This window comes from Streptomyces sp. ISL-11 (assembly GCF_018614525.1).
GTDB lineage: Bacteria > Actinomycetota > Actinomycetes > Streptomycetales > Streptomycetaceae > Streptomyces.
Window position 1 is genome coordinate 601 of record NZ_JAGGOL010000072.1, and the last position, 55,939, is coordinate 56,539.

The 55,939-nt window shown below is 71.9% G+C and carries 54 protein-coding genes and 5 pseudogenes (1 of these 59 cut by a window edge); 25 read left to right on the top strand and 34 right to left on the bottom strand.

Annotation, left to right across the window (positions count from 1 at the left end; translation table 11 throughout):
• The 3 genes from J7E86_RS31115 to J7E86_RS16150 all read right to left on the bottom strand — a co-directional run.
• The coding region (locus J7E86_RS31115) for an alpha/beta fold hydrolase (RefSeq protein WP_374223808.1) at positions 1–219 on the bottom strand (219 nt) is incomplete at its 3' end.
• Between the two features lie 287 nt (positions 220–506).
• Positions 507–950, bottom strand: coding sequence for a DUF1360 domain-containing protein (locus tag J7E86_RS16145; RefSeq protein ID WP_215082377.1), 444 nt, complete (start codon positions 948–950; stop codon positions 507–509).
• A gap of 222 nt (positions 951–1,172) precedes the next feature.
• Entirely contained in the window at positions 1,173–2,039 is an 867-nt protein-coding gene (locus J7E86_RS16150) for a UbiA family prenyltransferase (protein WP_215082378.1), read from the bottom strand.
• Positions 2,040–2,175: 136 nt separating this feature from the next.
• On the opposite strand from J7E86_RS16150, the gene J7E86_RS16155 reads away from it, so the two are divergent.
• Genes J7E86_RS16155 through J7E86_RS16165 form a run of 3 tightly spaced genes read left to right on the top strand, consistent with a single transcriptional unit; the run spans position 2,176 to position 4,806 of the window.
• Complete coding sequence (locus J7E86_RS16155) at positions 2,176–3,237, top strand: type III polyketide synthase (RefSeq protein ID WP_215082379.1); 1,062 nt, start codon at positions 2,176–2,178, stop codon at positions 3,235–3,237.
• A gap of 10 nt (positions 3,238–3,247) precedes the next feature.
• Positions 3,248–3,796, top strand: coding sequence for an isoprenylcysteine carboxyl methyltransferase family protein (locus J7E86_RS16160; RefSeq protein ID WP_215082380.1), 549 nt, complete (start codon positions 3,248–3,250; stop codon positions 3,794–3,796).
• On the top strand, positions 3,793–4,806 hold the full coding sequence (locus J7E86_RS16165) for an FAD-dependent monooxygenase (protein WP_215082381.1): 1,014 nt from the start codon (positions 3,793–3,795) through the stop codon (positions 4,804–4,806). The genes J7E86_RS16160 and J7E86_RS16165 overlap by 4 nt, the downstream gene beginning before the upstream one ends.
• Before the next feature lie 44 nt (positions 4,807–4,850).
• On the opposite strand, the gene J7E86_RS16170 is transcribed toward J7E86_RS16165, so the two are convergent.
• Together J7E86_RS16170 and J7E86_RS16175 are read right to left on the bottom strand one after the other, a co-directional pair.
• On the bottom strand, positions 4,851–5,540 hold the full coding sequence (locus J7E86_RS16170) for a DUF2071 domain-containing protein (protein ID WP_308312609.1): 690 nt from the start codon (positions 5,538–5,540) through the stop codon (positions 4,851–4,853).
• Positions 5,541–5,824: 284 nt separating this feature from the next.
• Complete coding sequence (locus J7E86_RS16175) at positions 5,825–6,457, bottom strand: alpha-ketoglutarate-dependent dioxygenase AlkB (RefSeq protein WP_215082383.1); 633 nt, start codon at positions 6,455–6,457, stop codon at positions 5,825–5,827.
• A 198-nt stretch (positions 6,458–6,655) separates the two neighbouring features.
• On the opposite strand from J7E86_RS16175, the gene J7E86_RS16180 reads away from it, so the two are divergent.
• Together J7E86_RS16180 and proP are read left to right on the top strand one after the other, a co-directional pair.
• Positions 6,656–7,768 carry a PP2C family protein-serine/threonine phosphatase gene (locus tag J7E86_RS16180; protein ID WP_215082384.1) on the top strand — a complete coding sequence of 371 codons (1,113 nt, stop codon included), beginning with the start codon at positions 6,656–6,658 and terminating at the stop codon, positions 7,766–7,768.
• 262 nt (positions 7,769–8,030) lie between these two features.
• Entirely contained in the window at positions 8,031–9,551 is a 1,521-nt protein-coding gene (proP, locus tag J7E86_RS16185) for a glycine betaine/L-proline transporter ProP (RefSeq protein WP_215082444.1), read from the top strand.
• A gap of 67 nt (positions 9,552–9,618) precedes the next feature.
• Here proP and J7E86_RS16190 read toward each other — a convergent pair whose 3' ends face one another.
• Positions 9,619–10,872 (bottom strand): GNAT family N-acetyltransferase, encoded by a 1,254-nt coding sequence (locus J7E86_RS16190; RefSeq protein WP_215082385.1) that lies wholly within the window; start codon positions 10,870–10,872, stop codon positions 9,619–9,621.
• 369 nt (positions 10,873–11,241) lie between these two features.
• Positions 11,242–11,793, bottom strand: a complete 552-nt coding sequence (locus tag J7E86_RS16195; RefSeq protein WP_215082386.1) for a GNAT family N-acetyltransferase — start codon at positions 11,791–11,793, stop codon at positions 11,242–11,244.
• Between the two features lie 50 nt (positions 11,794–11,843).
• On the opposite strand from J7E86_RS16195, the gene J7E86_RS16200 reads away from it, so the two are divergent.
• A complete protein-coding gene (locus J7E86_RS16200) occupies positions 11,844–12,464 on the top strand; it encodes a TetR/AcrR family transcriptional regulator (protein ID WP_215082387.1) in 621 nt (206 codons plus the stop codon).
• Positions 12,465–12,665: 201 nt separating this feature from the next.
• On the opposite strand, the gene J7E86_RS16205 is transcribed toward J7E86_RS16200, so the two are convergent.
• The 6 genes from J7E86_RS16205 to J7E86_RS16230 all read right to left on the bottom strand — a co-directional run bounded on the left by J7E86_RS16205 (position 12,666) and on the right by J7E86_RS16230 (position 18,735).
• Entirely contained in the window at positions 12,666–13,226 is a 561-nt protein-coding gene (locus tag J7E86_RS16205; protein WP_215082388.1) for a hypothetical protein, read from the bottom strand.
• Between the two features lie 8 nt (positions 13,227–13,234).
• The gene (locus tag J7E86_RS16210; RefSeq protein WP_215082389.1) at positions 13,235–14,353 is read right to left on the bottom strand and encodes an ROK family glucokinase; all 1,119 of its coding nucleotides are present in this window, start codon (positions 14,351–14,353) and stop codon (positions 13,235–13,237) included.
• Positions 14,354–14,938: 585 nt separating this feature from the next.
• Positions 14,939–15,730, bottom strand: a complete 792-nt coding sequence (locus J7E86_RS16215) for an ATP-binding cassette domain-containing protein (RefSeq protein ID WP_215082390.1) — start codon at positions 15,728–15,730, stop codon at positions 14,939–14,941.
• Complete coding sequence (locus tag J7E86_RS16220; RefSeq protein ID WP_215082391.1) at positions 15,727–16,779, bottom strand: ABC transporter permease; 1,053 nt, start codon at positions 16,777–16,779, stop codon at positions 15,727–15,729. Before J7E86_RS16220 ends, J7E86_RS16215 begins: the two co-directional genes overlap by 4 nt.
• The gene (locus tag J7E86_RS16225; protein ID WP_308312614.1) at positions 16,776–17,747 is read right to left on the bottom strand and encodes a sugar ABC transporter substrate-binding protein; all 972 of its coding nucleotides are present in this window, start codon (positions 17,745–17,747) and stop codon (positions 16,776–16,778) included. Before J7E86_RS16225 ends, J7E86_RS16220 begins: the two co-directional genes overlap by 4 nt.
• 268 nt (positions 17,748–18,015) lie before the next feature.
• Entirely contained in the window at positions 18,016–18,735 is a 720-nt protein-coding gene (locus J7E86_RS16230) for a GntR family transcriptional regulator (RefSeq protein WP_251019225.1), read from the bottom strand.
• Between the two features lie 248 nt (positions 18,736–18,983).
• Here J7E86_RS16230 and J7E86_RS16235 point away from each other — a divergent pair, with 248 nt between their 5' ends.
• Together J7E86_RS16235 and J7E86_RS16240 are read left to right on the top strand one after the other, a co-directional pair.
• Positions 18,984–19,613 (top strand): LysE family transporter, encoded by a 630-nt coding sequence (locus J7E86_RS16235; RefSeq protein WP_215082394.1) that lies wholly within the window; start codon positions 18,984–18,986, stop codon positions 19,611–19,613.
• 261 nt (positions 19,614–19,874) lie between these two features.
• Entirely contained in the window at positions 19,875–20,450 is a 576-nt protein-coding gene (locus J7E86_RS16240) for a DUF6875 domain-containing protein (protein ID WP_215082395.1), read from the top strand.
• Positions 20,451–20,460: 10 nt separating this feature from the next.
• Here the strand turns inward: J7E86_RS16240 and J7E86_RS16245 are convergent, their stop codons facing one another.
• The 3 genes from J7E86_RS16245 to J7E86_RS16255 all read right to left on the bottom strand — a co-directional run bounded on the left by J7E86_RS16245 (position 20,461) and on the right by J7E86_RS16255 (position 24,012).
• Positions 20,461–21,663 carry a cytochrome P450 gene (locus J7E86_RS16245; protein WP_215082396.1) on the bottom strand — a complete coding sequence of 401 codons (1,203 nt, stop codon included), beginning with the start codon at positions 21,661–21,663 and terminating at the stop codon, positions 20,461–20,463.
• Positions 21,664–21,781: 118 nt separating this feature from the next.
• Positions 21,782–23,518, bottom strand: coding sequence for a coagulation factor 5/8 type domain-containing protein (locus tag J7E86_RS16250; protein ID WP_308312610.1), 1,737 nt, complete (start codon positions 23,516–23,518; stop codon positions 21,782–21,784).
• A 68-nt stretch (positions 23,519–23,586) separates the two neighbouring features.
• Positions 23,587–24,012 (bottom strand): ribonuclease domain-containing protein, encoded by a 426-nt coding sequence (locus tag J7E86_RS16255; RefSeq protein WP_215082397.1) that lies wholly within the window; start codon positions 24,010–24,012, stop codon positions 23,587–23,589.
• Between the two features lie 161 nt (positions 24,013–24,173).
• On the opposite strand from J7E86_RS16255, the gene J7E86_RS16260 reads away from it, so the two are divergent.
• From J7E86_RS16260 to J7E86_RS16275, 5 genes and pseudogenes are all read left to right on the top strand, one after another.
• Positions 24,174–24,632, top strand: coding sequence for a helix-turn-helix domain-containing protein (locus J7E86_RS16260; RefSeq protein ID WP_251019218.1), 459 nt, complete (start codon positions 24,174–24,176; stop codon positions 24,630–24,632).
• A pseudogene (locus tag J7E86_RS31120) lies at positions 24,521–24,766 on the top strand (cupin domain-containing protein); the annotation flags it as partial. The gene J7E86_RS16260 and the pseudogene J7E86_RS31120, both read left to right, overlap by 112 nt.
• A gap of 46 nt (positions 24,767–24,812) precedes the next feature.
• Entirely contained in the window at positions 24,813–24,962 is a 150-nt protein-coding gene (locus J7E86_RS16265) for a DUF6126 family protein (protein WP_215082398.1), read from the top strand.
• A 67-nt stretch (positions 24,963–25,029) separates the two neighbouring features.
• Positions 25,030–25,656 carry a transcriptional regulator gene (locus tag J7E86_RS16270; RefSeq protein ID WP_308312611.1) on the top strand — a complete coding sequence of 209 codons (627 nt, stop codon included), beginning with the start codon at positions 25,030–25,032 and terminating at the stop codon, positions 25,654–25,656.
• Between the two features lie 33 nt (positions 25,657–25,689).
• Complete coding sequence (locus J7E86_RS16275; RefSeq protein WP_215082399.1) at positions 25,690–26,229, top strand: GNAT family N-acetyltransferase; 540 nt, start codon at positions 25,690–25,692, stop codon at positions 26,227–26,229.
• Here the strand turns inward: J7E86_RS16275 and alc are convergent.
• On the bottom strand, positions 26,210–27,337 hold the full coding sequence (alc, locus tag J7E86_RS16280; RefSeq protein ID WP_215082400.1) for an allantoicase: 1,128 nt from the start codon (positions 27,335–27,337) through the stop codon (positions 26,210–26,212). The genes J7E86_RS16275 and alc overlap by 20 nt on opposite strands.
• The gene (gene allB / locus J7E86_RS16285; RefSeq protein WP_374223809.1) at positions 27,334–28,695 is read right to left on the bottom strand and encodes an allantoinase AllB; all 1,362 of its coding nucleotides are present in this window, start codon (positions 28,693–28,695) and stop codon (positions 27,334–27,336) included. Before allB ends, alc begins: the two co-directional genes overlap by 4 nt.
• Before the next feature lie 243 nt (positions 28,696–28,938).
• On the opposite strand from allB, the gene J7E86_RS16290 reads away from it, so the two are divergent.
• Positions 28,939–29,721, top strand: a complete 783-nt coding sequence (locus J7E86_RS16290) for an IclR family transcriptional regulator (protein WP_215082402.1) — start codon at positions 28,939–28,941, stop codon at positions 29,719–29,721.
• A gap of 30 nt (positions 29,722–29,751) precedes the next feature.
• Here the strand turns inward: J7E86_RS16290 and J7E86_RS16295 are convergent, their stop codons facing one another.
• Positions 29,752–30,111, bottom strand: coding sequence for a DUF5955 family protein (locus J7E86_RS16295; protein WP_215082403.1), 360 nt, complete (start codon positions 30,109–30,111; stop codon positions 29,752–29,754).
• Positions 30,112–30,264: 153 nt separating this feature from the next.
• Between J7E86_RS16295 and J7E86_RS16300 the strand changes: the two genes are divergently transcribed.
• The gene (locus J7E86_RS16300) at positions 30,265–30,903 is read left to right on the top strand and encodes an NTP transferase domain-containing protein (protein WP_215082404.1); all 639 of its coding nucleotides are present in this window, start codon (positions 30,265–30,267) and stop codon (positions 30,901–30,903) included.
• 153 nt (positions 30,904–31,056) lie between these two features.
• A complete protein-coding gene (aceB, locus tag J7E86_RS16305) occupies positions 31,057–32,676 on the top strand; it encodes a malate synthase A (RefSeq protein WP_215082405.1) in 1,620 nt (539 codons plus the stop codon).
• 160 nt (positions 32,677–32,836) lie between these two features.
• Here the strand turns inward: aceB and J7E86_RS16310 are convergent.
• Positions 32,837–33,457 (bottom strand): annotated as a pseudogene (locus J7E86_RS16310) (transposase); the annotation flags it as partial.
• Between the two features lie 670 nt (positions 33,458–34,127).
• Here J7E86_RS16310 and J7E86_RS16320 point away from each other — a divergent pair.
• From J7E86_RS16320 to J7E86_RS16330, 3 genes and pseudogenes are all read left to right on the top strand, one after another.
• A complete protein-coding gene (locus tag J7E86_RS16320) occupies positions 34,128–34,541 on the top strand; it encodes a hypothetical protein (RefSeq protein WP_215082406.1) in 414 nt (137 codons plus the stop codon).
• A 169-nt stretch (positions 34,542–34,710) separates the two neighbouring features.
• Positions 34,711–36,051, top strand: a complete 1,341-nt coding sequence (locus J7E86_RS16325; protein WP_215082407.1) for a transposase domain-containing protein — start codon at positions 34,711–34,713, stop codon at positions 36,049–36,051.
• 72 nt (positions 36,052–36,123) lie between these two features.
• Positions 36,124–36,264, top strand: a pseudogene (locus J7E86_RS16330) (IS5/IS1182 family transposase); the annotation flags it as partial.
• On the opposite strand, the gene J7E86_RS32055 reads toward J7E86_RS16330, so the two are convergent.
• Together J7E86_RS32055 and J7E86_RS16335 are read right to left on the bottom strand one after the other, a co-directional pair.
• Positions 36,216–36,503 (bottom strand): XF1762 family protein, encoded by a 288-nt coding sequence (locus J7E86_RS32055; RefSeq protein WP_374223810.1) that lies wholly within the window; start codon positions 36,501–36,503, stop codon positions 36,216–36,218. The pseudogene J7E86_RS16330 and the gene J7E86_RS32055 overlap by 49 nt on opposite strands.
• A gap of 75 nt (positions 36,504–36,578) precedes the next feature.
• Positions 36,579–36,725: a hypothetical protein gene (locus J7E86_RS16335; protein ID WP_215082408.1), complete on the bottom strand. Its 147-nt coding sequence runs from the start codon at positions 36,723–36,725 to the stop codon at positions 36,579–36,581.
• A gap of 161 nt (positions 36,726–36,886) precedes the next feature.
• Between J7E86_RS16335 and J7E86_RS16340 the strand changes: the two are divergent.
• Positions 36,887–37,261 (top strand): annotated as a pseudogene (locus tag J7E86_RS16340) (IS701 family transposase); the annotation flags it as partial.
• Positions 37,262–37,431: 170 nt separating this feature from the next.
• Here the strand turns inward: J7E86_RS16340 and J7E86_RS16345 are convergent.
• The 10 genes and pseudogenes from J7E86_RS16345 to J7E86_RS16390 form a co-directional block, all read right to left on the bottom strand.
• A complete protein-coding gene (locus J7E86_RS16345) occupies positions 37,432–38,982 on the bottom strand; it encodes a YfcC family protein (protein ID WP_215082409.1) in 1,551 nt (516 codons plus the stop codon).
• A 69-nt stretch (positions 38,983–39,051) separates the two neighbouring features.
• On the bottom strand, positions 39,052–40,443 hold the full coding sequence (locus J7E86_RS16350; protein WP_215082410.1) for a nucleobase:cation symporter-2 family protein: 1,392 nt from the start codon (positions 40,441–40,443) through the stop codon (positions 39,052–39,054).
• 255 nt (positions 40,444–40,698) lie between these two features.
• Positions 40,699–42,090 carry an 8-oxoguanine deaminase gene (locus J7E86_RS16355; protein WP_215082411.1) on the bottom strand — a complete coding sequence of 464 codons (1,392 nt, stop codon included), beginning with the start codon at positions 42,088–42,090 and terminating at the stop codon, positions 40,699–40,701.
• A gap of 99 nt (positions 42,091–42,189) precedes the next feature.
• Positions 42,190–43,086, bottom strand: a complete 897-nt coding sequence (pucL, locus tag J7E86_RS16360) for a factor-independent urate hydroxylase (RefSeq protein ID WP_215082412.1) — start codon at positions 43,084–43,086, stop codon at positions 42,190–42,192.
• Positions 43,087–43,088: 2 nt separating this feature from the next.
• Entirely contained in the window at positions 43,089–43,451 is a 363-nt protein-coding gene (gene uraH, locus J7E86_RS16365; RefSeq protein ID WP_215082413.1) for a hydroxyisourate hydrolase, read from the bottom strand.
• A 128-nt stretch (positions 43,452–43,579) separates the two neighbouring features.
• Positions 43,580–44,071 (bottom strand): annotated as a pseudogene (gene uraD / locus J7E86_RS16370) (2-oxo-4-hydroxy-4-carboxy-5-ureidoimidazoline decarboxylase); the annotation flags it as partial.
• 128 nt (positions 44,072–44,199) lie between these two features.
• A complete protein-coding gene (locus J7E86_RS16375; protein ID WP_215082446.1) occupies positions 44,200–44,523 on the bottom strand; it encodes a helix-turn-helix domain-containing protein in 324 nt (107 codons plus the stop codon).
• A gap of 53 nt (positions 44,524–44,576) precedes the next feature.
• Entirely contained in the window at positions 44,577–44,831 is a 255-nt protein-coding gene (locus J7E86_RS16380; RefSeq protein ID WP_215082415.1) for a hypothetical protein, read from the bottom strand.
• Between the two features lie 44 nt (positions 44,832–44,875).
• Positions 44,876–45,208 (bottom strand): helix-turn-helix transcriptional regulator, encoded by a 333-nt coding sequence (locus J7E86_RS16385; protein ID WP_215082416.1) that lies wholly within the window; start codon positions 45,206–45,208, stop codon positions 44,876–44,878.
• Positions 45,209–45,676: 468 nt separating this feature from the next.
• Positions 45,677–46,810: an MFS transporter gene (locus J7E86_RS16390; RefSeq protein ID WP_251019219.1), complete on the bottom strand. Its 1,134-nt coding sequence runs from the start codon at positions 46,808–46,810 to the stop codon at positions 45,677–45,679.
• A 383-nt stretch (positions 46,811–47,193) separates the two neighbouring features.
• On the opposite strand from J7E86_RS16390, the gene J7E86_RS16395 reads away from it, so the two are divergent.
• The 4 genes from J7E86_RS16395 (at position 47,194) to J7E86_RS16410 (ending at position 51,638) form a co-directional block, all read left to right on the top strand.
• Positions 47,194–47,991 carry a TIM barrel protein gene (locus J7E86_RS16395; RefSeq protein ID WP_215082447.1) on the top strand — a complete coding sequence of 266 codons (798 nt, stop codon included), beginning with the start codon at positions 47,194–47,196 and terminating at the stop codon, positions 47,989–47,991.
• 137 nt (positions 47,992–48,128) lie between these two features.
• Positions 48,129–49,028 carry a 2-hydroxy-3-oxopropionate reductase gene (locus tag J7E86_RS16400; RefSeq protein ID WP_215082418.1) on the top strand — a complete coding sequence of 300 codons (900 nt, stop codon included), beginning with the start codon at positions 48,129–48,131 and terminating at the stop codon, positions 49,026–49,028.
• Positions 49,029–49,039: 11 nt separating this feature from the next.
• Positions 49,040–50,764 carry a glyoxylate carboligase gene (gcl, locus tag J7E86_RS16405; protein WP_374223812.1) on the top strand — a complete coding sequence of 575 codons (1,725 nt, stop codon included), beginning with the start codon at positions 49,040–49,042 and terminating at the stop codon, positions 50,762–50,764.
• Positions 50,765–50,948: 184 nt separating this feature from the next.
• A complete protein-coding gene (locus J7E86_RS16410; RefSeq protein ID WP_215082419.1) occupies positions 50,949–51,638 on the top strand; it encodes a hypothetical protein in 690 nt (229 codons plus the stop codon).
• A gap of 322 nt (positions 51,639–51,960) precedes the next feature.
• On the opposite strand, the gene J7E86_RS16415 is transcribed toward J7E86_RS16410, so the two are convergent.
• Together J7E86_RS16415 and J7E86_RS16420 are read right to left on the bottom strand one after the other, a co-directional pair.
• Entirely contained in the window at positions 51,961–53,574 is a 1,614-nt protein-coding gene (locus tag J7E86_RS16415; protein ID WP_215082420.1) for an AMP-binding protein, read from the bottom strand.
• Positions 53,571–55,274: an AMP-binding protein gene (locus J7E86_RS16420; protein WP_215082421.1), complete on the bottom strand. Its 1,704-nt coding sequence runs from the start codon at positions 55,272–55,274 to the stop codon at positions 53,571–53,573. The genes J7E86_RS16415 and J7E86_RS16420 overlap by 4 nt, the downstream gene beginning before the upstream one ends.
• Positions 55,275–55,433: 159 nt before the next feature.
• On the opposite strand from J7E86_RS16420, the gene J7E86_RS16425 reads away from it, so the two are divergent.
• Positions 55,434–55,939 carry the 5' portion of a helix-turn-helix transcriptional regulator gene (locus J7E86_RS16425; protein ID WP_215082422.1) on the top strand. It continues 331 nt past the right edge of the window, so only the first 506 of its 837 coding nucleotides appear in the window; the start codon lies at positions 55,434–55,436; the stop codon falls past the right edge of the window.

The following is a 55,939-nucleotide window of genomic DNA, read 5'->3' on the forward strand; positions in this document are numbered from 1 at the left end:
CCGGTCGGTGAGGTCGCCGACGGCCGGTGCGGGCCCGGCGGGGGCGCCGCCGTGACCGGGCAGGTCGAAGCGGAACACGCGCCAGTGGCGGGTCAGCTCCGGTATCTGCCGGTCCCACATGTGCCATGTAGTACCGAGGGCCGGGCCCAGGATCAGGGTCGGGGCGTCTTCTGGCCCGTCAAAGCGGTATTGCAGGGTCTCGGCGTTCGTCTCACTCACCCGCTCACGCTCCCACACCTCACAAAGTCTCACCGACGGGGGTAGTGGCCTCCACCAAGCCACCCCAGGTTTCCGCCGCAGGACGGAGGTCGTCCACGCCCGGCTTCATGTGCCACTTCTTCGTCGTACGGACGTTCGTGTGGCCGGACCACCGGGCCAGGAGGTGATCCAGCACCCCCTTTTCCGCCACGTACGTGAGGCACGCGGCGCGGGCATCGTACAGGCGTACGTGACGGAGGCCGCTCCGGTCCATGATCAGGTATGCGCGGCCTGTTGCGCCCGCCGCTTCATTCCTGTGCTGCCTGCTGGAGCTGGGCGTAACCGAGCTGGAGGGCGTCGGCGGCTGCGACGGCGCTGAGCCCCGATGTCACCCACCGGGTCGGTTCGGGAAAGAACGCGAGGCAGGCCAGCCCCGCCGTTCCTGTCCACTGCGTCATACAGAACGGGCAGGTGAGAAGCTCACCGATGGCATGGCGCAGCATGCCGGCCCGTGGTGCCTCCATGACCTCCCCCGGCCCTGCCGGGCTCTGGTAGGTGGTGAAGGGGGCCCGTAGCGGGGCGAGGATGGGGTCCTTGGTCAGGGTCCGGCTCACTCGGAACGTCGCAACGGCCAACAAGGCCAGGTCGGTGAACTCCGGCCTCGAGGGCGCGGTCCCGCGCCGCCGGGCCGCCACCGCGGCAGCGGCCACGAATGCCGTGTAGCCGCCGAGCAGGACGGCATACCCTGCCAATGGTCTTTCACGGGCGCCTGCTTCCGCTCCTCGCTCGTACTCGTCACGGGTTCGCGACCACCACTCCAGCACTCGGCGCCCTCGACGCATCCTGCCTCCTCGCTGCCTGAACCATCCTCGGACACGATGGGGCACAACGCACCGCCGGCGGTCCGTACCCGGGCGGCTCCCAGGATCGGGCCGGCGGCCTCCCGTTCGCCGACCACCGGCACGCCGGAGCCTTCACACCATGCCTCCGCCCCTGGCCAGCAGCAACACCACGTCCATCACCGCGACCACCACCGCGGCCGCGAACGGTGCCCGGCCTCCGCGCCGGGCGAGGGCCATACCCGTCACGGCAGCCGCCGACGCCCCGCCCAAGGCCGCCACCTCCGCTCCACCGGGCGGCCCCGGCGGACCGAGCGACAGGACGGCGGTCGCCGCCACCAAGGGGACAGGCAGCGCCCAGCGCGTCCCGGTGAGACCCATCCGGTGCGGTAGTCCTCGTACCCCGGTCGCCAGGTCGCCGGGGATGTCCGGCAACGTGTCGGCCAGGTGCGCCCCCACCCCCAGCAGGGCACCGGCCGTCACGACCCACCAGGCCGGCCAGGCCCCGTCCGGCGTACTGAGGGTGACGAAGGCGGGCAGACTCGCGAAGCCCACGGCATACGGCAGCCATGACCACATCGTGGCCTTGAGCCGCAGGTTGTACGCCCACGCCGCCGCGACCCCCGTCAGGTGCACCGGACCGGCGAGCAGGCCGCACACCAGCGACAGCACCGCGCATACCGCCAACGCGAGGAACGCGGCGGTCCACACCACGCCCCGGGGCACCGCCCCGACGGCGACCGGCTTGCGGCGGCCGACGGCGGCGTCACGTCGCGCGTCGAAGGCGTCGTTGCACCAGCCGACCGACAACTGACCGCTCAGCACCGCGGCCGTGATCAGCGCGCATGCCGACCCCGAATGCCCGGCGCAGACGGCCAGAGCCGCCGCCAAGGCGGTGACCGCCACCGCCGGCCCGAGGTGGCACGACCCGGCCAGCGCCGCCGCCGGCCACGCCCACCGGGCGCCAGGGGCACCACGCCGCAGCCGCTCCTCGCTCTCCACTCCGCGATCGTAAATCGCCTCACCCCGCAGTGCGGGCCCCCGGATGGGCGACACGGAGTACTACAACCGCATTTAGAGGGCACTCGACCTCCATGGCCCCCTCGGGCCCCACCAGCGGCCTCAAGGCGGGACACACATGACGACCTCGATCGCAGCTGTCCACGGCGTACTCGCCCCCTATCGCCACCGTCAGCAGGCCATCACCGACACCATCGCCGGTCTCTGCCTGCGCCCGGGGGACGACCGCCGCGTCCTGGACCGCCTCCACGCCAGTACGACCGTCCGCACCCGCCACACGGTGCTGCCCCTGGAGCAGTACGCCCGACTGGACGACTTCAGCGCCGCCAACGACGTCTTCACCCGCGCCGCCACCGACCTGGGCGCCCAGGCGATACGCGGCGCCCTGCGCGCGGCGGGGCTGCGGCCCACCGACGTCGACATGCTGATGTGCACCTCCGTCACCGGCATCGCCACCCCCTCCATCGACGCCCGGCTCGTCACCCGGCTGGGCCTGCGCCAGGACGTCAAACGGCTGCCGGTCTTCGGGCTCGGCTGTGTCGCGGGCGCCGCCGGACTCGCCCGCCTTCACGACTACCTGCGCGGCTGGCCCGACCACGTCGCCGTACTGCTCTCCGTCGAACTGTGTTCCCTCACCTTCCAGCGCGACGACCCCTCGGTGGCGAACCTGGTCGCCACCGGACTGTTCGGCGACGGTGCCGCCGCCGTCGTGGCTTGCGGCTCCCGGCGGCATCCCCGCCCGGCCGCACCGGCGGTGGTGGCCACACGCAGCCGCCTCTACCCCGACACCGAGCACGCCATGGGCTGGGAGATCGGTGCCTCCGGCTTCCGGGTGGTCCTCGACCCGGCGGTCCCGGACATCGTTCGCCGGCACCTCGCCGACGACGTCCACGACTTCCTCGCCGAACACGGCCTCAAGCCCAAGGACGTGACCGCCTGGGTGTGCCATCCGGGCGGCCCGAAAATCCTCCGGACCGTCGCGGAGACACTCGACCTGCCCGAGGGGGCGCTCGAACTCACCTGGCGCCACCTCGCCGACGTCGGCAACCTGTCCTCCTCCTCGGTACTCCACGTCCTGCGCGACACCCTCGCCCTGCGCCGCCCACCCGCCGGCTCCCCGGGGCTCCTCCTGGCCATGGGCCCCGGCTTCTGCTCCGAACTCGTCCTCCTGCGCTGGTAGGCGACGCCACATGACCTGGTACACCGCTCTCGTCCTCGCCGTCGCGGCCGAACGCCTCGCCGAACTGCTCATCGCGCGCCGCAACGCCCGCTGGAGCCGGGCCCGCGGCGCGGCCACGGCCGACGGCCGCCACTACCCGCTGATGGTCGCCCTGCACACCGGGCTCCTGGCCGCCTGCCCGCTCGAAACCTCCCTGGCCGGACGGCCCTTCCCACCAGTCCTCGGCTGGGTCATGCTGGGCATGGTCGCCGCCGCCCAGGCGCTGCGCTGGTGGTGCGTCCAAGCACTGGGCCGGCAATGGAACACCCGGGTCCTCGTCGTTCCCGGCCTCCCCCTCGTGACCGGCGGGCCCTACCGATGGCTGCGCCACCCCAACTACGTGGCGGTGGCGGCCGAAGGACTGGCGCTGCCCCTGGTCCACGGGGCATGGGTGACCGCCCTCGCCTTCACCGCACTCAACACCTGGCTGCTGACCGTGCGCATCCGCTGCGAGGAGGCCGCCCTGACCGCCGCGGCCCCCACCGCCCCGGCCACCGCGCCCATGAGCCCACGCGCGTGATCGACGTCCTGGTGGCCGGCGGCGGACCGGCCGGACTCGCCGCCGCGATCCACGCCGCCCTCGCCGGCCTGGAACCCGTAGTGATCGAACCGCGCCAGGTCCCCGTGGACAAGGCATGCGGTGAAGGCATCATGCCCCACGGCGTCGCGGCGCTGCGCTCGCTCGGCATCGAGGTGTCCGGACACGCCCTGCGCGGCATCCGGTACGTCGACGGGGCGCGCAGCGCCGAGGCACGGTTCTCCCACCGGACCGGGCTCGGCGTACGGCGCACCGTCTTGCACGCCGCCTTGCACCGGCGGGCGAGCGACCTGGGAGTCAGGTTCGTGCAGGGCCGGGCCGACACGGTCCACCAGAGCCCCGACAGCGTGACCACAGCGGGCCTGACCGCCCGCTGGCTGATCGCCGCGGACGGCCTCCACTCACCGCTCCGCCGCGCCCTGGACCTGGAACTGCCCGCCACCGGCCCCGCCCGCTACGGCCTGCGCCGCCACTACCGCACCCCGCCGTGGACGGACTTCGTGGAAGTCCACTGGTCGCGACACGGCGAGGCCTACGTCACCCCCGTCGCGGAAAACCTGGTGGGCGTGGCCGTGCTGAGCCACGAACGCGGCGGCTACGACACCCATCTGAGCGCCTTCCCCGCCCTGGCGCCCTTGCTGAGCGGACCCACCGACAGCACGGTGCGCGGCGCCGGGCCCCTGCGCCAGCGGGTACGCCGCAGAGTGGCCGGACGCGTCCTGCTCGTCGGCGACGCCGCCGGCTACGTGGACGCGCTGACCGGCGAAGGTGTCGCCCTCGCCCTGGCCACCGCCCGCGCCGCCGTGCACTGCCTGACCACCGGCCGGCCGCACGCCTACGAAGCGGCCTGGGCCCGCCGGACCAGACGCCACCGACTGCTGACCGAAGCACTCCTGAGGGCCTGTCGGTACCCCGTCACTGCCCGGTTGATCGTCCCTGCGGCCTGTCGGCTGCCACGTGTCTTCACCGCCGCTGTCCACGCCCTGCAGTAACCGTGCGCGCACCGGAACATGCTGTCGAAGAATGTGGCGGACTCTTATCCGGCACCTGTGACGTCAGGTCGTTTCAGCAGTCGGGGAATTCCGAGACGGACACGCCGTACTCCGGGCGAGAAGTGGACGACAGGCGGGCCGGACGGGGGCGGCAGACCGGCCGACGTGGTCAGCGTCTGGTCCATGTTCTCCACGGCCGCGCTCCGAAGGGGCCACGGCTCATGCTGGACGGGGGTCTGCCACAGCGCACGGTTGCTGCGGCTGAAGGCACGCCACCTGGAGGTCAGCCATGTGTCGAGACCGCCGGCGACGAGCGGGGCACCGGGGCGGACGGCCAGATCGTACGAGGAATTCCCGCTGCGGCGCGTCCCCGTGTACCGGATGACGGATCCGTGTTCCCGGACCAGCAGATTGCCCACGTGGTAGGGAACACCGATGATGCGGGCGGCCAGCATGAGAGGGGCGGTGACGTCCAGGGAAAGGAACCATAGGCCCTCCCGTCCGTCCGGCAAACGAACGTAAGTGCGCAGGTTCGTCTCGGGAAAGGTGAAAGGCGTGGGAGGCACGCACGCCGGACGGACGGCTTCCATGATGAACGGTGTCAGACTCACCCACGCCTTTTCGCCATAGGTGTCAGCGATCAGCCCCTCGGGAAGAAGGGCCTGCACCGCCTGCGGCTCATACGGCCAGTGCACGAACGTCTGACGCAACCACCGCGCCTTGAGCAACGGCACCAGGACGCTCTGCTCAGCACAACGCGACACCATTGCTCACACCTCTAGTCCACGTGAACTCCTGCCACCACTCCATACCCGCTGCGATTGAGGACACGACGTATCAGGGCGGGGGAACACCCTGATCGGCCAGTGGCGCTGTCCTGTGCGCTGCCGGGCCGGCGGGCCCAACCACAGGATGCGCGGCCCCAGCAGACCGACTGCGGTCAGCCCAGGCTCCTCGACGGAGACGGCCCGGAGCCGGCGACCGGGCGCGCCGCCGGCCGTGCGGGTCCCGACGCGTCTCATCCCACGCCGCGCGGCCGGAACTGGATGCTGATGCGCGGGCCCACGGGCTTGGTGGTCTTGGGGATCGAGTGGTCCCACGTGCGCTGGCAGGTGCCCCCCATGACGATGAGGTCGCCGTGGCCCAGTGGCTGCCGGATGTGCGGGGCGCCACCGCCACGCGGGCGCAGCATCAGCGGGCGCGGGGCGCCGATGGAGAGGATGGCGACCATCGTGTTCTCACGGTCGCCGCGGCCGATGCGGTCGCCGTGCCAGGCCACGCTGTCGCGGCCGTCGCGGTAGAAGCACAGGCCCAGGGTGCGGAACGGCTCGCCGAGCTCGGCGGCGTAGTGCGCGCTCAGCGCGTCCCGCGCCGCGGCCAGGACCGGATGCGGGGGTTCCTCGGCCTCGCCGTAGTGGGCGAGGAGGCGGGGGACGGCCACCACGTTCTCGTACATGTGCCGCCGCTCGGCGCGCCAGGGCACTGATTCCACGAGGGCCTCGAACAAGAGGTCCGATCCCTGGAGCCAGCCGGGCAGGATATCGATCCACGCGCCGTGTGCGAGCGACGTGCGGCGGGCCTCGTCCAGCGGGCGGCCGAGATGGGCATCGTCCGCGAGATCGAACAGTGATCCCTGGAGCTGGACTGCCATGTGCGCAAGCCTACGCCACCCATAGAACCTTTGTGCGAATACAGGGGCAGGTGGATGCGCCGTGGCCCGTCAGTGCCCATGCGCGCCCGGCCGCCGGCCTCGGCGCGTACCCATACAGCCGCCCCAGGACTGGCAGCCGAAATCCGGCCCGACGATGCTTGAACTGTTGCACGGCACCGAAAGAGCGGGAGCGGGCACGTGAGGGCACCGAGCGCGGGGCGCACCACCGTGAAGCGCTGGTGCCTGCGCCACCTCCTGCTGCTGCCCGTCCTCCTGCTCGTCGCAGGCGCCCTCCTCGATTACCACACCTCTCCGCATTTCAGTGCCGAGGCCTTCTACACGGCCGCACCCATGGCCGCCGCCGCCCTGCTGTCGCTGCGCGCGACGATCCTGGCAGGTATTGCTGCCTGTGCCACCGACCTCTTGCTGCTCACCCACTTCGGTTTCATCGAGGATTCCGGTGGGCGAAGCGAGCTGGCAGCGGTGGCGACCGTCTCGGCCATCGCCGTCGTCGTCAACCGCCTCATGTACTACAGCGACGTGCGGCTGCAGTCCGCACGCAACGTCGCCCTCGCCGTGCAGCGCGCGGTGCTGCCACAGCCGCCGGCCTCGATCGGTACCCTGCGGACCGCCGTGCGCTACCAGTCGGCTGTGAAGGACGCACAGATCGGTGGTGACCTGTACGGGGTGCAGAACACTCCGTACGGCGTGCGCTGTCTTGTCGGCGACGTACGGGGCAAGGGCCTGGAGGCGGTCCAGGCGGTCGCTGTGGCGCTGGGCGTGTTCAGGGAGGCCGCCGATGAGGAACCCACGCTCCTCGGTGTCGCGGTCAGGCTGGAGCGGGCACTGCTACGGGAGAAGGAGCGGCGGGAGGGGTTGGAGCGGATCGAGGGGTTCGTCACCGGCGTTCTGGCCGAGATCCCGCACTCCGGCGATACGCTGCGGCTGGTCAACCGCGGCCACCCGGCACCACTGCTGCTGCGCGGTGGCCAGGTGCACAGCGTGGAACCCTCCGAACCGGCCCTTCCTCTGGCGCTGACGGAGCCGGGTTTCGACGAGGGGCGGACGGACATGGTGGCGTTCCCTCCGGGGACGACTCTCCTGCTGTACACCGATGGCCTCACCGAGGCGCGGAACCGCGCCGGGGTCTTCTACGATCCCGCCGCCAGGCTGACCGGGCATGACTTCCCCGGACCGGACGCGCTGCTCGATGCCCTTCTCGCCGATGTGGCCCACCACGCCGGCGGCCGCATCACCGATGACATGGCACTGCTCGCGGTCACCCGGACCAGGAGCCGTGAGAACCCGTGACGGCGAGACGCGACGGACGCCCGCGCCCGCGAGCCGGTCCTCCCCGGCTCACGACGACGGTCGGACCAGTGAACTCCTGCCCTCCAGGGCTGGTCACGACCGGGGAGCCGTCGCCGTCGGCGGTGACCGCACGTACACCCCAGGAGCCCCGGCGCCTGGCTTCCCGAACCGTTGGCAGGTGACCGTGAGCGCCCCTCGCAAGAAGAGTCCGAAGCCCGGGCGCACCGCCCCCGCGCGCGGTGGCGCGGCGCGCACCGACCGCATGCTCCGCACCCTGCTGAGGCATGGCAAGAGGCCGCTGAGCATCGAGGACGTCACGGTCACCGACCCTCCCGAGGTACGCCGCGCGGTCCTGGCCGCCGCGCTGGGCAACATGATGGAGTGGTTCGACTTCGGCGTGTACGCCTATATGGCGGTCACCCTGGGCAAGGTCTTCTTCCCCTCCAGCTCGTCCGGCGCGCAGGTCGTCGCCGCCTTCGCCACCTTCGCGGCCGCTTTCCTCGTCCGACCGCTCGGCGGCCTGGTCTTCGGCCCGCTCGGCGACCGCATCGGACGCCAGCGCGTACTCGCCGCCACGATGATCATGATGGCGGTGAGCACCTTCGCCGTCGGCTTCCTGCCGGCCTACGCGACGGCAGGATTCGTCGCGCCCGTGCTGCTGCTCGTCTGCCGACTGGTGCAGGGCTTCTCCACGGGCGGTGAGTACGCCGGCGCCACCACGTACATCGCCGAGTACGCGCCCGATACACGCCGCGGATTCCTCGGCAGTTGGCTCGACTTCGGTACGTTCGTCGGCTACGCGCTCGGATCCGGTCTGGTGACGGTGCTCACCGCGGTCCTCGGCACCGACGGCATGACCGGCTGGGGGTGGCGCCTGCCCTTCCTGGTCGCCGGGCCCCTCGGGCTGATCGGTCTCTACATGCGGATGCGACTCGAGGAGACGCCCGCCTTCCGCGCGAGGGCCGAGGCCGCCCAGGCGGATGCGGCGGGCGCCACCGGCTCCCGGGAGGACGACGCCGAACAGGCGCGCCAGTCCGGTCACGGGCGACTGAAGGAGATCTTCACCCGGCACTGGCACGCCGTGCTGATCTGCATGGGACTGGTGGTCGTCTACAACGTCACCAGCTACATGGTCACCTCGTACCTGCCGACGTACATGACCGAGACGCTCGGCAAGGACGCCACGACCGCACAGCTGCTCATCCTCGCCACCATGGTCCTGGTGGCCCTGACCATCACCGTCGTGGGCCGCTCCTCCGACCTCTGGGGGCGCAGGCCGATGTTCATGGCGGGCAGCGCCGCCCTGGTCGCGCTCGCCATCCCCTCGATGCTCCTGGTCCGCGCCGACGGTGCCCTCCTCCCGGCACTCGGCTGCCTGATCCTCGGGCTGCTGCTGGTGTGCTTCGCGGGCACCGCCGCCGCGACGCTGCCGGCGCTCTTCCCGACCCGACTGCGCTACGGGGCGCTGTCCGTCTCGTACAACCTCTCCGTGTCACTCTTCGGCGGCACCACTCCGCTGGCGGTGTCCGCTCTCCTCGAAAGCACCCACGACGCCATGATCCCCGCGTATTACCTGATGGCGGCGGGTGCGATCGGGCTCGCCTCGGCATTCTTCCTCCACGAGACAGCAGGCAGGCCGCTGCGCGGCTCGGGGCCGATGGTGGAGACGTCGGAGGAGGCCCGGCTGCTGGTCGCCGACAGCCGGACCGAGGCCGGCCGGCACGCCAGGGATATCTGGGTACGCCTGCGGCACCCGGGCCACAGACATCACGACGAGCGCTGATCCCGGCGCGGACGTGGGGTGTACTGGCTTTGTCCGCCGGGCACGTCCGCGGCGTCCGAAGGACTGTTCAGTAGAGCGGGAATGCCCAGCCGCCGGGGTACCAGGGTTCGCGTTCGCCGCGGAAAGCTGTCGAGGCGAGGGAGAGGGCGCCGCGCCGCAGTTCCTCGATGAGGCCGGCAGCCGCGAGGGCGGTCAGCGTGGTGCCGCCGAGGAAGGCGGCGCCGAGTTCCGCCGCCGTCAGCCGTATGTCGGCCGGAGCGGTCGTGGGCTCGCAGATGGCGCTCCCTGCTTCCGCCTGTAGCCGGTGGCGCCCGCCGTTCCACGGGCAGAAGTCGTCCCGCACGTCCAGGACGAGGTCCAGTGGAAGGCTGTAACTTCGGCCCGCCAAGGCCTTGTCGACGTCGACCGGCCGCAGCCACAGACGGTCCACCGGTGCGCCCTGAACCGCTCGCGGGTCGACCAGCAGGTAGGGCAAAGACTCGTCCACGGCGCCCTCGTAGTCGATCCAGGTCACCAGGTCGATCCCGGCGAGGAAGCGCCATAGCGCCGCATATGCCTGGCGCGAGCACGCCGCCAGCTCTGCCACCTCCACCACCCCGGCACCGCCTCCGAGCCCGTCCGGCGCGGAGCTGTGCCGGTAGATTGCGTAGCCGGTGGCACGTCCGTCGCGCTCCTGGTGCACAGCGAACCGGAACGAGGTCGCCGTACCGCGCCGGTGCGGACAGTCGGCGAGGCGCACCGCCCAGTGGGCCATCTGTCGGTCGGGCCAGCCGACCGAGGCGGTGCGGACCCGGTCGTAGATCCTCTCCAGGAGGGGGCGGGCCTGGACGGCGTGCTTCAGACGGACGATCCCTTCGCCGAAGTCGGTATCAGGGCGGAACCGCATGGCACGTCGGTCGCAGCGCATCCGGTTGCCGACTGTCGCGGGGCCGTAGCCGTACCGTCCGTAGATGCCGGCCTCGGAGGGGCGGAGCGCGGCGATCGGCTCGCGCCGCTGCTCGTACAGGTCGGTCAGCTGGGCACGCATCATCGAGGTGAGGATGCCGCGGCGGCGATGCGTCGGGGCCACACCCACGGAGGCGACCCCCGCCACGGGCAGGACGCCCCCGGGCACGGTCAGCATTCGGCTGTAGACAGAGGCTCCGGCGACCGGCTCGCCCTCGTCGAACACGGCCAGGGTGCGAGCGAGATCCGTCGCGGCTCGCTGATCGGCCAGTTCCTCCTCCGACCGATCCATGCCATAGGTGTCGGCAATCATGCGTGCCCAGGGCACGAACTCCTGCTCGGCAACGCAGCGAAGCCGGAACTGAGAAGCGGTCATCGGGCATGTGTACAGCACATCGGACCGAGCTGACGACCCGGCCCACCTGCGCTGTCAGTCGCCCGAACTCCTGCACGGTTCGATGGTTCCTGCGCAGCGGGGAACGGAGGTTCAGCGCGTCCGCGGCGGGCGCGCCGCCACGCAGGACCGCGGTCACACCAGCCCTTCGACAGGCGTCGAGCCGCGGGGGGTTCGCCTGCTTCGTCGTCGAAGACCGCGATCCACGCCAGGTAGCGGGCGGTCACCTCGACGAGTCGCACGTCGGCGTCGGGCATGCAGTAGGCGAGGGAGTGCCCGAGCTTGCGGCGGGCCGGACGGGCGGCACGCGCAGCTCGTCCCTGGGCCCGTACCGCCGGGCGGACGCTCCGGTCACCCGCGGTCGGCCCGCCATTCGGGAGCGAGGATCGCCCAGGCCTCCTTGTCGTGGCGGGTGCCGCCGTAGGGCCAGTATTCGCGGCGCACGCCCTCGAGCGTCATGCCCAGCCGCTTGGCCACCGCCGCGCTCCGTTCGTTGTCGGCCCGGCAGTGCCACTCGGCGCGGTGCATCCCCCGGGCGGTGAACGCCCAGTCCAGCAGGTGCCGGCACGCCTCTGTGATCAGGCCGTGGCCCTCGGCGGCCGGCTCCAGCCAGCAGCCGACCTCACATGAGCCCATGGCGGCGTTGAAGTCCACGAACATCACGCCGCCGACCAGCGTGCCATCGAGCCATATGCCGTAGAGGCGGGCACCATCCGCCGCCTGGCGCTCGGCGTACCGGCTCAGTGTGGCTCGCGCGCCGTCGAGGTCGTCGGTGACGAACGCCGGCCCGACCCATGGCCGGATGTGCTCGCGGGCCCGGTCCAGATGGTCGGCGAACTCCTCGGCGTGCCAGGTCTCGAGCGGACGGAGGTGGGCGTTGCCCCGCAGCGGAAGAGAGAACAAGGTGACCCCACATTCACACAACACACGTTACGGCTATGTACGGTAGCAGCATGCCACGCACCAAGGGAGATCACGAAGCCCGCCGCCGCGAGGTCTCCGAGGCGGTGTGGCGGGTCCTGGCCGCGCACGGATTCGGCGGACTGACCCTGCGCGCCGTCGCCGCCGAGCTCGGCGCGACCACCGGCCTGCTCACCCACTACTTCCCCGCCAAGCGCGACCTGGTCGCGCACGCCCTGGACCTGCTCGAACAGCGCAGCGCCGCCCGCCCCCGGCGCGCTGCCGGGAAGGGCCTGTCCGCCGTACGGGCCGCTCTGCTCGACATCCTGCCGCTGACGGCCGCGGCCACCGACACCAACCGGATCTGGGTGTCCTCCTGGGACACCGCGCTCGCCGACCCCGAGTTGAGCGGCGACTACGCCCGCAAGTACGCGCGGAGCCGCGAGAAGCTGCGCGATCTGGTCGCGGCGGCCCAGCAGCTCGGCGAACTGCCCGCCGGGGACCCGGAGCGCATCGCGGCCGGTGCCCAGTCCTTCGTGCTCGGCCTGGTGGTGCAGGCCCTGTTCGCCCCGCGGGCGTATCCGCCCCACCACCAGGTCGAACTTCTCGACGACTACCTGGCCGGGCTGACGTCCCGGCCTTCGCCCGGTGACGGCCGGGCGGCCTCGACCTGAGGGCCGGGCGTCGCAGAGGAAAGGCGCTGTCGATCACGGTCGGCAGGAGCGGGCTGTGCCCGGCCAGGGCAGATCACACGCGCGGGGAGTTCCCGTGCCGTCATGTCCTTGCCAGTGGTGGCCGTCATGTCCTTGCCAGTACTGCCCGGCGAGGGGCCGAGTACCGGACCGGCGGGTATCCACCGGGGCGGTGGAGTGGGCTCAAGGGGTGGTCGTGGAGACCAGGTAGACCTTCGGGTACTGCGGATTGTCCAGATTGGCGGTGATCTCCAGGGACGGCTGGGGCTTGTCGTGCTCCAGCTCCAGGCCCGCCCAGTGGTGTCCGGCGCCGAGGTTCCAGCCGACCTCGGCCGCCTCGTCCTCGCCGATGGTGACCTCGCCGTCCGCCAGGTCGCCCATGTCGTTGCCGGTCCGGGCGAGGAACTTCTGCAGGCCGTCGCGGGTGGTGGTGAACTGCACGTACAGCGAGCTCGCCTTCCACGAGTTGGTCTCGTAGTGGGCGACGTCCTCGGAGTACGGCGGGATCCACACCTCGTAGATGCGGCGCTGGAGCCGGGAGGGCCAGCCCTCCTCCAGGCCGGACGCGGCGGCCTGTTCCTTCTTGGACTCGCTGCCGCCGCGGCTCTGCATCGCGGAGATGTAGAGGTATCCGGCCGGGATGGCGATGAGCAGGAAGACGATGACGGGCTTGGCCCAGCGGTAGCGGCGGCCGCCGCCGGGGCCCTGGGGGCCCTCGGGTGCGGCGGTGCGTTCCTGTTCCATGGTGGGCGTCACCCGCGGCCCGCCTGGGCATAGCGCTCGTAGCGCTCGACGCGGCGGCGGTTGGCCCGGCGGAAGCGGCGGGCGACGAGCCGGGCCAGGTCCGCGGCACCGACCATGCCCGCCTCGGGGCCCAGCTGCGCCTTGACGATCCGGGCCTCGGGGCGGTAGCCGCGGCCGGTCAGGTGGCGGCGGAAGGCGTCCCGGGCGGGGGCGATCAGCAGGTCGTCGGCGGCGCTGACGCCACCGCCGATGACGAAGCAGGACGGGTCGAGGGCGGCGGCGAGGTTGGCGATGCCCACGCCGAGCCACTGACCGATGTCCTGGAGCAGCTCGACGCACATGGCGTCGCCGGACCGGGCCAGCTCGGTGATGAGCGGGCCGGTGATCTCGCCGATGTTGCCGCCGACGCGGTCGGTGATCCCGTACGCGACCGGCGACTCGGCGGCGGCCAGCTCGCGGGCCTCGCGCACCAGGGCGTTGCCGGAGCTGTACTGCTCCCAGCAGCCGCGGTTGCCGCAGGGGCAGCGGTGGCCGCCGGGCACGACCTGCATGTGGCCGAACTCGCCCGCGACGCCGAACTTGCCCCGCTTGACCTGGCCGTCCTCCAGGATGGCGCCGCCGATGCCCGTACCGAGGGTGATCATCACCAGGTGGTCCTCGCCGCGGCCGGCGCCGAAGCGCCACTCCGCCCAGGCGGCGGTGTTGGCATCGTTGTCGACCATGACGGGGACGGCGAGACGGCCGGCGAGACGGTCGCGCAGCGGTTCGTTGCGCCAGGACAGGTGCGGGGCGAACAGGACGCGGTTGCGGTCGGCGTCGACCCAGCCCGCGGCGCCGATGCCGACGGCGTGCACGTCGTGCCGGTCGGACAGGTCGAGGACCAGCTCGGTGATGGTGTCCTCGACGACCTTGGGGCTCTTGGACTTGTCCGGGGTCTCCGTGCGGAGCTTCTCCAGGATGTTGCCGTCGGCGTCCACGACGCCCGCCATGACCTTGGTGCCGCCGATGTCGATCCCGACGGTGGGGACGCGGGGCGCGGTCAGGTGCGAGCGGCGCTCGCGCGTGCCGACGGTGCGCAGGACGGTCGCTCTGGCCGTACCCCGGTGGAGGTCGCGGTACATGCTCATCGCGGCACCTCCGCCACGGCGTGGCCTCCGGCGGGTGTACGGGGGCGTGCTCGCACGAGTCGTCGTCCCTGCGGGATCGGGAGGCTGGGCCTCTGTGGATACGGTCGGTGCGATTGTGCCTCACGGAGGCGGTCCGTACCGCATCGCGTGCGGCCGGGGGCCGCAGCACGACGGGGGCCGGGCGGCCCGTGTTCCCCGGTGGGCGGGGCGCTGCGCGGTCCGTTTTCGCCGGTGGTCGGGCGCTGCGCGGTCCGTGCCGCATCGCGTGCGGCCGGGCCGCGGCACGACGGGGGCCGGGCCTCCGCGTCCCCGGTGGCGGGGCGCTGCGCGGTCCGTGCCGCGCCGTTGTCGGTGGCCCGCCTGCGGCGGGCCCTTCCCTCCCGCCCGCCCATGGCTCGGAACCGTGGGCTCGGCCACTCGCCGGCCGGCGTGCGCTGCCAAGGTGACGGGCGGTGGGCGGAAGCCCGCACCACCGGCGGCCGGGGCACGTTTCCGGGTAACGGGCGGGCGGGAGGGGGAAACCCCGCGCCGCAGGCGCGCCCGCCCGGCCGGCGGGCGCGGGATCCGGCCCCGCCGTGCCGCCCATCAGCTCGGATCCAAGCCCCCCGCACGGGACAGCTCGTGGCTGAGTTGGTCGAGTTCGCTGCCGCCCGCCATCTGGCGGGTGAGCTCGTCCAGGGCGATCTCCGACTTCGCGTGGCTGCCGGCCATCGCACCCCGCTTGAGCAGGACGAAGCGGTCACCGACCAGGTACGCGTGGTGCGGGTTGTGGGTGATCAGGACCACGCCGAGGCCCGCGTCCCGGGCCGCCGCCACGTACTTCAGGACGACGCCCGACTGCTTGACGCCGAGCGCCGCCGTGGGCTCGTCCAGGACGAGGACCTTCGCCCCGAAGTAGACGGCCCGGGCGATCGCCACGCACTGGCGCTCGCCACCGGAGAGCGTGCCGATGGGCTGGTCGACGTCGCGCAGGTCGATGCCCATGCGCAGCAGTTCCGTGCGCGTCGTCTCGCGCATCTTCCGCACGTCGAGGCGCTTGAAGGGGCCGGTGCCCTTCGTCGGCTCGGAGCCGAGGAAGAAGTTCCGCCAGACCGGCATCAGGGGGACGACCGCGAGGTCCTGGTAGACCGTGGCGATGCCGCGGTCCAGGGCCTCCCTGGGCGAGGCGAGCTTCGTCTCCTCGCCCTCGATCTCGAAGCTGCCGGCGTCGTGCCGGTGCAGCCCCGCGATGATCTTGATGAGGGTGGACTTGCCCGCGCCGTTGTCACCGAGGACGCAGGTGATCTCACCCGCGTGGACCTCCAGGGACACCCCTTCGAGGGCCTTGATGTTGCCGTAGAACTTGCTGACGTCCGTCAGCTGGACCAGCGCGCTCACTTCTTCGCCTCCGCCCGCTTACGGACCCATGCGTTCAGCAGGGTCGCCAGGAGGAGCATCGCGCCGAGGAAGAACTTGAACCAGTCCGGGTTCCACTGCGCGTACACGATGCCCTTGCTGGTCATGCCGAAGATGAACGCGCCGACCGCGGACCCGATGGCCGAGCCGTAGCCGCCGGTCATCAGACAGCCGCCGATGACGGCCGCGATGATGTAGAGGAACTCGTTGCCGACGCCCTCGCCGGACTGCACCACGTCGTACGACATCAGCAGGTGCTGGCCGGAGATCCAGGCGCAGAAGGCGACGGCCATGTACAGGCCGATCTTGGTCTTGTTGACCGGCACGCCGACCGCGCGGGCCGCGTCGGCGCCGCCGCCGACCGCGAAGATCCAGTTGCCGACGCGGGTGCGCAGCAGCACCCAGGTGGCCAGCGCGACCAGGCCGAACCACCACAGGATGGTCACCTGGAGGTCGACGTCGCCGATCGTCAGGTGGGAGGCGAAGAGCGTACGGGCGGACTCGAAGCCCTCCATGTCACCGATGGTCTTGCTGGAGACGGTGCCGCTGATGAGCTTGGTGAAGCCGAGGTTCAGGCCGGTCAGCATCAGGAAGGTGCCCAGCGTGATGATGAAGCTGGGCAGCTTGGTGCGGGTCAGCATGAAGCCGTTGAAGAAGCCGAAGGCCAGGGTGACGAGGAGGGAGACCCCCACGCCGACCCAGACGTTCGCCGTCATCTGGTAGCTGAACATCGACGAGACCAGGGCCGACGTCGTGACCATCACGCCGGTCGACAGGTCGAACTCGCCGCCGATCATCAGCAGCGCCACCGGCACCGCCATGATGCCGATGGTCGAGGAGGCGTAGAGCACCGTGGACAGGCTGGACGCCTGGAGGAAGCTGCTCGCGACGACCGAGAAGAAGACGAAGACGGCGACGGCGCCGACGACCGAGCCGAGCTCCGGCCGGCCGAGCAGCCGGCGCAGGTACGAGCGGCGCACCAGCCGCTCGTCGGTGGCGTCCTGCACGGGGGCGGCCGTGGGGGCGCTCATCGGGTGCCCCGCTTGGTGTACGTCGCCAGGGCCTTGGCGTCGTCCTTGGTGACGATCTGCGGACCGGTGAGGACCGGGCGGCCGCCGCCGAGCATGTCGGCGTTGTACTTGTAGAGCCACAGCAGGTCGACGGCCTCGTAGCCCTGGAGGTACGGGTCCTGGTCGACGGCGAAGCCGAGCGTGCCGTCCTTGAGGGCGTCGGCGACCTTGGCGTTGAGGTCGAAGGTGTCGACCTCGGCCTTGCTGCCGGCCTGCTCGGCGGCCTTGACGGCGGTGGGCGCGAAAGGGGCACCGAGGGTGACGACGGCGTCGATGTCCCTGTCGGACTGGAGCTTGGCCTCGATGGACGACTGCACGTTGGGCATGTTGGTGCCCTCGACGTAGAGGTTCTGCAGGTCGCCCTTGAAGGTCTTCTTCACGCCTTCGCAGCGCTGCTCGTGGCCGACGTTGCCCTGCTCGTGCAGGACGCAGACGGCCCGCTTCTTCCCGCGCTGGTTGAGCTGCTCGCCGACGGCCTCGCCGGCGATGGTCTCGTCCTGGCCGATGTGGGTGAGCGCGCCGAACTGCTGGGACTTCTCGGAGCCGGAGTTCACGGTGATCACCGGGATGCCGGCCTTCTTCGCCTTGGCGACGACGTCCTTCATGGCGTCGGGCTTGGCGAGCGTGACGATCAGGCCGTCGACCTTCTGGTCGATCATGGCCTGGACGTTCTGGGCCTGCTTGTTGCCCTCCACGTCATGGGCGTAGAGGAACTTGATGTTGTCCTTGGCGGCCGCCTGCTTGGCGCCGCTCTGGACGATGTCCCAGAAGGTGTCGCCGTCGCCTGAGTGGGTGACCATCGCGAAGGTCCAGCGGGGCGTGCTGACGTTGGCGCGCCCCTGGGCAGCCTTGGCGGCCCGCTCCTCCGCACGCTTGCCGCCCGTACTGCTGCACCCCGCCAAGGTGGCGCCGAGCACCGCTGCCAGCACGGCGCTCACCGCACGTACGCCTGTCCGAACCCTTGCCACGAGGAGTTGCCCTTCTCACTGTCTGTCACGGTGCGGCCGGGCCCTTGTCCTGTGGGACCGACCGCCCAAGTATCCGTCACCATCCGTCACCGCTGACCGCGGGGGCTTCAGCGGGTACCGCTCGGGCTGCTGCATGTGGGTGGAGTTCTAGCGGCGGGCGCCGCACCGCGTCAATACTTTGTCCGAACATTCTGACGGACTGACCTGTCCGGCGCCGCCGCGAGCGCCCTTATGGACGCACCAGGAGCTGGAAGTCGAAGGCGTAGCGCGACGCCCGGTAGATGTGCGAGCCGAACTCCACCGCGCGCCCGGTGTCGTCGTACGTCGTCCGCTCCATCGTCAGCAGCGGCGCGCCCTCCGGCTCGGCCAGCAGCTCCCCCTCGGCGGCGGTCGCGGCGCGCGCCCCGACCGTCTGGCGGGCGCTGTGCAGGGTGATGCCGGCGGTGCGGATCAGCCGGTAGAGGCCGGTTCCGGTCAGCTTGTCGTCGTCGAGGTCGAGGAGGCCCGCGGGCAGGTGGTTGCACAGGCGGGCCATGGGCTCGCCGTGCGCGAGGCGCAGCCGCTCGACGAAGACGACCTCGGCGCCCTCGGGGACGCCGAGGGCGGCGGCGACGCGCGCGGTGGCGGGTTCGGTGGTGTGGCGCAGGACGCGGGTGGCGGGCTGCTGTCCGGCCGCCTCCAGGTCGTCGTAGAGGCTGCTGAGCTCCAGCGGGCGCTTGACCTGGCTGTGCAGGACCTGGGTACCGACGCCCCGGCGGCGTACGAGCAGCCCCTTGTCGACCAGCGACTGGATGGCCTGCCGGACGGTGGGCCGGGACAGCCCGAGCCGCGCGGCGAGGTCGATCTCATTGCCGAGGAGACTGCCCGGCGCCAGTCCGCCCTGCTCGATCGCGGCTTCGAGCTGCTGGGAGAGCTGGTAGTAGAGCGGGACAGGGCTGCTGCGGTCCAGGGTGAACTGGAGGGATGGATGCTTCGCCACGAAGGGAGCGTAGCCGGGGGACCGGATGACGGGAAGTTCGGAGGTCAGGTTGTCCGGACATGCGCCCATCCCTGGGGCGAACTGACCGATATGAGTGAGCGTGCCGTCAACTCGGCGCCTCTCGGTCGCGTCTTGTGCAATACAGATGTCAGCGCAGATGTCCTATGCATTCAGGAGATATCAGCTGATATCCGGTGTGCTGAGGGAAGGGCGAGGCCGTGGAAGAGCTGGCTCTGGGGGTGGCACTGGGCTTCAGCGCGGGGATCAGCCCGGGCCCCCTGCTCGCGCTGGTGCTCTCGGGGACGCTGCGCGGCGGCCTGGGCGTGGGGCTGCGGGTGGCGGCGGTGCCGCTGCTGACGGACCTGCCCGTGATCGTCCTGTGCGTGACCGTCCTGTCGGTGCTGCCGGAGCGGGCGATCGCCGCCGGCGGGGTCGTCGGCGGGCTCTTCCTGGCCTGGCTGGCGGTGACGACCCTGCGCGAGGCGCGGACCGCCGAGATCCCGGCCGCCGGGCAGACCGCCGGGGCGCGGGCCGAGGGCAGGCGGACCCTGTGGCAGGGGGCGCTGGTCAATCTGCTCAGCCCGCATCCGTGGATGTTCTGGCTGACCACCGGGGGGCCGCTGCTGGTCGCGGCCTGGCGGCACGGCCCGCCGGGCGCCGGGGGCTTCCTCCTCGGCTTCTACGCCCTGCTGGTCGGCAGCAAGGCGGCGCTGGCGCTGATAGTGGCCCGCGCCCGCCACCGGATCGGGACCCGCGGCTACCGCCTGCTGCTCGGCGGCTCGGGGGTACTGCTGCTGGCGGCCTCGGCCTTACTGCTGGCCGAGTTCGGGGGCGAGCTGGCGGCGTAGCCGCCCTGGTGCCGATGAATGTCCGGTAGCGACACGATCGAGCGACTTTGTACGCATGGCTCAACCTCGGTCCCGGTCTGGCTCGTTTTTGTGTTTACCAGACACCATGACCGGGGGAACGAACGATGAGCCTTGGATACGGACACACCGACCTCCCGGGCAGCCGCCCGGCACCCGACCTCTCGCGCATCCGGCTGTACGACCAGCGGGAGGCCGCCGGGCACGCGGCGCTCCGCCCCGTCCACGACTGGGTCGACCGCCATGTCGCCCGCCCCCACCCCCGACCTCGGCCGCCGGGGTGCGGTCTGCCCCTTCGTGCCGCTGTCGCAGCGCCTGGACCTGATCCGCTTCGCCCTGGCCGATCCGCCGGCGGGTGACGAGGGCGCGCTGACGGCCGCCGTCGCCGCCCTCAAGGCGCACTGGCTGGCCATGGAGCCGGTCGGCGGTCAGCACACCATCGACAAGACCATCGTCCTCGTCCTGGCCGAGGCGCCCGCCGAGGTCGTCGTCCGCGTCCACGACCGCGCCAAGCCGGAGTTCGTGGCCGACGGCATGATGCTCGGCGAGTTCTTCCCCGGACACCCCGGGCCGGGTCTGCACAACCCCGATTTCCGGCCGTTGCACAGCGACACCCCGCTGCTCGTCGCCCGCAGCATGGTCGCCAACGACCTGCCGTTCCTGACGCAGGACCGCTATCCGCCGGACCGCCGCGCCGGCTTCGTGGAGTCCTTCCTGGAGCACCAGCCGTCGGCGGGCGCGGCCACCAGGCGGCGCGCCCGGGAGGAGCTGGCGCGGGCCCGCGGCGAGCTCGCGCGGCGGCCGCCTGCCGCCGGCTGAGCGCGCGGGGTCAGAAGCGGACCGGCAGGCGGTGCGGGCCCCGGATGAGCAGGCCCTGACGCCAGGTCAGTGAGTCGGGGTGGGCGTCCAGGGCGAGGTCCGGGAAGCGCTCCAGCAGCGAGCGGACGGCGATCCGGGCCTCCAGGCGGGCCAGCGGCGCGCCCAGGCAGTAGTGGATGCCGTGCCCGAAGGCGATGTGGCCGCGCGCGTCGCGGCGGATGTCGAAGCGGCCGGGGTCGTCGAAGCGGGCCGGGTCGCGGTCGGCGTCGGCGAGGACGGGCAGGACCAGTTCGCCGCCGCCCGGTATGAGGGTGCCGCCGATCTCGATGGGCTCGGTGGTGAAGCGGTACGTCGGGGTCTCCAGCGGCCCGTCGTAGCGCAGCATCTCCTCGACCGCGTTCTCCAGCAGGCCGAAGTCCGCGCGCAGGTCCGCCAGCTGGTCGGGGTGGCGCAGGAGCGCGAGGACGCCGTTGGAGATGAGGTTGACGGTCGTCTCGTGGCCGGCCACGAGCAGGATCCAGGCCATGCCGAGGAGCTCCTCGGGCGAGAGCCGGTCGCCGTCCTCGTCGGTGGCGCGGATCAGCGCGCTCAGCAGGTCGTCGCCGGGCGTCTCGCGCTTGGCGGCGACCAGCTCGGCGAGATAGGCCCCGACCTCGCGGGCCGCGACGGCCTTCTCCGCCGCCGGGGCGGATCCGACGGCCGTGTTGGACCAGGCGCGGAACGCCTCCCGGTCGAGGGAGGGCACGCCGAGCAGCTCGCAGATGACGCCCATGGGCAGCGGGAAGGACAGCGCGTCGACGAGGTCGGTGCGCCGGTCCGGGGCCGCGAGCATGGCGTCGAGCAGCTCGTCCGTCATCCGCTGCACGCGCGGCGCCATCTCCTCGACGCGCCGCGGGGTGAACTCCTTGGCGACGAGCTTGCGCAGCCGCGTGTGGTGGGGCGGGTCGAGGATCAGCATGTGGGGGCCCGAGGCCACGGGCGTCAGGCCGATCGCCTCGGAGGCGCTCCGCCAGTCCTTCGACAGGCGCGGGTCGTTGAGCGTGGCGCGTACCTCTTCGTACCCGACCACCAGCCACGCGAGTGCGCCCTCCGGCATGCGCACCCGGTGTACCGGTCCCCGCTCGCGGAGCTCCGCGTAGACCCGGTGCGGGTGTCTGGCGAACTCGTCCCCCGACGCTGCCAGATCCACTACCGCACTCGTGTCGGCCACCATGGCTCCCCCTTGTTCTCCGAGATCATCCACGCAGCGAGCGGCCGAACTCAAGAGCGAAATCCGGACAGTCGTCCGGTTCTCGATCCCCCGAGGCCGAGGGGCACGGCGGAACCACCGGCTACGGATACGACACGACCTGGGCCACCCCGCTCCTCGCGTCCGCGGGGCCGCCGGTTCCGTTGATGACATGGCGGATCGTCCCCTTGCCGCCGAGGGAGACCGTGACCAGGTCGTGGAAGCGCACCCCGGGCCGGCGCGGGGCCTCGAAGGCGCGGTCGGCGACGATGTCCGGGTCGGCGTCGAAGGAGCAGTAGCTGCCCATCCCCCACGCTTCGTGCCGGGTGACACCGGCGGCGACCTTGTAGGCGGGATAGCCCTGAGCGGCGCCGCTCCGCCAGGCGGCCTGGCCCGGCGGATCGTAGGGCATCTCGTTCTGGAAGAAGTACGTGCGTCCGCCCTCGCCGTTCCAGAGGGTCTGGTGACGCTGGTAATGCTCGACGAACAGCCCGTACATCGTGACGCGGTCGCCGTTGACGACCAGCCCCTCGGCCGCGGTGTTGACGGTCCATCCGATGCCGTCGCCGTGGTCGGCGCGCCAGAGCCAGAGGTTGTCGCCGATCACGTCGGAGCTGTTGACGACGAGGCTCCTGGTGGCCCGGCCGGCGCCGGCGCCACCGATCCGGAAGAAGACGTCGTGGAGGGAGACGGGGTCGGCGGAATGGCGCCGCCGCGCGTCCGGCGGGCCGATCTCCATCAGCGCCGGCGACCCGGCCGGCCCGGCGTCGACCAGCAGGCCCGCGATCCGTACCCCGTCGACGTCGGCGACGGACAGCGCGGTCCGGCCGGTGTCGGGGACGAGGGTGGCCAGGCCCAGGCCGAGGACGACCGTGCCGGGGCGGGTGACCCGCAGCGTGCGGTCGAGGTGGTGGATGCCGGGGGTGAACAGCAGGTCCTTGCCGCGCGCGAGCGCCGCGTCGATGCGGGCCGCGCCGGTGCCGGGCCGGACGACGAAGAACCGGCCGAGCGGCCGGGAGGTGCCCGCCGGCCGGGCGCCGTGGGCCCAGGTGGTGCCCCGGCCGCCGGTGCGCAGGGCGGGGACGAAGACGCGGTACGCGCCCGCCCGGTCCACGTGGAGGAAGGGCTTCTCCCGCATGACGGGGGTGCGGTCGACGCGGGTGTGCGGCGGGCGGGGGAAGGCGCCGGGAGGTGCGTTGCGCACCCCGACGAAGACCATGTTCCAGATGGCGCCGGTCCACCCGCCGAACTCGCTGTCGCGCGAGAGCCACTGCTGCTGGGTGCCGGAGCGCACCGTTCCGTCGATCAGCGAGTCGGCGATGAGCCCCCCGCTGGACCAGCCGCCGTCGTCCAGGCGCAGATCACCGCGCAGGTGCATCCGGCGGTACGGGGCGGCCTGCGAGACGGCCCAGCGGTCGGCGCCGGAGGCGGGGGTGACGGAGAGGTTCTCGGCCGCGCGCCAGAAGTTCTGGGTGGCGTTGCCGCCGAACCAGTCGGCCTCGGCGCGCACCGCTCCCCTGATCGTGACGTCGTCGGGCGACAGCCCCAGCCCCGCGACCTGGGTGTAGAACCCGGTGTCGACGTCCACGTCGTACGTACCCGGCTTGAACAGCAGCGCCTGGCGACCGGTGCCGAACTGCGCGCGCTCCTGCCGCCGGAAGACGGCGTCCACCGCGTCCTGCACCGCCTCCTTGGGCATCGAGGGATCGAAGACGCGGACGTCCGGGCCCAGTTCGGGACCACCGGAGGGAAGCGGCGGCGCCCCGGGGGTCTGCGCGAGGGCGAGACAGGCGACGGTGGCCGTCAGCAGGGCGGCGGTCCAGGCACCGGTGGAGGTCACCCGGGCATTAAAGCGAATGTCCCGCCGTCATCCGGTGACGACGGGACACGCGCCGCGCGTCATCGCGCTCAGCAGGAGAAGTTCACCAGTTTGAAGCTCGCGTAGTGGTCGGCCGTGTAGTAGTCCTCGTGTGCCGCCTCACCGGTGATGACGCGGCGGGCACCGCGGTCGGGCGAGCCTGGGGTCTTGACGGTGTACTCGTGGTAGTAGCCGGAGGTGTGCTGGGGCAGGACGCCCTCACGGTTGGAGAAGACCGTGCCGTCCTTGGGGTACGGGTACGGGCCGCCGGCGTCGATCAGCTTGATGGTGTCGTGGGCCTGCGAGGGCAGGGCCGAGTAACAGATGTCGCCGATGGCCTTCACGGACACGGTGGTCGTCGCGCCGGCGGTGGGAGCGGCCGGGCTCGCGGCCACGGCGGTGCCGCCGAAGAGCAGGGCGGAGGCCAGGGCGGCGGTCAGGGCAGAGGTGCGCACAAAGCGTGGGGGGTTGGTCATGACGCCAGCTTGACCCGGATAGGGGTTGTCATGTCAACGCCAATAGGGGGGTGTTTTCCGGGTGTTAACCGATCAGGGGTGATCGTTAACCCGCCCGGAGAGCTTTTTGCCTCTGAGGCAAAACTTTTGCCTCTCAGGCATGGCAGGGCTATACCGGAGCCATGAACCCGTCCACCACCCCGTCCCCGCCGGACGGCGGCCCCGGAGACGACCTGCCGGCCGTCGCCCCGCGCCTGCGCGACCTGCGCCGGCACAGCGGGCTGACCCTGGAGGCCGCCGCCGGACGCGTCGGGCTCTCGCCCGCGCACCTGTCGCGGCTGGAGACCGGACGCCGGACGCCCTCGCTGCCGATGCTGCTGGCGCTGGCGCGTACGTACGGTACGACGGTATCCGACCTGCTGGGCGAGGTGCCCCCCCCGAGCGCGACCCGATCGTGCGGGGCGAGCGGATGGAACCGCAGGAGGCCGGTGGCTGGACGTACTGGCGGGCCGGCGGCTCCGGGAGGGCGATGCAGGCGCTGCGGCTGCGCGTACCGCCGAGCGCGGGCGGCCAGGCGGAGCTGGTGCGGGTGCACCCGGGCGAGGAGTGGCTGTACGTCACCGCCGGCCGGCTGCGGCTGACGCTCGGCGAGGCCACGCACGTCCTGGAGCCGGGCGACTCCGCGCACTTCGACTCCCTCACCCCGCACCGCATCGCGGCCGCCTCGCCCGGCGGGGCGGACCTGCTGTTCCTGCATTGCTGCAGAGCGGCGCGACCGAGCTGTGTCTCGGGGGCGCCGCGCCGACCCGGAGGGGAATGCCATGAGGGACACGATCCGCAGCGGAAAGCCGATGAACGAGGAGGACCGGGCCCCGATGGGGATGACCGTCCGGGTCGTCATCTATCTCGTCGCGGTGCACTTCTTCGCGGGCTTCCTCTTCCTCCTGTTCTATCTCGCCGGGGCGAAGTGAGCGCGGGCCGCGATCTTCTGGGAGCCTGGAGGGGTTGCGGACCGCTCCCGGCAGGAAGGTCGTGGCGATGGCGCGTACGGCTCAGGACGTCCTCGCGGACGCGGCACGGCGGACGGCCCCGGCCGCTGACGCGAACCGGCTCGTGGCGCTGATCGCGGCCGGCGAGGCGCCCCGCGAGGTGATCGGCGCGCTGGCGCTGGAGCAGCACCACATCATCGCGAGCGACCGCCGCAGCTTCCTTCACCTGGCCGAACGGGCCGCGCTCCCCGCCGTCACCGGGTTCTTCCGCTCCCTCGCCCAGGGCGAGGGCCTGGCACTGGACCACCTCGGCCCGCTGGCGGCGGCCTGCGGGCTGGACGAGCGGGCCGTCGGCGCCCACGAGCCGCTCCCCGGCTGCCAGGCGTATCCGGCGTACGTGGCGTGGCTGGCGCTCGGCGCCGAGCCGGCCGACGCGGTCGTCGCGCTGTCGGCCACCTTCGCGACCTGGTCCGGCTATTGCGCCACCGTCGGGCGGGCGCTGCGCGAGCACTACGGCTTCGACGACCGGGCGTGCGGGTTCTTCGACCTCTTCGCCGCGCCCGCGCCGGAGGCGGCGGCCCGGGCCCTGTCGGCGGTGACGGCCGGCCTGGAGGCCGGGCGCTGTCCGAGCCGCTGGCCCACCGCTACGGACGCACGCTACAGGCCTATGAGTTGATGTTCTGGGAGACCCTCGCTGTACGGTGAACGCATGGCACATCACGACGACGCGGAAGTGACCTACCGGCTCGCCCGGCCGGAGGAACTCCCGGGCATCGAGGCCCTCGACAACTCCTTCACCACCGACTCCGTCATCGAGGTGCGCGCCACGGACGAGGGCTTCCACCTCCACGCCAGGCCGGTCGACCCGCCGCTGCGCAAGGTGTATCCGGCGGAGGAGGACGAGGAGGACCCCGACGCGCGGGCGATCGTCGCGCACTCCGGCGACCGGCTGTGCGCCGCCCTCACCTTCGCGTACGCCGCCTGGAACCGCCGCCTGCTGATCGCCGACCTCCGGGTGGCCCCCGCTCACCGCGGCCGGGGCGTCGGCTCCGCCCTGATGCGCCGCGCCCTGGAACAGGGGCGGGAACTGGGCGCGCGGGCGGCCTGGTTGGAGGTCACGAGCGTCAACGCCCCGGCGGTGCGCGCGTACCGCCGGATGGGCTTCGCGGTGTGCGGCCTGGACACCTCCCTCTACACGGGCACGGCGTCCGAGGGCGAGACCGCCCTGTTCATGAGCCGCCCGCTGTGAGCCGGCGGACGCCGTCCTCGGTCAGCGAGCCGTGGACGCGCAGCCGGGCGATGCCGCCGTCGGGGTAGGTGTCGACGCGCAGGTGCGTGGCGACGGGCCGGCCGTCCAGGACGAAGCGGTGGACGGTGTCGGGCTGGAGGCGGGTGCGGGGCAGGATCTCCCGCCAGCCGGTGGCGTGGTCGGCGGGATCGGCGCCGGTGGTGGCGTCGAGGACGGACAGGGCGGCCCAGCCGACCGCGTTGCCCTTATAGCAGCCGGTGTCGATCTCGACGGCCCGCAGGTGGGCCTGGCCGGTGAGGCGGAAGCGGACCCAGTCGTGGCCCCGGTCGCGGCGGCGGCGGGTCTCCCAGCCGTCGTCCATCTTGCGGGAGCGGCCGGGGTGGATGGCGTGCGACGGCGGGGAGTAGAAGCGGTCGGAGGCGTCCTCGGCGTGGCCGCCGTGCTCCAGCGCGGCCAGGTCGAAGGTGCCCAGGGCCGCGAGCCAGGCCGGGTCGGGCGCGGCCTCGCCGTGGACGCGCAGCCGGGCGATGCCGCCGTCGGGGTACTGGATCAGCCGCAGGTGGGTGAGGCGGCCGGGGTGGTCGACGGCGAAGGCGTTGGCGGCGTGGCCGCCGACGGGGGTGCGGGGCACCAGCGGCGTCCACGTCACGCCGTCGGCGAGGAGCTCCTCCGGGGAGGGCGCGCCGGGGAGGCAGGTGCCCTCGACGGCGACGGCCTGGGGGTGGTTGCCGCGGAAGTGGGCGGTGTCGACGACGACGCCGCGGACGAGGCCGGGCACGCCGAGGCGGATCAGCGCCCAGTCGTGATCGCCGTCGGCCGGGTGCGGGGTGCCGGGGCCCGCGCCGCGCCGACGGCGGGTCTCCCAGCCGTCCATGACCTTGCCCTTGTGGCCGAAGTGCTCGGGGTCGAAGTGGGCGGCCTCGGGCTTGAGGAGGTTCTCGCGCTCGGCGAAGAACTCGTCGTTGGCGGCGATGACCCCGGCGCCCAGCCGCCGGTCGGCGAGGTCGGGCAGGTGGCCGAAGGGGAGGTCGGTGGAGCGGTAGTCGGCGTACGGGTCGCCACCGGTGTAGGGGTCGGCGCCGCCGGTGAAGGAGGATATGCCGCTCATGCGCTGCGCTGCCTTTCGATCAGGAGGCCGGTGGGGTCGGTGGGTCGGCCGTGGTCGGCGATCCTGCGGCCGCGCAGCCAGGTGGACCGTACGACGCCGTGCAGCGTCTTCCCGGCGTAGGCCGTGACGCGGTTGCGGTGGTGGAGCGCCGCCGGGTCGACGGTGAAGGTCTCGTCGGGGGCGAGGACCGCGAAGTCGGCGTCGCGGCCGGGTGCGATGGCGCCCTTGTGGGCGAGGCCGGCGAGGGCGGCCGGGGCGGTGGACATCCAGTGGGCCAGGTCCTGGAGGGTGTGGCCGCGGCGCCGGGCGGCGGTCCAGACGGCCGGGAGGCCGAGCTGGAGGGAGGAGATGCCGCCCCACGCGGCGCCGAAGTCGGGGACTTTGAGGCCGGTGGTGCAGGGCGAGTGGTCGGAGACGACGCAGTCGAGGGTTCCGGCGGCGAGCCCGGCCCAGAGCGCGTCCTGGTTGGCGGCCTCGCGGATGGGCGGGCAGCATTTGAACTCGGTGGCGCCGTCGGGCACTTCCTCGGCGGTGAGGGTCAGGAAGTGCGGGCAGGTCTCGGCGGACACGGGCAGGCCCTCGGCCCTGGCGGCGGCGATCAGCGGCAGCGCGTCGGACGACGACAGGTGCAGGACGTGCACGCGGGTGCCGCGCCGCCGGGCAACGGATATCAGGCCGGCGACGGCGTCGTTCTCCGCGGCGCGCGGCCGGGAGGCGAGGAAGTCCGTGTAGCGCGGGCCGTCCGGCTCCGGGGCGCGCTCCAGGTGGGACGGGTCCTCGGCGTGCACGATCAGCAGGCCGCCGAAGCCGGCGATCTCGGCGGCGACGGCCTCCAGGTCGGCCGGGCCGAGGGAGGGGAACTCCTCGACGCCCGAGGGCGAGAGGAAGGACTTGAAGCCGAGGACCCCCGCGTCGTGCAGGGGCCGCAGGTCGGTGAGGTTGCCGGGCAGCGCGCCGCCCCAGAAGCCGACGTCGACGTGCACGGCGCCGCGCGCCACGTCCTGCTTGACCCGCAGATGCTCGACGGTGGTGGTGGGCGGGAGGCTATTGAGGGGCATGTCGACGAGCGTGGTGATGCCGCCGGCGGCGGCCGCGCGGGTGGCGGTGGCGAACCCCTCCCATTCGGTGCGGCCCGGGTCGTTGATGTGCACGTGGGTGTCGACGAGGCCGGGGAGCAGGACGTCGTCCCCGAAGTCCTCGACCACGGCGGCGGCCTGCGGCCCGGCCTCGTACGGCAGGACGGCCGTGATGCGTCCGTCGGTGACGGCGACGCGGGCGGCGCGGATGCCCTCCGGGGTGACGACGCGCGTCGAGCGCACCAGGAGATCCACTGGTCGCACGGGTTCCACTGGGGGCACGCGCCCCTCCTCGGTCTCTCGGCGGTCCGTTGCCATGGCGAGCGAGATTTTCAACGTTCTGTTGAACGGCGGTGCAGGCAGTCTTCAACCGGCTCGCGTACACGTCAAGACCTTGTCGTCGATCGCGGCGCACGCAGGTTCTTTCCGTACAACAGAAGAGGCATTTCTCCTTACGGAAGGTGACCACCGAGGGGCGTGGCGGCCCGGTAGGCTGCTGCCACCCCCGTCCCGGAAGGACCCGCCGTGCCCTCGTCCGCCGAGCCCCGAACCGCCGCGCCCAGTGGAGGCGTGCAGTCCCTGGAGCGCGCCTTCGACCTCCTGGAGCGCATGGCCGACGCGGGCGGCGAGGTCGGCCTGAGCGAGCTCTCCACCAGCAGCGGGCTGCCGCTGCCCACCATCCACCGGCTGATGCGCACGCTGGTCGCCTGCGGATACGTGCGCCAGCAGCCCAACCGCCGCTATGCGCTCGGCCCGCGGCTCATCCGGCTCGGCGAGAGCGCCTCCCGGCTGCTGGGCACCTGGGCGCGCCCGCACCTGGCGCGCCTGGTCGAGGAGACCGGCGAGACCGCGAACATGGCGCTGCTCGACGGCGACGAGGTCGTCTATGTGGCCCAGGTGCCCTCGCGGCACTCCGTGCGGATGTTCACCGAGGTCGGCCGGCGGGTCCTGCCCCACACCACCGGCGTCGGCAAGGCCCTGCTGGCGCGGAGCGCCGACGACGAGGTGCGCGCGCTGCTGGCCCGTACGGGCATGCCCGCCGCGACCGAGAAGACGATCACCACGCCCGAGGGCTTCCTGGAGGCGCTGGCCCGGGTGCGCGAGTCGGGCTACGCCGTGGACGACAACGAGCAGGAGATCGGCGTCCGCTGCCTCGCGGTGCCGGTGCCCGACTCCCCCACGGCGGCGGCCATTTCCATCTCCGGCCCGGCCGGCCGGGTCACGGACGCGGCCACGGAACGGATCGTCCCCCTGCTGCAACAGGTCGCGGCGGAGCTGTCGGTGACCCTGGCCAGCGCTTCCGCCTGACGGCGGCCGAGCCGGGCGCGGGGGCGGGCCTCAGGCCCCTTCCCGGGGCCCCGGGACCCGCGGCGCACTCTCGTCCGCGGTCTCGCCGAAGCGGTCGACCGCCGCTCTGACCTCGCCGAGGGCCGGGGCCAGCGCGCTCACCGAGCCCACCGCGCCGGCCACCAGGAGCAGGGAGCGGCGCAGCCTCGGCACTTCGGGCCGGCCCTCGCGCGCCATCGCGTCCAGCGCGGCCAGTTCGTCCTCGGCGGCGTCCCGGTCGGGTAACAGGGCGGGGTGGCCGGCGAGCGCCCGGCGCAGCCGGGATACCGCGTCGCACAGCTCACTGACTCTGGGATCCTCGCCGACGCGTCCCACACGCTGCTCTTCCACCACTCCGGCGCCCTCCGCCACGACACTCCCCCTCCCACGCGCTCGCGCCGATCAGTTAACGCACTTTCCGTACGACGCGCTATACGCACAGCGAAATTGAGTCCGTACTCCGCACGCACGGGTGATGCGGGCGCCGCCCGGCGGCCCGGCGGACGGATGCGGTATGCAGGGGCCATGACGCGCACCACGGGCACGACACAAGGCGAGCCGGCCGCGCCGGGGAAGGTCGCCGGACTCCTGCTGGCAGCGGGCGGCGGTCGCCGGCTCGGCGGCCGGCCCAAGGCGCTGCTGGAGTTCCGGGGCCGGCCGCTGATCGAACACACGACCCACGTCCTGCGCGAGGGCGGCTGCGCACCGAGGTACGTAGTCCTCGGAGCGGCCTCGGCGCAAGTGCGGGCGCGTACCGGATTGCGGGGATGTGTCCTGGTGGACAACCCCGACTGGCCGGGCGGCATGGGCTCCTCCCTGCGCGCCGGGCTCGCCGAACTGGCCTCGCGGGAGGCGGCGGGCGTCTCGGCGGTGCTGGTCACGCTCGTGGACCAGCCGGGCGTCGGCGCGGAGGCGGTGGCCCGGCTGCTGGCCGCGCACCGGGCGGGGGCGCGGCTGGCGGCAGCCTCCTACGGCGGCGAGCGCGGCCATCCGGTGCTGTTCGCGCGCGAGCACTGGGAGGGCGTCGCCCGGTCGGCCGGCGGCGACCGCGGGGCCCGCGCGTATCTGCGGGAGCACGCGGCGGCGGTCACGCTCGTGGAGTGCGCCGACATCGCGGACCCCGCCGACATCGACACCCCGGACGATCTCCCGCTGCTGGACTGACGGCCGAGGGCGTGGCACTGAGCGCCGGGGGCCGGTTTCCCGACGTCAGCCGCCCCCAACTCCCCATTGAACTTCCACTATGAGAAAACTATTCTCCACTGATCAGAAGCCGCGCGGCACTCCGTGCCGTCATCTCCGAGGGAGTGACCGCCCATGTCCGCACCAGTGCCGTCCCCACTGGCCGTCGTCGACGCCCCGCTCGTGGAGCGGCAGGCCGAGGTCCTCACGGCGGAGGCGCTCGCCTTCATCGGCGAGCTGCACCGCCGCTTCACCCCCCGCCGCGACGAACTGCTCGCCCGCCGTGCGGAGCGCCGCGCGGAGATCGCCCGTACGGGCACGCTGGACTTCCTCCCGGAGACCGCGCACATCCGCGAGGACCCCGACTGGCGCGTCGCCCCCGCCCCGGCCGCGCTGGAGGACCGGCGGGTGGAGATCACCGGTCCGACCGACCGGAAGATGACCGTCAACGCCCTCAACTCGGGCGCCCGTGTGTGGCTCGCCGACTTCGAGGACGCCTCCTCCCCCACCTGGGAGAACGTCGTCCTCGGCCAGCTGAACCTTAGGGACGCCCACGAGCGCCGCATCGACTTCACCGACGCCCGCGGCAAAACCTACGCGCTGCGGCCCGCCGAGGAGCTCGCCACCGTCGTGGTCCGCCCGCGCGGCTGGCACCTCGACGAGCGCCACGTCACCGACGGCACCCGCGCCGTGCCCGGCGCCCTCGTCGACTTCGGCCTGTACTTCTTCCACAACGCCCAGCGGCTGACCGACCTCGGCAAGGGGCCGTACTTCTACCTGCCCAAGACCGAGTCACACCTCGAAGCACGCCTGTGGAACGAGGTGTTCGTCTTCGCGCAGGAGTACCTCTCCCTCCCGCGCGGCACCGTCCGCGCGACCGTCCTCATCGAGACGATCACCGCCGCGTTCGAGATGGAGGAGATCCTCTACGAACTGCGCGAACACGCCTCGGGGCTGAACGCCGGCCGCTGGGACTACCTCTTCTCCATCGTGAAGAACTTCCGTGACGCGGGCGAGCGGTTCGTCCTGCCGGACCGCAACGCCGTGACGATGACGGCGCCGTTCATGCGCGCGTACACCGAGCTGCTGGTGCGTACGTGCCACAAGCGCGGCGCGCACGCCATCGGCGGGATGGCGGCGTTCATCCCCTCCCGCAAGGACCCGGAAATCAACAAGGTGGCCTTCGAGAAGGTCAAGGCGGACAAGGACCGCGAGGCCCGCGACGGCTTCGACGGCTCCTGGGTCGCCCACCCCGACCTGGTCCCCGTCGCCCGCGCCTCCTTCGACGCCCTCCTCGGCGACCGCCCCCACCAGAAGCACCGCCTGCGCGAGGACGTCGACGTGTCGGCCGGTCAGCTCCTCGCGGTCGACTCCCTGGAGGCCCGCCCGACCTACGAGGGGCTGCGCAACGCGGTCGCCGTGGGCATCCGTTACATCGAGGCGTGGCTGCGGGGGCTGGGCGCGGTGGCCATCTTCGACCTGATGGAGGACGCGGCGACGGCGGAGATCTCCCGGTCGCAGATCTGGCAGTGGATCAACGCGGGGGTCGTCCTCGACAACGGGGAGAAGGTGACGGCGGGGCTGGTCCGGGGGGTCGCGGCGGAGTCGCTCGCGGCGATCCGTTCGGAGGCGGGGGACGAGGCGTTCGCGGCGGGGCGCTGGCAGGAGGCGCACGATCTGCTGCTCAGGGTCGCCCTGGACGAGGACTACGCGGAGTTCCTGACCCTGCCGGCGTGCGGGCTGCTGCGCGGCTAGTGATCTGGCTGTGAGGTGCCTCGGCACCACGTGAGTCGCTTTGCGTACCAGTTTGTGGGTTTGGCTGACGGGTGCCGGTTGGGTTCGGTCTGCTGTGGGTTGTGGGTGACAGCAGGCTGGAGCCGCTGGTCCTCAGTGAGGCCGAGCGGCAGGTGTCGGTGCCGATAATGAGGTCGCCCTCCCAGTGGCCCGGGACCGCACGGTCCTCGGCCTCGGCGGGCCGCTCGCTGATCAGCACATCGGCGGTGGCGTGCCCACGGACGCTCTGCCTGGAGCGTTCCCTCGGAACCCGCAGCGATCGCCCAGTGCGCAGGCAGGCGACCAGCTCGCGCTTGAGCGCCCCGCGTCCTTGCACGTAGAGGGCCTGGTAGACCGCCTCCGGGGAGATGCGCATGGACTCATCTTCGGGGAAGTCCACCTTGAGCCGCTGCGATATCTGCTCCGGGCTCCACGCCGTCACCCAGAGGCGGTCCTGCCGCTGCGGCTTGTTCCGGCCCTTCCACGGCGGCACCTGCGGTCCCTCGACGATCTGACCGTCCATCGCGTGGGCGACGGTCCCGGCCAGCCGGTCCTGTACGTAGTCGTGCAGGCGCTCATTGGCCACCAGCTTCGCCGTCTTCTGCCTCTGCGCGCGCCGCTCGGCGTGCCACGGCGCCAGCGAGGCCCGGTACTCCAAGTGGTAGGTCCGGGTCGAGGCGTTGCGCCGCAGCTCCCGCGAGGCCGTCGAGGGCGAACGCCCCAGACTCCGCGCGATCGCACGGACACCGATATCTCGGACGCGGTCTCCGCGGCATCGGTCAGGGCGGCGGCCCGGTCGGCGAACTCGCCGTCGAACTCGCCGGCCTCGAAGCGGTCGGCGTCGGTGATCCGCAGGCCACCGAGCTGTGTGTCGAACTCCTCGATCCGGTAGGCGGGATCGAGGCGGATAGATCGCGGCGGAGCTGGTCGAGGAGGGCTGTCCAGCCGGTCCGACGGTGGGAGCCCAGGTGGGAATCTGCCGGTCTGAGGCTTCGGTGAGCCGGGCATTGTCCGCCATGAGGTCCATCATTGCGCCTGGTCTGACAACGGGCCGGGGCGGCCGACGACGCCTCGCGGTTCCGGGCCGCACGCCCTCCGGCGGGTTGTGCGGCCCGGTACCGGGGCGTAGTTGGGCTCAACATCGTAGCGTTTACGTTCTTCGGCGGGATGCAAGTCCGGCGTTCATGAACTCGATGGCCACTCTTGTAGAGGCCGACATCGTGGCTGACGGGCCGCATCACCACACTCCTCCGCACTCCTCCGCGCGATCCTCGTCTTCCGGCGCGGAAGATGCTCGCTCACAAGGACGTAAATCAGAAGAGCGATTTACACGGCTCTAGGAATGATCATCGGATACGCCGTAAATTACGAGTTGCAACCAAACGAGCACGTGGGGTGCCGAATTCAGCGGCAGCCCGGGAAGGAAGGTCACCATGCCTCGTCTCGCAAAGCTCACACGCGTCGGTGTGGTCCTCACCGCAGTCTTCGGGACGGCTCTGGCCGTCACCACTCCCGCATACGCCGACACATCGCTGGGAGTGAAGGGCCAGGGCCAGATCGTGCAGTCCGACGGTACCGCGAAGGTCTTCGGCGAATGGACCTGCAGCGGTCAGAGCGATGCCACGCTGACCGTGACCGTCACGCAGGCCGGCGGCTCCAACCGGGAGGTAACCAACACGGCAACCAGATCTCTCAAATGCCCCCAGAATCTGAAGGGTTCCTGGACTCTCGACGTTCCCCCGCCGGCCGGCCTCCGATTCGAGCACGGCAGCGGCTACGTCGCAGCGACCATGACAGCCCCGGGTGAAATCCCAGCCGTGGTCGCCAAGGACGTCACCTTCCCCTGACCCGATCCCAGAGAAGGCCCGTGGCTCCGACTGCGGGCCTTCCGCTTGCGGCCGGGGGAGCCGCGTTTGGTGATGAAGGGGCAGGTCAAGGGGGGATTGAACGAGACAACGGGACTCCTGTAGACCAACGTTCGGCGAAGAAAGTCGATCAAGTACAGGGGAAGTCCCGTTGCTGGAGCAGTCTGTCATCACCCGGACGATCACGATGGCCGGGGGCGTGTACGCGCCGGGCCATCTGGGCGAGTTGACCCAGATCGTGGACTTCGATCTCGTGGACGCGGTCCTTGAGGAGACCGCGGCGAAGGAGAAACGGCTGCGGTTGCTGCCCTCCCAGGTCGCGGTGTACTTCACCCTCGCGCTTGCCCTGTTCGAATACTGCTCCTACCTCGCGGTGTGGGACAAGCTCACCGCCGTCCTGGGGCCGCTGGACCTTGTGCGTCGGGCGGCCTCCTCGCTGTCCCGGGCCCGGCGCCGGATGGGGACCGCGCCCCTGCGCCGCCTCTTCGAGACCCTCGCCGGCCCCCTCGCCCGCCCCGGACAGGCCGGTTCCTTCTACCGGGGCCTGCGCACGGTCGCGCTGGACGGCACCCACCTGCACACCCCCGACCTCGAAGAGATCACCTGGCACTACCCCAAACGCTCCGGTCCCGACCGGGAGTTCGGCTACCCGCTGCTGCGGCTGCTCGTCATCGTCGAGTGCGGCACCCGCGCCGTCCTCGCGGCCGCCTTCGGACCCGAGAACGAATGCGAAATCCCCTACGCCCGCCGCCTGCTTGGACTGCCTGAACGCCTCGATGCTGCTGCTGGCCCACGCCGGCTTCGACGCCGTCGGCTTCCTGCGGGACATCTGCACCATCGGCGCGCAGTTCCTCGTCCGCTCCTCCGCACGCCGACGCCCCACCCCCTACCGGCACCTGTCCGACGGCTCCTACCTGGCCCGTCTGGCCGCCCCCTACCGCACTGGACACGCCTACAGCCTGCTGCCCGTCCGCGTCATCGAGGCGTGGATCACCTCACCCTCGCCGACGGCACCGTCAGACGCGAGCCCTGGCGTCTGGTCACCAGCCTCCTCGATGAAGACCCGTACCCCGCCCATGAGTTGGCTGATCTATGTCATCGCAGGTGGCAAGTGGAAACCACGTACGTGTCCATCAAGGCGACCATGCTCGACGGTCGTGTCCTGCGCTCGCGCAGCATCCCCGGCCTCGACCAGGAGGTCTACGCCCTGCTGACCGTCTACCAGGCAATCATCCGCACGGCCGGTGACGCGATCACCACCAGAGCGGACATACCGATGGAGCGGATCAGCTTCACCGTCCTCCTCCAGGCCGCCGGCGACCAGGTCACCACCGCCACCGGCATCCACCTACCCCAGGCCGGCACGCGGGCCGGCCTTCTCCTCGGCGTGATCGGCCGCACCCTCCTGAACAACCTGCTGCCCGCCCAGCGCCGCCAACGTGTCAAGGCCCGCACCCACAAGAACACGACCAGTAAGAACGTCCGCCAGTAGGTGGCTGAAGTGGTGCAGGCACGGGCCCCGATCATGGAGTTCTTCACGCTTCATGATCATGGGGGGGGATCCGTGCCTGCTGTTCCATCATGCATTCTCGAGCCGCTCCGGGACCAGTTCCTTGCGCTGCTGCCGTTGCGGGAGGACCGTCATCCGCTGGGTTTTCACAATCCGCGGATCAGCGATGTGGTGGTCTTCGACAGGCTGGTGCAGGCCCCCTTTGGCACATCCCGCTGTACCAGCAGGGTGCGGCCATCGTCCAGGTGGCGCGCAACAGGACGGCCAACAATGGCGACGGCGTGAAGGACGCCGCCTTGGTCTTCAGCTCCAATGGCAAATACCTGGCCTGGCGGTGGCCTGTGATGCCGGTGCCACAACCGCACAAATTCCGCAGCCTCCCGGAACCTGACTGGCGCCAGCGCAAGCCGCAGATTGTCCGCAGGTTCGCTCACCTTTCGACCACCAGCATCCGGGCGCTACGACAGAGTCGAGCCAGAGGCGGCTGCACCGGAGAACGGTCGAGAGGTTCAGCGTCGGCGGCGCGGGCGCAGCGTCACCGTGGTCAGCAGCTCACGTCCCGCCGAGGGGGCGTCGTCCGGTGCGGCCTCGGCGGCCACAGCGGCGATCCGCCGCTCCAAGGCGGAGGCGTTGGCGGACTGGTCGATCGTTACCACGCCGTTGACGGTGACTTTCAGAGGTTCGGCGAGCAGCTTGGACAGGCGTTCGCTCAGGACTCAAGGGCGGCGACGGCGCGGGCGGAGCGGAGACGGGCGTACCGGGCAGGCTGCCGGCCATCCCCGACTTCGACGGCGACCGCCCGACTCACCAGCGGTGGGTGATGGCCCGCCGCAGCCTCGCCAGGCCCGACGAGATCACCTACTACCTCGCCTACGCACCCAACGGCACTACCGTCGAGGACCTGGTGCGGATCGCCGGCTCCCGCTGGGCGATCGAGGAAGCCTTCCAGGCGGCAAAGAACGAGTGCGGCTTGGATCAGTACGAGGTCCGCCGCTATCCGGGCTGGTACCGGCACATCACCCTTGCCATGCTCGCCCACGCCTTCCTCGCAGTCAGGGCTGCGGACGCCCGAGGAGAGAAAGCAGAAACGGTTCCGGCACGCATGTTTCCCTCACGGTGGCGGAGATCCGACGGCTCCTGGCAGCTGGACGCGCCGCCCCGGAACAACGCTGCCGACTCGACCGCGCGCTGAAGTGGTCCGTCTGGCGGCGCAGGCACCTGGCCACCGCCAGACGCTGTCACTACAAACGCCGCGCCGCCGGTCGCGAACTCCCACCATATGACGTCACGTCAGCTCACTACACTCAAAAACAGGCCCCTGAACAGCAGAAATAGCGAACCGCAACTGGAGTACTAGGGCGATCACCCCATCGCCGCACCCAGCGCCACGAATCCGCAGATCAGCAGGGCCAGAATCACCAGCAACGGCCAGACGAAGCGCAAGTACTTGTCGTAGCCGACCTTCGCCAGCGCCACCCCGCCCATGATGACGGCCGTGGTCGGCACCCACAGATTCATCAGGCCGCTCGCCGACTGCCACGCCGTGACGACCACCGCACGCCCCACGTCCGCGAAGTCGGCCAGCGGGGCGAGGATCGGCATGGCGAGCGTCGCGTGGCCCGAGGTCGAGGGGATCAGGAAGGCCAGAGGGAGGTTCACCAGGAAGACCATGATGCCGAAGAACGCGCCCGGCGTACCGGAGACGGCGCCCTCGATGGAGTGCAGCACCGTGTCCGTGATCCGGGCGTTGTTCATGATCACGGTGACGCCGCGGGCCAGCACGATCGTCAGCGCGGGGCCCATGAAGTCGCCCGCGCCCCGGACGACGACCGCGCTCAGCCGCTGCTCGCCCAGTCGGGCGAGGACGCCGATGAGGATCGCCGCGACGAGGAAGAGCGCGGCCAACTGCGGGAAGGACCAGCCCAGTTCCCAGCCGTAGGGCTCGGCGTCCGCCTCGCCCGTGAGTGCGCCCGCCCAGGGGATCACCGAGAAGATCATGAAGGTGAAGACGAGGACGACCCCGGTCAGCACCGCCTTCTGAAGCCCGGTCAGCTCCGGAGGCTCCTCCGCCTCGGCCGCCAGTTCGCGGTCGCCGGGCAGGAAGCCGACCAGTGAACGGTCCGGCGCAGTGCGCACCTTGTGTGCGTACCGGACGACATAGGCGATGGCCACGGCCGTGAGGACCGCCCACATCGCGAAGCGCAGCGCGATGCCGTCGCCCAGTGAGACGTCGGCGGCGGAGGAGGCGACACCCGTGGCGAAGGGGTTGACGGTCGAGCCGAGGACGCCGATTCCCGCCCCGAGGATGATGGTGCCGGTGGCGACCATGCGGTCGTAGCCGAGCGCCAGCATCAGGGGCACGATCAGCCCGTAGAAGCCCAGGGTCTCCTCGGCGAAGCCCTCGACGGTGCCCAGCAGGGAGAAGACGGTCATGACGCCGGCGATCAGCAGGGCGCCGCGGTCGCGCAGGCGGTGGGCGAGGCGTTCGATGCCGCGGTCCAGGGCGCCGGTGGCGAAGACGACCGTGATGAACGCGCCGATGGCGAGGACGAAGAGGAAGACCCCGGCGCTGCCGTAGAGCGCGCCGACCGCGTCCGGCGCGACCTCGCCGGTGTCCGCGTCGCGCACGCCGTAGAGGCCGTTGACGGGGGCGAGGAAGAGGTCGCCGAGGCGGTGGACGAAGCCTCCGGGGGCGGCCTCGCGGTGGTACGTGCCCTGGACGGGGTCGCCGGCGCCGTCGCGGCGGTAGGTGCCGGAGGGGATGACGAAGGTGAGGATCCAGACGGCGAGGGTCACGACCGCCAGGACGGTCAGCGCGCTGGGGAAGGTGAAGCGCTTCTTCTCCCCTGCGGGCGGCTCTCCGGCCGGTGGTTCCCCCGCGGTCGGTTCCTCGCCCTCGGCCTGCTGGTCCACGACGGAACACCCCTCCGCACTGCTGGGCGGTCGATTTGCGCCGATTGTGGCGCAGCGGGAGGGGGATCCCTAGTCGCCACGCACGGGGCGGCGCGCTCCGAGGTGGTGGAAGGCCAGGTTGAGGACGACGGCGGTCAGGCAGCCGGCGCTGACGCCCGAGTCCAGGATGATCTTCAGGGTCTCGGGGATGGCGGCGTTGTCGTAGAAGGTCCGGGAGACCACCGGGATCATGCCGATGCCCAGGGAGGTGGCGGCGATCAGCAGGTTGTCGCCCTTGTCGAGGCCGGCCTTGAGCAGGACGTCGATGCCGCTGGCGGCGACCGTGCCGAACAGCACGATGCCCGCGCCGCCGAGTACCGGCTTGGGCACGACGGCGATGAGCGAGGCGAAGACCGGGCTCAGGCCGAGCAGGAGGAACATCAGCCCGCAGGTGGCGACGACGAAGCGGCTGCGCACCCTGGTGAGGGCGACCAGGCCGATGTTCTGGGCGAAGGCGCTGTTGGCGAAGCCGTTGAAGAGCGGGCTGAGGGCGGTGCCGAGGGTGTCGGCGCGCAGGCCGCGCGCGATGACCTTCTCATCGGCCTCCCGGCCGACGATCTCGCCGAGGGCGAGCATGTCGGCGGTGCTCTCCGTCATGCACACCAGCATCAGGACGCACATGCTCACGATCGCCGCGGCCGTGAAGTGCGGGGCGCCGAAGTGGAAGGGGACGGGGAAGCCGACGAGACGGGCGTGGGTGGCCGGGGCGAAGTCGACGGCTCCGGCCGGGATCGCGATCAGGGTGCCGGCGATCAGCCCGAGGAGGATGGCGATCTGCTGGAGGAAGCCGCGCAGCAGCCGGCGCAGCGCGAGGACGACGACCAAAGTGGCCCCCGCCAGGCCGAGGTTGGTGAGGGAGGCCGGCCGGCCGGGCTGTCCGCCCTGGATCCAGCCGAACGAGACGGGCAGCAGGGTGATCCCGATGAGGGTGATCACGGTGCCGCTGACGACCGGCGGGAAGAAGCGGACGAGCTTGCAGAAGTAGGGGGCGAGGAGGAAGCCGAGGGCGCCGGCCACGATGACGGCGCCGAAGATGACCGGCAGGGCGTCCCTCTTGTCGGCCTGGGTGTCGGCCACGGCCAGCATCGGGGCGACCCCCGCGAAGGAGACACCGTTGACGAACGGCAGCCGTGCCCCGACCTTCCAGAAGCCGATCGTCTGGAGCAGGGTGGCGATGCCGGCCGTGAAGAGGGCCGCGCCCACCAGGAAGGTGATCTCCAGCGGGGAGAGCCCGACGTACGCCCCGAGGACGAGCGGCGGGGCGACCACGCCCGCGTAGCTGGCGGCGACGTGCTGGAAGCCGCCGGCGAGCAGCCTGCCGGGAGGCAGCAGCCGGTCCACGGGATGGACGGCTTCGCTCCCCCCGCCGTCGGCGCCGGCCGGATCGGGGCTTCGCTCGGTGAACCTGGGCACGGTGGCCACGGCGGTTCCTCCTGTCGGTTTTCGTGTCGCCGATGACGTGACACGGCTTCAGGGAGGGCCTTCTGGGGAGTGAGTGCCTTGCGCGGACGCGGGCGGAGAGCGCCGCCCGGGGACGTACGCGGGCCGGGGCGCGGTGGTGCGCGCGCCCCGGCCCGCTGCCCGTGGGTCCTCGCGGGTCCACGGGCCCGGCCGAGGTCCGTCCCCCTCGGCCGGGTCTTGGGGGTGTGCCGGGCGGAGTGTGCCGGGCGAGCCGGGTCAGCCGTCGGCGGCGATCCGCGCGAGGCGGCGGGCCTCGTCGCGGGCGGTACGGGCGATGAGGTCCTCGTCCACGGTCGTCAGCCGGCCGTCCTCGACGACGGGCCGGCCGTCGATCAGGGAGAGGGTGACGGGTGCGGGGGCGCCGAGGACGAGGGCGGCGACCGGGTCGGCGATGGTGGAGTGGCCGATGCCGTCGAGCTTCCACAGCACCAGGTCGGCGAGCTTGCCGGCCTCCAGCGATCCGATCCCGTCCGCCCGGCCGAGCACCTGGGCGCCGCCGTAGGTGGCCAGGCGCAGCGCCTGACGTACGGTCAGCGCGTCGGGGCCGCCGGCGAGCCGGTGGATGAGCAGGGCGTTGCGCAGCTCGGTGTGGAGTTCGCCGGACTCGTTGGAGGCGGTGCCGTCGACGCCCAGGCCGACGGGGACGCCCGCCCCGATCAGGTCGGGGACGCGGGCGGTGCCGGCCGCGAGCCGGGCGTTGGAGGAGGGGCAGTGGGCCACGCCCGTACCGGTGCGGGCGAACGCCGCGACGTCGGCGTCGTTCATGTGGACGCAGTGGGCCATCCAGACGTCGTCACCGAGCCAGCCGGTGGACTCGAAGTAGTCGGTCGGCCCCATGCCGAACCGCTCCTTGCAGAACCGCTCCTCCTCGACGGTCTCCGAGCCGTGGGTGTGCAGCCGCACACCCTTGCGGCGGGCCAGTTCCGCGGCCTCGCGCAGCAGGTCGGTGGAGACGGAGAACGGTGAGCAGGGTGCCACCGCGATGCGCAGCATCGAGTCGTACGAGGGGTCGTGGTGGGTGTCGATGGCCTCCTCGGTAGCGATGAGGGCCGCCTCGGTGGTCTCGACCGCGAAGTCCGGCGGCAGGCCGCCCGCCGACCGGCCGAGGTCCATCGAGCCGCGGGCGGGGCTGAAGCGGACGCCCATCTCGCGGGCGGCGCGGATCTCGGCGCCGAGGAGGTCACCCGATCCCCGGGGGAAGACGTAGTGGTGGTCCATGGCGGTGGTGACGCCGCCGCGGACCATCATGGCCAGGGAGCCCTGGGCGGCGGCGTGGACCATGGGTTCGTCGATGCGCGCCCAGGTGGGGTAGAGGGCCACCAGCCAGTCGAAGAGCGGGGCGTTCTGCGCGAGTCCGCGGGTGAGCCACTGGTAGAAGTGGTGATGGGTGTTGACCAGGCCCGGGGTGACCAGATGACCGGTGCCGTCGACGCGGCGAACGACGTGGGCCACGCCCTCGGGTGCCGGGCCCGGGCCCACCGATTCGATGCGGTTGCCGGCGACGACGACATGGCCCGAGGCGTACTCGGTGTCGTGGGCGTCCACGGTGGCGACGGCGCAGTTCTCGATGACGATGCGCTGCGGGGGCGGTGCTGTCGGTGCGGCCACGGCTGTTCCTCGTCCTCGTGTCGTTCTTCTGTCTTCTGCCGGATTGCCGGAATCCGTCCTTCTACCCGGGCCGTCGCGGACGGCTCGTCCTTCCGGCGGTCACGGAAGGTTCGTCAGGTCCACCGGGATGGCGGGCCGTACGCCCTCGCGCAGGACGGTGGCCTCGATGAGGCCGTAGGGGCGGTCGGCCGCGAAGTAGACCTCGTCGTCGTTCTTGAGGCCGAAGGGGGTCAGGTCCACCAGGAAGTGGTGCTTGTTGGGCAGGGAGAGGCGGATCTCGTCGATCTCCGGTCCGCTGTCGATGACGCGTGCGCCCATGGCGTAGAGGGTCTGCTGGAGGGAGAGTGAGTAGGTCTCGGCGAAGGCGCGCAGCAGGTGCCCGCGGGTCCGCGCGTAACTGCCGTCCCAGTCGGGCGTGTTCGCCTCGTCACCGGTCCAGGCGTGCCGCCAGCGGGCGTGGACCTCGGTGGCGAGGATCCGGTCGTCGGTCTCCCGGAGGGTGGTGTAGCGGTCCTTGACGTAGCCCTTGAACTCGGAGTCGGTGGTGTTCATCACCACCAGGTCCTTCAGGCCCGCGACGATCTCCCAGGCGGTGCCGTCGAAGGTGATCTGCGCGGTGCGGGTCTCCTGGTTCGTCCGGACGAAGGAGTGCCGGTCCTCGCCCTCGGTCGCTATCCGCTCCCAGGCGTACTCCTCGATCCTGATCCGGGCCGTGGTGACCGCCGGCTGGCTGGTGACGAAGTGGCGGGCGAGGTGGATGCCGAACTGTTCGGCGGAGGCGATGCCGTGTTCCTTGGCGAAGGCGAACACGGTGTTCTTGGTGGCGTCCGTCGTCAGGACGTGGGCGTTGGAGCCGGAGAGGTGGACCTCGTCCATGTCGCCGGAGAGCGCGACGGAGACGTTGAGGTCCTTGATGTGATGGGTGGCCCCGTCGCGGGTGACCCTCACGACACGGTTCTCGGCTTTGCCGTACTGGTTCTGGCCAAGGACGGGCATTGCTAGCTCCCTCGGTATACGGAGTAGCCGTACGGGCTGAGCAGCAGCGGTACGTGGTGGTGCTCGCCCGGTGCGACGGCGAAGGTGACCGTCACCTCGGGGAAGAAGACCGCGTCCCCGGCCGGCCGGCTGGAGAGGTAGGGCTCGACGGCGAAGCGCAGCCGTCCGTGGGTGGTGCCGTCCGGCAGCGCCGGGAGGTCCGTACAGCGCCCGTCGGCGTCCGTCTTGCCGTCGCCGAGCGGCTCCCACCGGCCGGCGGTACCGCGGGCGGACAGTTCGACGGCGACGCCCTCGGCGGGGCGGCCGGCGCTGGTGTCCAGGATGTGGGTGGACACCGAGGCGTGCGGCGTGCGGCTGCTGCTCATGGTGGCGCTCCTCCTCCGGTGGGGGTGTCGTCGGCTCTGCCGCCGGGCTTGTCGGTGGACTTGCCGCCGGGCTTGCCGCCGGGCTTGCCGCCGTGGTCGTCCGCCCGGGTGCCGCCAGGTGCTCCGGCGAGCGCGGCGAGGCGGATGCGGTTGATCTTCGCGAGTTCCCGCCGCACGATCTCGCGTTCGCGTTCCGGCGTGTTGTCGATCCTGTTACGGATGGCGTCGCGCAGGGCGCCGGCGGTCATTCCGGTGGCGCAGATCAGGAAGACGTGCCCGAATCTGTCCTGGTAGGCCAGGTTGAGTTCGAGCATCTCGGCCTTGAGCGCGGCGGAGGCGTCCGCCATGCCCCGCTGTTCGCGGGCCGAGGTGGCGTCGCCCGGGACGGGCCGGCCGATGGGTGGGTGGCCGGCCATCGCCTCGGCGAGATCCGCCGGGGTCAGGACGGCCATGGCGGTGTCACTGGCCGTGCGCAGGGCGTGGAGGTCGGGGTAGGGGCGGTGGGCGAGGACCGCCTCGCCCCAGGCCGCGGCGGCGCAGACCTCGCGCAGCGCGGCGCGGGCCGCGCCCTCCTCCGCCGCGTTGAACCGGGTCAGACCCGGCGTCGAACTCGAAGTCACGGGCGCCTCCGTGCCGGTGTTCGAATGGCGTGGGCCGGCAAGAGCCGGTACGGGCTGCGCATAGCTAACGCCCTCGGAAACACCGCGTCAACACTTTGTTGAAATTCTCGCCCGGCGGACCCGCGAGGTCACTCGCCGCTTCGGGTGGTGTTCTCCCGGTTGAGGTAGTTGTAGACGGTGAAGCGGCTGACGCCCAGGGCCGCGGCCACGGTCTCGACGCCGTGCCGCACGGAGAAGGCGCCGCGCGCCTCCAGGGCCGCGACGACCGACTGCTTGGTCTTGCGGTCCAGTTCCGCCAGCGGCACCCCGTGCCGGCGCTCCAGGTCGGCCAGGATGTGGTCGAGCGAATCGGACAGGTGCGGCAGCCGCACGGCCACGGTCTCGCGGCCCTCCCACGACAACACCACGTCGTCGCCGCGCGCCTGCTCCGGCTCGATCATCTCGCCGCCCATCGCGTCCACGAGCGGCTTGACGGCGGCACGGAAGGCCCGCTCGGCGGCGCCGGTCACGACCCGTTCTCCGGCACGACGTTGACCTGCAGGGAGACCCGCGTGGCACCTGCCCGCAGGGACTCGCGCAGCAGCTCGCCCACGGCCGCGAGCACGGCGTCGTCGGACCCCTCGGCGCTGGTGCCGAAAGGGCCGACGTCGACGGCGTCCAGCGCGGCACCCCGGACGACCTCACGGGCGGCCACCGCGTGCGGCGGCGGCTCGTCGAGGTCGAACGGCTCGGTCGTGAACTCCACCCTCAATCGCACCATGAACCCACGGTAGCGGCGCGCTCGACCTGGTTTTCCTCCGGCCGTCAGACCCCGGAGAACTCCGCATCCGGCGCGGGCGCGGTCACGTGGACGGCGTCCAGCAACCCCGGGAAGCGGGCATCGATGTCCGCGCGTCGCAGCGTGACCACCCTGGAGGTGCCCCGGATCTCGGTCGCCATCAGACCCGCTTCCCGCAGGACCTTGAAGTGGTGCGAGAGCGTGGACTTCGCGATCGGGTAGCTGAGCTGACCGCAGACGCGCGGACCGTCGGCGTGCAGGGTCCGCGCGATGTCACGGCGGATGGGGTCGCTCAGGGCGTGCAGCACCCTGTCCAGGGAGATGTCCTCGCGGTCAGGGTGAAACAGCGCGGCACGCATGCTCGACCTCCTCTTGGCGGCGACCTATAGTTCGATATTCTACGAACTAGAGCCATGGTATCGGATGCGGCCGGGCCCCTGCCGTCCCGGCGCCCTTCGGCCGTACGAGCGGACGGGGACGCCCGCGCTCACCTCACCCCTCGGCCTCCTAGGCCGTCCGGCGGATCTTCGGCTGCGGGCCGGCTTTGCCGCCTGGTCGCCTGCGGCGGGCGGGCCGTCTTAGCCGCCTGGTCGCCTGCGGCGGGCGGGCCGTCTTAGCCGCCTGGTCGCCTGCGGCGGGCGGGCCGTCTTAGCCGCCTGGTCGCCTGCGGCGGGCGCCCTGCGGGCGCGTCCTCAATCGCGGACGGGCTTGATTTCGCTGGGCTCAGCCACCTTCAGCCCGTCCGGCGATTGAGGACACCGCCGCGCAGCGGTGGTGCGCACGACACGGCCCGCAGCCGCCCGCTCACGTGATCCGCCGGACACGGCCTATGCCTCCCCGGCCTCCTCAACACGGAAGGCACCGGCCCACGCGTAGATGCCGAGGGCCGCCACGTACGCCGCGACGGCGAGCGCGGCGACACCGAGGAAGCCGCCGGCCCCGGCGAGCAGCACGCCGCCGGCCACACCGCCGACCGTCGCGCCGGCGTACATCGCGGCGTTGGCGAGGGAGGACACCGTGCCGCGGGCCGTCTCGGTCCGGGCCTGGAGGATGCCCATCAGCACCGGGAAGACGAAGCCGGCGACCATCATGACGAGCGCGAGCGTCACCAGCGCCATGGTGAGGCCGGTCGAGAAGGGCACGACGCAGTAGAGGGCCATCAGCGCGAGGAGGGCCAGGAGCAGGGAGCGGCGCTGTCCCAGCCGGCGGACGAGGCGGCTGCCGAACAGCGAACCGATCGCGTTGCCGGCACCGAGGGCCATCATGGCGAGGCCCACGGAGCCCACGTCGAGCCCGAAGTCCTCGCTGAACCAGGAGCCGAAGAAGGACATGGCACCGAAGTTGCCGGTCTGGAAGACGAGGTAGGCCAGGAGGTACAGCCTCAGCGTACGGTCGCGGAACAAGGTCGCGTACGCGCCGGACATACCGGTCCGCACGCTCGCCGGGCGCGCCGGTACCGACGGGAACGCCCTGGCCAGGACGGCCCAGAGGACGACGGACGCTCCGCCGATCGCCCAGAACGGCACGCGCCAGGAGGTGGTGGCCAGCCAGCCGCCCAGCGGGATGCCCGCGACCTGGGCGACGGCGAGGCCGGCCGTGGCCGCCCCCATGGTCCGTACGATCCGGTCCGGCTTCACCAGCGCGGGGATCGAGGCCCAGATCTGCGGGGAGACGAAGGCGGCGCTCACCCCGGCGAGGAACCGGAAGAGGATCATCGTCCAGAAGCCCTGCGCGAAGCCGCACAGGGCGGTCGTCACGGTGAAACCGACGAGGCCCGACAGCAGTACGCCCCGGCGGTCGCGCCGGTCCGACAACGGTCCCGCCACCAGGGCGAACAGCGCGTAGCCCAGGGCGTAGGCGCTGACCATCCAGCCGGAGATCCCCGAGGAGACGTGGAAGTCGCCGGAGAGGGTGGGCAACAGCGGTGCGACGACGAAGGTGTCGGTCCCGATGACGAACATGGTGGCGAAGGACAACAGCGAGACGGACCTGGCCGACGGGGCGGGTGGGCCGGTTTCCGCACCGGTGGTCGCGGGCGGCGCGGAGGAGAGGGTCTTCATGGAGTGATCACCGTCCAGTAGGGGTGGCCGCGTCGGCCGGGGGGCAAGCTCATTTATTCGTAGTTCATCGAACATCGAACCAGACTGTAGCGCAACCGCGTCGGCGCGCGGCACGGGAAGCCCCCGGGCCGGGGCGACCGGACCGCACCCCTTGACACGCCTCCGAGCCGCCCGGCACGCTTCCGTCACGCAGAAAATAAATTCCACATTACGGAAGGCGACTTCTCGTGGGTCTTCTCGATCCGCTCGGGCGGTCCGACCGCCGCTTCGACGTGAACCTCTCGATGCTCTTCACCGAACTGCCGCTCCTGGAGCGGCCCGCGGCCGCCGCGGCCGCGGGCTTCACGGCCGTCGAGCTGTGGTGGCCCTGGCCCGACGACCCGGTCCCCGAGCCCTCCGAACTGCACGCCCTGCGGCGCGCGTTGACCGATGCCGGCACCCGGCTCGTCGGCCTGAACTTCTACGCCGGGCGGCTGCCGGGGCCGGACCGGGGCGCGCTCTCGGTCCCCGGCGCGGAGTCGGAGCGCTTCCGGGCCAACCTCGACGTGGCCGCCGACTTCGCGGCGTCGGTCGGCTGCACGGCGCTCAACGCCCTCTACGGCAACCGGGTCGCGGGAGCCGACCCCGCCGCGCAGGACGCCCTGGCCCTGGAGAACCTGGTGCTGGCCGCGCGGGCCGCGGACCGGGTCGGCGCGATCCTGCTGATCGAGGCGCTCAACGCGACCGAGTCGCCGGACTGTCCCCTGGTCGGCGCCTCGCGGGCGGCCGCGCTCGTCCAGAAGGTCAACGCGGCCTCCGGGCTGGGCAACGCCCGGCTGTTGATGGACCTCTACCACCTGTCCATGGGTGGCGAGGACCTCCACGAGGCCATCGACGACTACGTCCACCTCACCGGCCACGTCCAGATCGCCGACAACCCGGGCCGCGGGGCACCGGGCACGGGCGCGCTCGACTTCGACGCCCTCCTGGGCCACTTGGGCAAGGCGGGCTACGACGGCTGGGTGGGCCTGGAGTACAAGCCGCGGGGCGCGAGCGCGGACAGCTTCGGCTGGCTGGAGGCGATGTCCCGGCGGGCGGACTGACGCGGTCCGTCCCCACGCGGACCGTGGCATCCGCCCCCACGCGGACCGGCGGCGGTCCGGCCCGCCCACGTCGGCCCGTACGAGCCAGCCACCGGCACCCCCACACGTCCCGTCGACCCGACCGAAAGGACTCCCCCATGCCCACCGCACCTCTCCGCGTCGCCTGGATAGGGCTCGGCATCATGGGATCGCCCATGGCCGAGCACCTGATCAAGGCCGGGCACCCCGTCACGGGGTACACCCTCGAACCGCACAAGCTCGACCGTCTCGCCGCCGCCGGCGGCACCCCCGCCGGCGGTGTCGCCGAGGCCGTCCGGGGCGCCGAGGTGATCGTCACCATGCTGCCGGCCGACCCGCACGTCGAGGCCGTCGTCCTCGGCGAGGACGGGGTGCTCGCGCACGCCGAGCCCGGCGCGCTGCTGATCGACATGTCGAGCGTCTCGCCCCGCACGGCCGTCGCCCTCGCCGGGGCCGCGGCGGCCGGCGGCAAGGGCGTCCGCGTCCTCGACGCGCCCGTCTCCGGCGGTGAGGCCGGTGCCGTCGAGGGCGTGCTGTCCATCATGGTGGGCGGCGACCGGGCGGACTTCGACGCCGCGAAGCCGCTCCTCGACGCCCTCGGCACCACCGTCGTCCACTGCGGGCGGCACGGCGCCGGCCAGACCGTGAAGGCCGCCAACCAGCTGATCGTCGCCGTCAACCTCCAGGCGTGCGCGGAAGCGGTCGTCTTCCTGGAGAAGTCCGGCGTGGACCTGCCCGCCGCGCTCGACGTGCTCGGCGGCGGCCTGGCCGGCTCCGCCGTCCTCAGCCGGAAGCGGCAGAACTTCCTCACCCGCGACTACCCGCCCGGTTTCCGCGTCGACCTGCACCACAAGGACATGGGCATCGTCACCGAGGCCGCCCGCGCCGTGGGCGCGGCGATCCCCGTCGGCGGGGTCGTCGCCGGCCTGGTGGCCGCGCTCCGCGCGCAGGGCGACGGCGGGCTGGACCACTCCGCGCTGCTGCGCGGCGTCGAGCGGCTGTCGGGGGCGGCGTCGTGAGCGCGGCGCGGATCCCGGCCATGGAAGCGGCCGTGCACATCATGAGGGACGAAGGCGTCGACATCGCCTTCGGCTGCCCCGGCGCCGCGATCCTGCCGCTGTACAAGGCCATGGAGACCGTCGGCGGCATCGAGCACCTGATCGTCCGTCACGAGGAGGGCGCCACGCACATGGCCGACGGGTGGGCCCGTACCAACGGCCGTGTCGGCGTCGCCCTCGCCACGTCCGGACCCGGCGCCACCAACCTCGTCACCGGGCTCTACACCGCCTTCGCCGACTCGATACCGATGCTGTGCGTCACCGGCCAGGCCGTCTCCACCAAGCTGCACCAGGAGGCGTTCCAGGCGGTCGACATCGTGGAGATCGCCCGCCCGGTCACCAAGTGGGCCGTGCGGATCAAGGAGGCGGCGCAGATCCCCTGGGCGTTCCGGGAGGCGTTCCGCGTGGCCCGGGAGGGCCGGCCGGGGCCGGTGCTCATCGACATCCCCGTCGACATCGCCCGGCGCGAGATCCGCTACGACCCGGCCCTCGACGCCCGGCTGCCCGTGACCCGCGTCGCACCGCACCCGCCGCGCGTCGAGGCCGCCCTGGACCTGCTGCTGGCCGCCGAGCGGCCGCTGGTCCTCGCCGGCGGCGGGGTGATCCTCGCCGAGGCGTCGGCCGAGCTGCGGGAGCTGGTGGAGTACCTGCGGGTGCCGTTCCAGGTCACCCTCATGGGCAAGGGTGCCATCGAGGACGACCACGAGCTCAACATGGGCACCACCGGTATCCAGACCTCGCAGCGCTACGCCAACGCCTCCTTCCTGGAGTCGGACTTCGTCCTCGCCGTCGGCGCCCGCTTCGGCGACCGGCACACGGGCGCCGACGTCGGCGTCTACCGCGGCGAGCGCACGTTCGTCCACGTCGACGTCGAACCGGCCCAGCTCGGCAAGGTCATCGAGCCGGACCTGGGCATCGTCTCCGACGCCCGGCTGTTCCTCGCCGCGCTGCTGGCCGCCGCCCGGGCCCGCCGGGCGGTCCCCGGCACCGGTCCCTGGGTCGAGCGCTGCCGCACCCTCAAGCGCACGCTCACCCGCCGCGAGGACTTCGACACCGTCCCCGTGAAGGCACCCCGCGTCTACAAGGAGATCAACGAGATCTTCGGCCCGGACACGTACTTCGTCACCGCCATCGGCCTCTACCAGATCTGGGGCGGCCAGCACCAGAAGGCCCATCTGCCCCGCCGCTACCAGGTGTGCGGCCAGGCGGGCCCGCTCGGCTGGGAGGTGCCGGCAGCCATCGGCGTCAAGAAGGCACTGGAGGGCATGGGCCGCGGCGACACCGAGGTCGTCGGGATCGTCGGCGACTACGGCTTCCAGTACATGGTCGAGGAGCTGGCGGTCGCCGCGCAGTACGACATCCCGTACGTCCTGATCATGCTGAACAACGAATACCTCGGCCTCATCCGCCAGGCGTCGCTCGGCTACGGCATGAACTACCAGGTCGACATCCACTACGACGAGACCGGCACCGACCACGTCAAGCTGATGGAGGCGTACGGCTGCGCCGGCCGGCGGGTGGTGGACCCGGCGGACATCCGGCCGGCCGTCGAGTGGGCCCGCAAGGAGGCGGTCTCGACCTCCCGGCCGGTCCTGGTCGAGATCCTCATCGAGCGCGAGGCCAACACGCCGCACGGTCCGGACATCGACTCCGTGCGCGAGTTCGAGCCCGTACCCGGGGCGCACGGCACCCCCTGAACCCCGGGCGGCGGTGGCGCCGACATCTGTCGTGTCGCGCCCAGGTGCCACCGCCGTCCGGACCGCCCCTCCGGGCACCCGGGGGGCGCGTCCGCCGCCTTCGCCATTCACTCCCCCAGCGCGCCCGCATCGTGGACGATGGGCCCGTACCCCAACACCTACGGACCCGTTGCTGGAGCCGAAGATGGCCAAGAGCGTGCCGGTTCACTGCCCGACGTGCCGCCGGGAGCACTCCTTCACCCCGCCCACCTTCCCCTGCGCGTGCGGGACCCCGCTGACCCTGCCCGTGCTGCCCGACGCCACCCCGGAGTTGCTGGCCCATCGCACGTGGAGCGATTCGTGGGTCGCGGTGCGCTGCCCGTCGTGCGACCGGCAGGACCAGTGGCCCCGGCCGGAGTTCGGCTGCGCGTGCGGCACCGTCGTGCGGCTGCCCGTCCAGCCGGTGCCCGGGGTCGCGGACACCGACGGCGACGCGGCACCCGCCCTGCTGCGCCCGGACTTCCGCCCGCTCGCCATCCGGACCGCCGACGACGCGGTCGTGGCGGCGGAACGCTATCTGGACTGGCTGGGCTTCACGGGCGTCACCCGCCCCGGTGACGCCGCCGAGGCCGGCGTCGACCTGCGCGGTGTCGGCCTGGTCTCCCGGATCGACCCGACGACCCTGCCCACGTCCCTGCGCGCCGTCGAGTGCCTGTGGCTGCACGGGCTGGTCGACTCCGCGACCGGTGTCTTCTTCTCCCTCGCCGGTTACGAGCGCGAGGCCCGCTCCCGGGCCGACGAGCTGCGGCTGCCGCTGTTCGTGATGGATCTGACCGGCACCCCGCAGCCGCTGAACGGCCCCGCCGACCAGCTGGTCGAACGCGGTCCGGCGTAACCGGCCGCACCGCCAACCTCAAGTTATCCTCTGAACTCCCGCATCACCATGGTTTGTTGACCCTCCACGGGCGGAGACTCGACACGGGCCCGCGACACGGACGGGGGATCGCGGGCCCCACCATTTCGCGTGCGCGGCCGGGTGGTCTGCGGGCCGCGTCGTGCCCTACCACCGCTGCGCGGCGGTGTCCTCAAACGCCGGACGGGCTTGATTTCGGCTGGGGTCAGCGGATTCCAGCCCGTCCGGCGTTCGAGGACGCGTCCGCGGGGCGCCCGCCGCCGCCGGCGGCAAAGACGGCCCGCAGCCGAGGACCGGGCACCGGTCAGGACCCCGCCGTGGCCCCCTCGCGCAGTTCCACCTTGCGCACCTTGCCGCTGACCGTCATGGGGAACGACTCCAGGACCCGCAGCCGACGTGGGATCTTGTAGTGCGCGAGCCGCCCGCGGCAGTAGCGGTCGAGCTCGTCGAGGGTGAGGGTGCCGGCAGGGTCGCGCAGGATGACGCAGGCCATGATCTCCTCGCCGTAGCGCTCGTCGGGTACGCCGATGACCTGCACGTCGGAGATCTTGGGGTGGCCGTAGAGGAACTCCTCGATCTCCCGGGGATAAATGTTCTCCCCGCCCCTGATGATCATGTCCTTGATGCGGCCGACGATCCGTACGTAACCGTCCTCGTCCATCACCGCGAGGTCACCGGTGTGCATCCAGCGGTCGGCGTCCACGGCCTCGGCGGTGCGCTCGGGATCGTCCCAGTAGCCGAGCATGACCGAGTAGCCGCGGGTGCACAGCTCGCCCGGCTCGCCGCACGGGACCGTCGCTCCGGTGTCCGGGTCGACGACCTTCACCTCGATGTGCGGCAGGACCCGGCCGACGGTGCCGGTGCGGCGCGCCAGGTCGTCGTCGCGCCGAGTCTGGGTGGACACCGGTGAGGTCTCCGTCATGCCGTAACAGATCGAGACCTCGGTCATGTGCATCTCGGTGACGATCCGCTTCATCACCTCCTCCGGGCACGGCGAACCGGCCATGACGCCGGTGCGCAGGGAGGAGAGGTCGTAGGTGGCGAAGTCGGGGAGGCCGAGCTCGGCGATGAACATGGTGGGCACGCCGTAGAGCGAGGTGCATCGCTCGCGTTCGACCGCGTGCAGGGTGGCGACGGGGTCGAAGGCGGGGGCCGGGATGACGGCGCAGGCGCCGTGGGAGGTGATGGCGAGGTTGCCCATGACCATGCCGAAGCAGTGGTAGAAGGGCACGGGCAGGGCGACGCGGTCGGCCTCGGTGTAGCCGAGGAGTTCCCCCACGAAATAGCCGTTGTTGAGGATGTTGTGGTGGGAGAGGGTGGCGCCCTTGGCGAAGCCGGTGGTGCCCGAGGTGTACTGGATGTTGACGGGGTCGTAACAGTCGATCCGCGCCTCGCGTTCGGCGAGCCGCTCGGGTGCCACGCCGGCGCCGAGGCCGATGAGCTCGTCCCAGCCGGCGTCCCCGATGTGGACGACGTCGCGCAGCCCGGGGCAGTCGGCGCGGACCTCCTCGGCCATGCTCCGGTAGTCGCTGGTCCGGTGCTCGGTGGAGGCGATGAGCACGCTGACGCCGGCCTGCCGCAGGACGTACCCGAGCTCGTGGACGCGGTAGGCGGGGTTGATGTTGACCAGGATGGCGCCGACGCGGGCGGTGGCGTACTGGACCATCACCCACTCGGGGCAGTTGACGGCCCAGATGCCGACCCGGTCACCCTTCTCCACTCCCTTGGCGAGCAGCCCGAGCGCGACCTCCTCGACCGCCCGGCCGAACTCCGCGTAGGTCCAGCGGCGGCCACTGGGCACGTCGACCAGGGCGTCGCGGTCACCGAAACGCTCCACGGTGAAGGCCAGATCGGCCCCGATGGTGTCGTCGATCAGCGGGACGGAGGTGCCGCCCGCGGCGTACGAGGGTGTGCTCACCGGTGGTCTTCCTCTCGGTACTCGGTGCCGCCGCCCCGCACGGTGTGCTCGCGCAGTTCGACGCGGCGGATCTTGCCGGAGACGGTCTTGGGCAGCTCGGCGAACTCCAGGCGGCGGACGCGCTTGTAGGGGGCGAGCGTGGCGCGCGAGTGGGCGAAGAGGGCCTTCGCGGTGGCGGGGCCGGGCTCGAAGCCCTCGGCGAGGACGACGTACGCCTTGGGCACGGCCAGTCGCAGCGGGTCGGGGGCGGGGACGACGGCGGCCTCGGCGACGGCCTCGTGTTCGAGGAGGGCGCTCTCCAGCTCGAAGGGGGAGATCTTGTAGTCGCTGGCCTTGAAGACGTCGTCGGCGCGGCCGATGTAGGTGATGTAGCCGTCCGCGTCGCGGGAACCGATGTCGCCGGTGCGGTAGTAGCCGCCGGCCATGGCCTCGGCGGTGCGCTCGGGGTCGCCGGCGTAGCCGGTCATCAGGCCCACGGGCCGGACGGAGAGGTCGAGGGCGATCTCGCCCTCGTCGGCGGGCCCGCCGGTGACGGGGTCGAGGAGGACGACGCGGTAGCCGGGGCTCGGGCGGCCCATGGAGCCGGTCTTGAGCGGCTGGCCGGGCGGGTTGGCGATCTGCACGGAGGTCTCGGTCTGGCCGAAGCCGTCACGGATGGTCACGCCCCAGGCCCGTCGTACGGTCTCGATCACCTCGGGGTTGAGGGGCTCGCCCGCGGCGACGGCCTCGCGGGGCGGAGTGCGCAGCGCGCCGAGGTCGGCCTGGATGAGCATGCGCCACACGGTCGGCGGCGCGCAGAAGCTCGTCACCCCCGCCCGGTCCATCTCCGCCATCAGGCGGGCGGCGTCGAAGCGGGTGTAGTTGTGCACGAAGACGGTGGCTTCGGCGTTCCAGGGGGCGAAGAGGCTGGACCAGGCGTGCTTGGCCCAGCCGGGCGAGGAGATGTTGAGGTGGACGTCGCCGGGGCGGAGCCCGATCCAGTACATGGTGGTCAAGTGGCCGATGGGGTAAGAGGTATGGGTGTGCTCGACGAGCTTGGGCTGTGCGGTGGTGCCCGAGGTGAAGTAGAGCAGGAGGGTGTCGTCGGCGCCGGTGGGCCCGTCGGGGGTGAAGTGCTCGTCGGCGTGCGCGGAGTCCTCGTAGGAGAGCCAGGGCGCGCCGGGCCGGTCCGGCGTGCCGCCGACCGCGATGCGGGTGTAGTCGCCGGGTACGTGCGCGAACTTGTCCGCGTCCTCGGCCCGTACGATCACGTGTGCGACCCGGCCGCGTTCGATGCGGTCGGTGAGGTCGGCGGGGCCCAGCAGCGGGGTGGCGGGGATGACGACGGCGCGCAGCTTCATCGCGGCCAGCGCGGTCTCCCACAGTTCGGCCTGGTTGCCGAGCATGACGACGACGCGGTCGCCGGCCCGTACGCCCCGCGACCGCAGCCAGTTGGCGACCTGGTCGGAGCGGCGGCGCAGCGCGGCGAAGGACAGTTTCGTCTCGCCGCCGTCCGGCTCGACGATCCACAGGGCGGTGCGGTCATTGCCCTCGGCGATGGCGTCGAACCAGTCGAGCGCCCAGTTGAACTCCCGTGGCCGGGGCCAGTCGAAGCCCTCGTAGGCCGCCGGGTAGTCGTCGCGGTGCGCGAGCAGGAAATCCCGCGCCGCCCGGAAGCGCGCCGTCCCGCCGCCCGTCCCGTCCGTGTCCGTCAGGCTCATAGACGTCACTTGTCCTCCAGAGTGCGGGGCGCGTCGCCGGCCCGCTGGTTAGCATCGTGCGACGGTGATCCGAGTCTCACCACCCCCGGACGGGGGTGGCCGCATTTCATTGGATACGGAGATTCCGGCTTCGCGTCCAGGACCGGGGAGGCAGCAGCTATGGGAGTTCCGGACGGTGCGGCGGAGGTGCGTGCGGCCCTGTCGCGGATGCGCAGGGGCGCCGGGCTGCCGGTCGCCTTCGGCGGACTGCTCTCGGGGGCCCGGCAGTTCCGCATATCGGACACGACCGGGACGACGACGCAGGCGCTGCGGGACCTGGCGATCCGCACGGGCAGCGGCCTGGGCGGCAAGGCCGCGGCCCTGACCCGGCCGCTGTCCGTCACCGACTACCGGTCCTCGCACGTCATCACCCACGAGTACGATGCGGCGGTGGCGGCCGAGGGACTCTGCTCGGTGCTGGCGGTGCCCGTGGTCGTACGGGGCCGGGTGCGCGGCGTCCTCTACGGGGCGCTGCGGCGGCCGCTCGCGCTCGGCGACCGCCCGATGACCGCCGCGGTCGACGCGGCGCGCGAGCTGGAACAGGCGCTGGCGGTGCAGGACGAGGCGCGGCGGCTGCTGTCCGTGGCCCACCGGCCGACGACGGCGGACCCCGCGATGTGGGAGGA

Bases quoted from the DNA above. Each gene is read 5' to 3' on its own strand.
- J7E86_RS16155 (WP_215082379.1), top strand. From the start codon at position 2,176: ATGACGACCTCGATCGCAGCTGTCCACGGCGTACTCGCCCCCTATCGC.
- J7E86_RS16160 (WP_215082380.1), top strand. From the start codon at position 3,248: ATGACCTGGTACACCGCTCTCGTCCTCGCCGTCGCGGCCGAACGCCTC.
- J7E86_RS16175 (WP_215082383.1), bottom strand. From the start codon at position 6,457: ATGGCAGTCCAGCTCCAGGGATCACTGTTCGATCTCGCGGACGATGCC.
- proP (WP_215082444.1), top strand. From the start codon at position 8,031: ATGCTCCGCACCCTGCTGAGGCATGGCAAGAGGCCGCTGAGCATCGAG.
- J7E86_RS16190 (WP_215082385.1), bottom strand. From the start codon at position 10,872: ATGACCGCTTCTCAGTTCCGGCTTCGCTGCGTTGCCGAGCAGGAGTTC.
- J7E86_RS16200 (WP_215082387.1), top strand. From the start codon at position 11,844: ATGCCACGCACCAAGGGAGATCACGAAGCCCGCCGCCGCGAGGTCTCC.
- J7E86_RS16205 (WP_215082388.1), bottom strand. From the start codon at position 13,226: ATGGAACAGGAACGCACCGCCGCACCCGAGGGCCCCCAGGGCCCCGGC.
- J7E86_RS16210 (WP_215082389.1), bottom strand. From the start codon at position 14,353: ATGAGCATGTACCGCGACCTCCACCGGGGTACGGCCAGAGCGACCGTC.
- J7E86_RS16220 (WP_215082391.1), bottom strand. From the start codon at position 16,779: ATGAGCGCCCCCACGGCCGCCCCCGTGCAGGACGCCACCGACGAGCGG.
- J7E86_RS16240 (WP_215082395.1), top strand. From the start codon at position 19,875: ATGTCGCCCGCCCCCACCCCCGACCTCGGCCGCCGGGGTGCGGTCTGC.
- J7E86_RS16245 (WP_215082396.1), bottom strand. From the start codon at position 21,663: ATGGTGGCCGACACGAGTGCGGTAGTGGATCTGGCAGCGTCGGGGGAC.
- J7E86_RS16255 (WP_215082397.1), bottom strand. From the start codon at position 24,012: ATGACCAACCCCCCACGCTTTGTGCGCACCTCTGCCCTGACCGCCGCC.
- J7E86_RS16260 (WP_251019218.1), top strand. From the start codon at position 24,174: ATGAACCCGTCCACCACCCCGTCCCCGCCGGACGGCGGCCCCGGAGAC.
- J7E86_RS16265 (WP_215082398.1), top strand. From the start codon at position 24,813: ATGAGGGACACGATCCGCAGCGGAAAGCCGATGAACGAGGAGGACCGG.
- J7E86_RS16270 (WP_308312611.1), top strand. From the start codon at position 25,030: ATGGCGCGTACGGCTCAGGACGTCCTCGCGGACGCGGCACGGCGGACG.
- J7E86_RS16275 (WP_215082399.1), top strand. From the start codon at position 25,690: ATGGCACATCACGACGACGCGGAAGTGACCTACCGGCTCGCCCGGCCG.
- alc (WP_215082400.1), bottom strand. From the start codon at position 27,337: ATGAGCGGCATATCCTCCTTCACCGGCGGCGCCGACCCCTACACCGGT.
- J7E86_RS16300 (WP_215082404.1), top strand. From the start codon at position 30,265: ATGACGCGCACCACGGGCACGACACAAGGCGAGCCGGCCGCGCCGGGG.
- aceB (WP_215082405.1), top strand. From the start codon at position 31,057: ATGTCCGCACCAGTGCCGTCCCCACTGGCCGTCGTCGACGCCCCGCTC.
- J7E86_RS16320 (WP_215082406.1), top strand. From the start codon at position 34,128: ATGCCTCGTCTCGCAAAGCTCACACGCGTCGGTGTGGTCCTCACCGCA.
- pucL (WP_215082412.1), bottom strand. From the start codon at position 43,086: ATGCCCGTCCTTGGCCAGAACCAGTACGGCAAAGCCGAGAACCGTGTC.
- uraH (WP_215082413.1), bottom strand. From the start codon at position 43,451: ATGAGCAGCAGCCGCACGCCGCACGCCTCGGTGTCCACCCACATCCTG.
- J7E86_RS16375 (WP_215082446.1), bottom strand. From the start codon at position 44,523: ATGGGCGGCGAGATGATCGAGCCGGAGCAGGCGCGCGGCGACGACGTG.
- J7E86_RS16380 (WP_215082415.1), bottom strand. From the start codon at position 44,831: ATGGTGCGATTGAGGGTGGAGTTCACGACCGAGCCGTTCGACCTCGAC.
- J7E86_RS16385 (WP_215082416.1), bottom strand. From the start codon at position 45,208: ATGCGTGCCGCGCTGTTTCACCCTGACCGCGAGGACATCTCCCTGGAC.
- J7E86_RS16390 (WP_251019219.1), bottom strand. From the start codon at position 46,810: ATGTTCGTCATCGGGACCGACACCTTCGTCGTCGCACCGCTGTTGCCC.
- J7E86_RS16395 (WP_215082447.1), top strand. From the start codon at position 47,194: ATGCTCTTCACCGAACTGCCGCTCCTGGAGCGGCCCGCGGCCGCCGCG.
- J7E86_RS16400 (WP_215082418.1), top strand. From the start codon at position 48,129: ATGCCCACCGCACCTCTCCGCGTCGCCTGGATAGGGCTCGGCATCATG.
- J7E86_RS16410 (WP_215082419.1), top strand. From the start codon at position 50,949: ATGGCCAAGAGCGTGCCGGTTCACTGCCCGACGTGCCGCCGGGAGCAC.
- J7E86_RS16420 (WP_215082421.1), bottom strand. From the start codon at position 55,274: ATGAGCCTGACGGACACGGACGGGACGGGCGGCGGGACGGCGCGCTTC.